Origin of the sequence: Marinobacter sp. CH_CUG1437-1, from assembly GCF_037029655.1 — a bacterium.
Classification (GTDB): Bacteria; Pseudomonadota; Gammaproteobacteria; order Pseudomonadales; family Oleiphilaceae; genus Marinobacter; species Marinobacter salsuginis.
Genome location: NZ_JAYMEW010000007.1, coordinates 1 through 57671, shown reverse-complemented (window position 1 = coordinate 57671; position 57671 = coordinate 1). Strand labels below are relative to the sequence as shown.

Genomic DNA, 57671 nt, shown 5'->3' with positions numbered 1-57671 from the left:
CGCTCAAACTCTGGCGAGGGCGGTGAAGATCCTGCCCGCTATGGCACCGAGAAGCGGTCAAAGATCAAGCAGGTGGCTTCCGGACGTTTTGGCGTGACGGCTGAGTATCTGCGTAGCGCTGATGTCATGCAGATCAAGGTGGCTCAGGGCGCGAAGCCTGGTGAGGGTGGCCAGCTGCCCGGTGGCAAGGTCAATGATCTGATTGCACGTTTGCGTTATTCCGTGCCCGGCGTGACCTTGATTTCGCCGCCGCCGCATCACGATATTTACTCTATCGAGGATCTGGCCCAGCTGATTTTTGATCTCAAACAGGTCAATCCCCAGGCCCTGGTGTCAGTGAAGCTGGTTTCCGAGCCGGGTGTGGGTACTATCGCAGCTGGTGTTGCCAAGGCCTACGCCGACCTGATCACCGTCTCCGGTTACGATGGCGGCACGGCGGCAAGCCCGCTGACGTCCATCCGCTACGCGGGCTCTCCCTGGGAGCTCGGTTTGACTGAAACCCAACAGGCCCTGCGGGCCAACGATCTGCGTGGCAAGATTCGCCTGCAGACCGATGGCGGTATCAAGACCGGTCTGGATGTGGTGAAAGGTGCGATCCTGGGTGCGGAGAGTTTCGGTTTCGGTACCACGCCGATGGTGGCTCTGGGCTGTAAATACCTCCGAATCTGCCACCTGAATAACTGCGCGACCGGTGTGGCTACCCAGAATGATCACCTCCGTGAAGAGCACTTCAAAGGCACGGTGGAAATGGCCATGAACTTCTTCCGTTTCGTGGCTGAAGAAACCCGTGAGTGGATGGCGAAGCTGGGCGTGCGCAGCCTGGAAGAACTGGTTGGTCGCGTTGACCTTCTGGAGCGCCTGCCGGGCGATACCGAGCGCCAGAAGAAGCTGGATCTCAGTCGCCTGTTGTCTAATGACCATATTCCGGCGGACAAGCCTCAGACCTGCCAGGTGGAGCGGAACCATCCGTTCGACGAGGGCAAGCTGGCGGAACAGATGGTTCAGGATACCGCTGCAGCCATCAAGGAAAAGAGTGGTGGCGCCTGGTCCTACCGGGTCACCAACTGTGACCGCTCCATCGGTGCCCGTTTGTCTGGCGAAATCGCTCAGCTGCATGGCAATCAGGGCATGGTCGATGCGCCCATTACCCTGGATCTAACCGGTACCGCGGGCCAGAGTTTTGGTGTCTGGAACGTGGGCGGTCTCAACCTGATCCTTGAAGGGGATGCCAACGACTACGTGGGTAAAGGTATGACCGGTGGCAAGCTGGTCGTGAAGCCGCCCCGCGGTAGCGCCTTCAAGACCCAGGAGACGTCCATCGTCGGTAACACCTGCCTCTACGGCGCGACGGGCGGCAAACTCTTCGCTGCTGGTACTGCAGGTGAGCGTTTCGCGGTTCGTAATTCTGGCGCCCACGCGGTTGTGGAAGGCGCTGGCGATCACTGCTGTGAATACATGACCGGCGGCCTGGTGACGGTACTCGGATCAACCGGGCACAACTTCGGTGCGGGTATGACCGGTGGCTTTGCCTACGTCATGGACCTCAACAATACCTTCGTGGACAAGTACAACCACGAGTTGGTCGAGATCCAACGCATTTCCAGCGAAGACATGGAGTCCTACCGCAATCATCTGCGTGGCGTGATTCGGGAGCACATTTCCGAGACCGGCAGTGAGTGGGCTGAGCACATTCTTGAGAATTTCGACGACTACATCGGCCGCTTCTGGCTGGTGAAACCCAAGGCTGCCAACCTGCGCAGTCTACTGGCTAGCACCCGGGCGCGCCCCGAATAAGAAGCAGAGGGTTCGGGGCGAGTGGCCTGGCTGCCGCCCTTGTCGAAATTGAGTTGATGAGAGCATCCAGATGAAAGAACGACTGAGTAACGACTTCCAGTTTGTTGAAGTAGGGCGGGTCGACCCCAAGAAGGTCCCGGCCAAGAAGCGGAAGAAAGAATTTGGCGAAATCTACCACCCCTTCACGGCAGATAGTGCGGCGTCCCAGTCTCACCGTTGTCTTGAGTGTGGTAACCCCTATTGCGAGTGGAAGTGCCCGGTACACAATTACATCCCGAACTGGCTCAAGCTGGTTTCCGAAGGCAATATCATGCGGGCCGTCGAATTGTGTCATCAGACCAACTCCCTTCCGGAGGTCTGCGGTCGAGTGTGTCCGCAGGACCGTCTCTGTGAGGGTGCCTGTACGCTGAACGACAGCTATGGTGCGGTTACCATCGGCTCTGTCGAGAAATACATCACCGACACCGCCTTTGCCCTGGGCTGGAAACCGGATATGTCCGCAGTGAAGTGGACAGACAAGAAGGTTGCCGTCATTGGTGCAGGCCCTGCCGGTCTGGGATGCGCCGACGTACTGGTTCGCAATGGCGTCAAGCCGGTTGTTTTCGATATCTATCCGGAGATCGGCGGCCTGCTGACCTTCGGTATTCCAGAGTTCAAGCTGGAAAAATCCGTCATGACCCGCCGCCGCAAGGTGTTCGAGGAGATGGGCGTGGAATTCCGCCTGTCCACCGAGGTGGGCAAGGACGTTCAACTGCAGGACATTATCGACGAATACGACGCCGTCTTCATGGGCATGGGAACCTACACCTATATGAAGGGAGGCTTCCCGGGTGAGAACCTGCCGGGCGTGTACGATGCACTGCCGTTCCTCGTTTCCAACGTCAATCGTCGTCTCGGCTTTGAGAAAGACGAAGCCGATTTCATCGACATGAAAGGTAAGCGGGTTGTTGTTCTCGGCGGTGGTGACACGGCTATGGACTGTAACCGCACCTCAATCCGTCAACAGGCCGAGAGCGTCACCTGTGCCTACCGCCGGGACGAAGCCAATATGCCGGGTTCCCGCCGTGAAGTGGCCAATGCCAAGGAAGAGGGCGTTAAGTTCCTCTTCAATCGTCAGCCCATCGCCATTATTGGTGAAGACCGGGTTGAGGGTGTGAAGGTGGTTCAGACTCGCCTGGGCGATCCTGATGAAAATGGTCGTCGCCGTCCGGAAGTAGTCCCGGGTAGTGAGGAGGTTATTCCTGCTGACGCGGTTCTGGTCGCCTTCGGTTTCCGCCCGAGCCCGGCCGACTGGTTCGATGAGCTGAAGGTGAACACCGACGATTCGGGCCGGGTAACCGCGCCGGAAGAGTCCAAGTTCATGTTCCAGACCAGCAACGAGAAAATCTTTGCCGGCGGGGACATGGTCCGCGGTTCGGATCTGGTCGTAACCGCTATCTGGGAAGGCCGTCAGGCTGCCGAAGGTATCATGGATTACCTGGATATCTGATTGCAGGATTGATCCTGATCAGAAGGGCGGTTTCCTAAGCGAAAGCCGCCCTTTTTTATTCCCGCAAACCGGGTATTATGGCCTCCATCCGATTTTCCCCTTTGTACAGAACACGCTGGATTTTCTATGACCGAGCTGAAGAATGATCGTTTCCTGCGCGCCCTGATGCGCCAGCCCGTGGACCGCACACCGGTCTGGATGATGCGTCAGGCCGGGCGATACCTGCCGGAGTACCGTGCGACCAGGGCCAAGGCGGGGGATTTTCTCAGCTTGTGCAAGAACACGCCGCTGGCCTGTGAAGTCACACTCCAGCCCCTGGAGCGCTTCCCACTGGATGCGGCCATCCTGTTTTCAGATATTCTGACCATTCCCGATGCATTGGGCCTCGGCTTGTACTTCGAAACCGGCGAAGGTCCGAAATTCCGGAACACGATCCGCTCCGAGGCGGATGTCGCTGCGCTGCCCAAAATTAACGCCGAGGTGGATCTGGATTACGTGATGAACGCGGTTTCCACCATTCGCGGAGCCCTGAACGGCAGCGTTCCCCTGATCGGTTTCTCCGGCAGCCCGTGGACCCTGGCGACTTACATGATTGAGGGTGGCTCCTCCAAGGATTTTCGGGAGGCCAAGAAGCTCATGTACGGCCAGCCGGAGGTTATGCACCGCTTGCTGGACCATCTGGCGGATTCGGTTATTGATTACCTCAACGGCCAGGTCAAGGCTGGTGCCCAGGCTGTCCAGATTTTCGATACCTGGGGTGGCGTTTTGAGCAGCTGGGCCTATGAGGAGTTCTCCCTTCGCTACATGAAGAAGATCGTCGACGGCCTGATTCGCGAGAACGATGGTCGCAGGGTGCCGGTGATTCTGTTCACCAAGAACGGCGGTCAGTGGTTGGAATCCATTGCCGATTCCGGTGCCGATGCCGTCGGCCTCGACTGGACCACCGATATCGGCAATGCCCGGGCCCGCATTGGTGACCGGGTGGCCCTTCAGGGCAATATGGATCCGGCAATGCTGTATGCGCCACCTGAGCGGATTCGCCAGGAAGTGGCCGATATCCTCCGGCGCTTTGGTTCCGGTACTGGCCATATCTTCAATCTTGGCCACGGGATTACGCCGGATGTCGATCCGGAGCATGCCAAGGCGTTCATCGAGGCCGTGGTGGAACTTAGCCCCGAGTATCATCGCTGAGTATTAGAGTTCGTTTTTTCCAGCCTGCTGATCATGTTGGCTGGGCCGTGATGGGGCCCTTTCCAAAAACCGCTACGAGCACCCCTCCGGGGTCCAGCCAGCAATCACAGATTGCTGTCGTTCGGCTGTCGCATGAAGCTTCGCTTCATAAACGCTCGGCCTCACCCATGTGCGCTTGTCCTCGGCCATCCTTGGCCTCCGACATTTTTGGAAAGGGCCCCACCACGGCCCGAGTCTTACCTCAGAGATATATCCTTTCGAGAGTCCCGTAGGTCGGATTAGGCGCGCAATGCGCACCGTAATCCGACAACCGAAGCTCCCTCAAAAACTCCTCTGGATGCAATCTCCTGTCCGGTCTATAGTCAGGTAAAACAAGACCGGTTAACAGGAGTAACCCGTTGCCCGCTAAAACCCCCGAAAAACGCAGGTTCCACCGAATCGAATTCGATGCGCCCTGTGAACTCCACTGCCAGGAATCCGTCTGGACGACGGAGGTGCTGGATATTTCGCTAAAAGGTGTTCTGGTCAAGCGGCCGGAGGGTTGGCAGGTCCCGTTAAAGCAGCCCTGCGAAGTGATTATTCACCTGAATGATCATGAGGCAGGTATTGTGATGGCGGTAGAGCTTAGGCACGTGGAGCCGCATCGGCTGGGTTTCAAATGCCAGTACATTGACCTGGATAGTGCTACCCACCTAAAACGACTTGTGGAGCTGAACCTGGGAGATCAGGCGATGCTCGAAAGAGAATTTGCCCACCTCATTGATTAGATCTTTTGCAGCCGGACTCTGGCACCGTTGCCCGCAGGTCGGGTTGACTTCGGAGTTTCCAAAAATGTCGGAGGCCAAGGATGGCCGAGGACAAGCGCACATGGATGTGCTCGTAGCGGTTTTTGGAAACTCCGAAGTCAACCTGACCGTTCACTCCGAGGATGGCAGGCTTAAAGCTCTTCCAGGGCAGTAAGAGCATCACTAAGTTTGGTCACCGGAATAACCTTCATGCCTTCAATGGCCTTCCTTGGGGCATTGGATTTCGGCACCAGCGCCCGGGTAAAGCCATGCTTTGCGGCTTCGTAGATTCGTTCCTGCCCACTGGGCACCGGGCGGATTTCACCAGAGAGGCCCACTTCTCCGAAGATCACCAGATCCTGGGGCAGGGCCCGGTCGCGGAACGAGGAGACGATAGCGGCCAGAAGGGCCAGGTCGGCGCTGGTTTCATTGACCTTTACGCCACCCACCACGTTTACGAACACGTCCTGATCGGACACGTGCATGCCGCCATGGCGGTGCAGTACGGCCAAAAGCATGGCCAGCCGGTTCTGGTCCAGGCCAACGGCAACACGCCTTGGGTAGCCGCCCTGGGCCATATCCACCAGTGCCTGGATTTCCACCAGCATGGGGCGGGTGCCTTCCCAGACCACCATCACCACGCTTCCCGGGGCGGCGTCTTCGCCGCGGTTCAGGAAGATCGCGCTGGGGTTCTTCACTTCCTTCAGGCCCTGCTCCAGCATGGCAAATACGCCCAGCTCATTGACCGCACCAAACCGGTTCTTGATCCCGCGCAGAGTTCGATAGCGGCTGTCGCTGGAGCCTTCCAACAGGATCGAACAGTCGATCATGTGTTCCAGGACTTTAGGGCCTGCCAGGCTGCCGTCTTTGGTCACATGGCCGACCAGAAACAGGATGGTGCCAGTCTGCTTGGCGAAGCGGGTCAGGTAGGCAGCGCTTTCCCGCACTTGGGAGACGCTACCAGGGGCGGACTCGATATCCGCCATGTGCATCACCTGAATACTGTCTACCACAAGAATCCGGGGCTTTTCTGCCTCGGCCACCTGCATGACGCGCTCGACGCTGGTTTCGGACAGCATCTTCAGGTCTTTGGTGGGCAACCCCAGGCGTTTGGCGCGCATGGCCACCTGTTGCAGGGATTCCTCACCGGTGACATACAAGGCAGGGACTGTCGCAGCCAAAAGGCAGACCGCCTGGAGTAGAAGGGTGCTCTTGCCGGCGCCCGGATGGCCGCCCATCAGAACAGCTGAGCCCTCCACGAGCCCGCCGCCCAGAACTCGATCGAACTCCTGCATGCCGGAGCTGATACGGGGCTGCTCGGCCAGGCTGACGTCGTCCAGGCTCTGAACCTCCGAAAGGCTGCCGGCGAATCCCTCAAAGCGGGCGCCGCGGGCGCCTTTGGCATTGCTGCTGACGCCGCGAACTTCGCTGATGGTGTTCCAGGCCTGGCAGGCTGTGCACTGGCCCTGCCACTTGGAATAGTCTGCACCGCATTCGGTGCAGACGTAGGCGGTTTTGGTTTTCGCCATCAGGCCAGCTTCTTGTACTTCATGCGCTGCGGCTGCATCGCCGAATCACCCTTGCGCTTCTTGAAGTCTTCATCGTACTCGGTGAAGTTGCCTTCGAAGTACACCACCTCGCCATCATCCTCGAACGCCAGGATGTGGCTGGCTACACGGTCGAGGAACCAGCGGTCGTGCGAGATAACCAGGGCAGAACCCGGGAAATTCAGCAGGGCTTCTTCCAGGGCCCGGAGGGTTTCCACGTCCAGATCGTTGGTCGGCTCGTCCAGCAGCAACACGTTGCCGCCCTGTTTCAGAAGCTTGGCCAGGTGCAGACGGTTGCGCTCACCGCCGGACAGATCGCCAACCCGCTTCTGCTGGTCGCTGCCCTTGAAGTTGAAGCGGCCAACGTAGGCTCGCGAAGGCGTTTCGTAGTTGCCGACCTTGATGATGTCGTTGCCGTCGGAAAGTTCCTCCCAGACGGTTTTGCTGCCGTCCAGATCGCGCATCTGGTCCACGTAGGCCAGTTCCACGGTTTCGCCGACGGTGATGTCGCCAGAATCCGGTTTGTCGAAACCGGCGATCATCTTGAACAGGGTGGATTTACCAGCACCGTTACCACCGATAATACCCACGATGGCACCGGGCGGTACGCTGAAGGACACGTCCTCATACAGCAGTCGGTCACCGAAGGACTTGCTGATGCCGTCCACCTCGATCACCTTGTTGCCCAGCCGTGGACCAGGCGGAATGTAGAGTTCGTTGGTTTCGTTGCGCTTCTGGAATTCCTGGGAGCTCATCTCCTCAAAGCGGGCCAAACGAGCCTTGCTCTTCGACTGGCGCCCTTTCGCGTTGCTGCGCACCCACTCCAGTTCCTGCTTGATGGCTTTCTGGTGAGAGGCTTCCTGCTTGGATTCCATCTCCAGGCGCTTTTCCTTGTTCTCCAGCCATTGGCTGTAGTTGCCTTCAAACGGAATGCCGTGGCCACGGTCCAGTTCCAGAATCCAGCCAGCGACGTTGTCGAGGAAGTAGCGATCGTGGGTGATGGCCACCACGGTACCTTCGTAATCGTGCAGGAAGCGCTCGAGCCAGGCCACGGATTCGGCATCCAGGTGGTTGGTAGGCTCGTCCAGCAGCAGCATGTCAGGGCCGGACAGCAGCAGGCGGCACAGGGCTACCCGGCGGCGCTCACCACCGGAAAGGACGCTGACTTTCTGGTCCCATGGTGGAAGGCGCAGTGCATCAGCCGCAACTTCCATCTTGCGTTCGATATCGTGGCCGTCGGTAGCCTGGATGTAGGCTTCCAGTTCGCCCTGCTTCTTGGCCAATGCGTCGAAATCGGCGTCCGGTTCTGCATAGGCTGCATAAACCTGGTCCAGTTCGGCCAGTGCGTCATGAACGCCGGAAACCGCCTCATCGACGATCTCCTTGACGGTTTTATCTTCGTCCAGCTCCGGCTCCTGGGGCAGATAGCCCACGTTGATGCCAGGCTGTGGGCGGGCTTCACCGATGTAATCCTGGTCCACGCCCGCCATAATGCGGAGCAGGGTGGATTTACCGGCACCGTTGAGGCCCAGTACGCCGATCTTGGCGCCGGGGAAGAAGCTTAACGAGATGTCTTTCAGAATCTCGCGCTTAGGCGGGACTACTTTGCCCACCCGGTTCATGGTGTATACGTATTGGGCCATACTGGCGTAAACCTCTTGATATAACAGGTTCGTGAATTCGAATACTGGTGACTCGGGCGGCGGGGCTGGCCTTCCGGGATACGCTGTAAATACGTCCATGTACGCTCGGCAAAATCATCCCTGATTTTGACGATCCCGGAAGGCCAGCCCCGCCCCCCTTGATCGGAGCTCGTGTTATTGATCCGGTAAGGTAACGAAACGCACCAGTGATAGCAATTGAGCAGAAACCGGAGGTGGCCGTATGCCGGTATCTGCGGACAGTATAGAGGGTGATTTTTCACCCCTTTGTAAGATAGAATAGCGGCCCAATTTTTCAGGGGGCTGCGGAGTGCCAAAGCTCTCCGGGCCAGCCAAGCACACAGAGGCAGCGCATCCATGTTTAATCGTGAAATGAAAATCGCCGGCTTTGACGACGAACTCTGGAACGCCATGCAGGCGGAAGAGAAGCGCCAGGAAGCTCACATCGAGCTGATCGCATCCGAGAACTATACCAGCCCTCGGGTGATGGAAGCCCAGGGCAGCGTGCTGACCAACAAGTACGCGGAAGGCTATCCGGGCAAGCGCTATTACGGCGGCTGCGAGTTCGTGGATATTGCCGAAGATCTGGCGATTGAGCGTGCCAAGGAGCTGTTTGGTGCTGCCTACGCTAACGTGCAGCCGCATTCCGGTTCCCAAGCCAACTCTGCTGTCTTCATGGCCCTGCTCAAGCCCGGTGACACTGTTCTTGGTATGAGCCTTGCCCACGGTGGTCACCTCACCCACGGGGCTAGCGTGAACTTTTCCGGCAAGATCTACCACGCCGTGCAGTACGGCCTGAACCCGGAAACCGGCCTGATCGATTACGACGAAGTGGAAGCGCTGGCTGTTGAGCACAAGCCGAAAATGATCATTGCCGGCTTCTCCGCGTATTCACAGGAGCTGGATTTTGCCCGTTTTCGCGAGATTGCGGACAAGGTTGGTGCCTACCTGTTTGTGGACATGGCCCACGTAGCTGGTCTTGTTGCCGCTGGCGTTTATCCGGATCCCGTTCCCCACGCTCACGTGGTTGCAACCACGACGCACAAGACTCTGCGCGGTCCCCGTGGTGGTCTGATCCTGGCCTGCGACGACGCCGATCTGCAGAAAAAACTGAACTCTGCTGTCTTCCCGGGTGGCCAGGGCGGTCCGTTGATGCACGTGATTGCCGCCAAGGCCGTGTGCTTCAAGGAAGCCATGAGCGATGAGTTCAAGGCCTACCAGCAGCAGGTTGTTAAGAACGCTTCTGCCATGGCCCAGGTTTTTGTGGATCGCGGGTACGACGTGGTTTCCGGTGGCACGAAGAATCACCTGTTCCTGGTCAGCCTGATCAAGCAGGACATTACCGGTAAAGATGCTGATGCGGCGCTGGGTCGTGCTCACATTACCGTGAACAAGAACGCGGTTCCCAATGATCCCCGGTCACCGTTCGTCACTTCCGGTCTGCGTATTGGCACCCCGGCGATCACAACCCGCGGATTCGGTGAGTCCGAGTGTCGTGATCTGGCCGGCTGGATCTGCGATATCCTCGATAACCTGGACGACGAGGCGGTCAACAGCCGTGTTCGCGAGCAGGTCGGTGCGCTTTGCGCCCGTTTCCCCGTCTACGGCTGATCGTTTTATAGCTAGACTACAGGCATGACCCGCCGGGCCGACATGTTGGCCCGGCTTCCTCTTCGGAGTTCCTGATTATGCATTGTCCCTTCTGTGGTGAAGCAGATACCAAGGTGATCGACTCCCGGCTGGTGGCTGAGGGTGATCAGGTGCGTCGCCGCAGGGAATGCCTGTCTTGTCGGGAACGGTTTACGACCTTTGAGTCCGCCGAACTGGTGATGCCACGGGTGGTCAAGCAGGATGGCACCCGGCAGCCGTTTGATGAAGAAAAGCTGCGCGCGGGGCTGATGAAAGCGCTCGAAAAGCGGCCTGTAAGCATTGAACAGATTGATGCGGCCCTGAACCGGATCAAATACCGGTTGCGGGCGACCGGCGAGAGGGAAGTGAAATCCATGCAGCTGGGCGAGGAGGTCATGACCGAATTGCGCCAGTTGGACAAAGTTGCCTATGTCCGCTTCGCTTCGGTGTATCGCAGCTTCCAGGATATCAACGAGTTCAAGGAAGAAATCGAGAGGTTATCGGCAAGCAATGGCGAGGCTGCTGTTGATGTCGCCAAAGCACTGGCGGATAACCACGCCCCCAAAGGCAAGGCATGATCGAGAACCGCGACAGGGCCATGATGGCACGGGCTGTCCAGCTTGCCTGGCGCGGTCGGTACTCCACCCATCCTAATCCCAGAGTTGGCTGTGTCATTGCCCGGGGAGATCTGGTGCTTGGTGAGGGCTGGCATGAGCGCGCCGGAGAGGCCCATGCCGAGACTCGTGCTCTGAGTCAGGCAGGCACTGACGCCCGTGGCGCGACGGCGTACGTAACACTGGAGCCCTGCAGCCATTTCGGTCGCACGCCGCCCTGTGCCAGAGCGCTGATCGATGCCGGGATTGCTCATGTGTACGCCGCAACCAAGGATCCGAATCCGTCGGTGTCAGGTCGTGGGCTGGACATGCTCAGGGAAGCGGGTGTCCGGGTTACCGAAGGCTTGCTGGCGGAAGAAGCTGCGCGCCTGAATCCGGGGTTCATGAAGCGGATGAACACCGGGCGGCCCTGGGTGCGCCTGAAAATGGCCGCGAGCCTTGATGGCCGTACTGCGATGGCTTCGGGTGAGAGCCAGTGGATAACCGGTACAGAGGCCCGTCGCGACGTGCAGCGCTTGAGAGCGATCAGTGATGCGATTCTGACAGGTGTGGGTACGGTGCTGGCCGACGACCCGTCCCTGACAATCCGGCGCGAAGACCTGGGTGATATTGGCGACGCGACGGAACCGTCCAGGCAGCCACTTCGGGTGATTGCAGACCGGGATGCGCGCACGCCGTGTTCGGCGAAGATCCTTCATGGCGGTAACGTGCAGGTGTTCTGTGCGTCATCAACACTGGCGACCGCGCCGGCACAGGATCTGGCGGCGCTGGGCATCAGTCTTACCGGCGTTGCCTGGAAGGACAACGGCATCGACCTGGCTGAGCTGCTGGATTCGCTAGGCGAGCTTGGTATCAACGAACTGCTGGTTGAAGCGGGGCCCACTCTGGCTGGCACATTTATCAGCGAAAACCTGGTCGATGAACTCTGGCTCTATCAGGCGCCGGTTTTCCTCGGCAGCACGGGGCGTCCGACCGCACATCTGCCGCTGGAGACCATGGCAGATAAAGTACAATGGAAAGTTCTGGACCGACGTCAGGTAGGTGAGGATCAGCGTTTGATCCTGGCCCGCCAGTAATCCATAAACTCAGGACGTTCTGCAAGCCAACACTTGCCGGAACGCCGCAAGGGTGCAAAACCATATGGCACTGAACAGCATTGAAGACATCATTGAAGATATCCGTCAGGGCAAAATGGTCATACTGATGGATGACGAGGATCGCGAGAATGAGGGCGATCTCGTGATGGCTGCTGAGCATTGCACGGCCGAGGCCATCAATTTTATGGCCCGTTTTGGGCGCGGCCTGATCTGTATGCCCATGACCCGGAACCGCTGCGAACAATTGGGTTTGCCGCTGATGGTCCAGCAGAACGCCTCCGGTTTCGGGACCAAGTTTACCCTTTCCATCGAAGCCGCAGAGGGCGTGACGACTGGTATCTCAGCGGCAGATCGGGCTCGCACGGTTCAGGCAGCGGTGGCCCGAAATGCCAAGGCCAGTGATCTGGTCCAGCCTGGCCATATTTTCCCGTTGATGTCTGATCCCGGCGGCGTGCTTAGCCGTGCGGGGCACACGGAAGCATCCTGTGACCTTGCGGCACTGGCCGGTTGCGAGCCGGCGGGTGTGATCTGCGAGATTATGAATGACGACGGCTCCATGGCCCGCCGGGAAGATCTGGAGCGGTTTGCCGAAGAGCACGATCTGAAGATCGGCACGATTGCCGACCTGATTCATTACCGCACCATGAACGAGCGCACTGTAGAGTGTGTGGAAGAGAACGACCTGGATACCGAGTACGGCGTCTTCAAGCTTCGAACCTATAGAGACAACATCCAGGGAGCCACTCATCTGGCCATGTTGATGGGGGATATTTCTCCTGACGAGCCAGCGTTTGTTCGTGTTCACATCACCGATACCCTGCGGGATCTTCTGGGCGCCCGCCGCAAGGACTCCCGTAGCTGGCCTCTGCACCACGCCCTGGAGAAAGTAGCGGAGGAAGGCAAGGGTGTGGTTGTTCTCCTGAACAGCGCCGAGGACAGCTACAACCTGGAAGACCGGATACAGGAATTCTTTGATGAGGGTAAGGGTTCCTCCGGCAAGGGCAGCTCGGGCGTCTACTTCACAGTAGGCACCGGTTCCCAGATTCTCCGGGATATCGGTGTTGGAAAGATGCGTCTTTTGAGTCCGCCGATCAAATTCTCGGCGATCTCCGGTTTTGATCTGGAAGTTGTTGAATACGTTCCCTATACCCCTGAATGATTAACCCGGTTGTGGCCTCGAAGCCGCGACACGTGAAGGAGCCATCAATGGCAGATATCAGAGTAATTGAAGGTGATTTTACCGAGTGCAGCGGACGTTATGCGCTGGTCGTGGGCCGTTTTAACGGCTTTGTTGTGGAAAGCCTGGTTGAGGGTGCACTGGACACCCTGCGTCGTCACGGCATTTCCGATGCGGATGTCACCATTGTGCGTGTTCCGGGGGCTTATGAAATGCCGCTGGCCGTCAAGCGCGTTGCAGAAACCAATGATTATGATGCGATTATCGCCCTGGGTGCGGTCATCCGTGGTGGCACGCCCCATTTCGAGTACGTTGCTGGCGAGGCCTCCAGTGGGCTCGGCGCAGTCAGTCTTGATACCGATGTGCCGGTAACTTTCGGGGTGCTGACGGTGGATTCCATCGAACAGGCCATCGAGCGTTCCGGAACCAAGGCTGGTAACAAGGGTGCGGAAGCAGCGATCACTGCCCTTGAAATGGTCAGTCTGTTCAAGAAGCTGGGTGAGTAATGAGCGAAACTGAAGGTACATCACCGCAGCCGGCTGCGTCCGGCCAACCAAAAGCCGGTGATCGACGCCGTGCCAGGGCCCTTGCTATGCAGGGACTCTATCAGCGTCATTTCAGCAAAACGGCGATTTCTGACATTGAAGCCGAGTTCATGGTCGACAATGACATGAGCAAGGTCGATCTGCTGTATTTCCGTGATCTGCTTCGCGGTGTGCATCGCGAACAGGGCGAACTGGACAAGCTGATCGAGCCTTTCCTTGATCGTCCTATCAACGAGGTTGACCCGGTGGAACTGGCGATTGTTCGTCTGGGAGCCTATGAGCTCAAGCATCGGCTTGATGTGCCCTACAAGGTGGTGATCAACGAAGGCATTGAAATGGCCAAGCGCTTCGGTGGCACCGAGGGCCATAAATTCGTCAACAGCATCCTCGACAAGCTCAGCGGCCGACTCCGCCTTGCCGAGACTCGCGCCCGCTAGGCGATGGGCGAGTTCGAGCTGATCCGGCGCTTCTTTTTGCCGCTCGGCGAGCGGCAGGAATCCGGGTCTCTGATGCTGGGGCCTGGGGATGATTGCGCGATTCAGCGGATTCCCGCTGGCCGGGATCTTGTCTTTTCCGTGGATGCTCTCGTGGAGGGTGTCCATTTTCCCCGAAATTATCGCCCGGATTACCTGGGTTGGCGTGCTCTCGCTGTCGCAGCCAGTGATCTTGCTGCCATGGGCGCCGACCCGGAGTGCTTCACGCTTGCGCTGACGCTGCCAGCCGTGGATGAGCAGTGGCTTGAAGATTTCTCTGCCGGGTTGAGACGAGCCAGCGAGGCGTTCGGTCTCCAATTGGCTGGCGGGGATACAACCTCCGGGCCGCTCACTCTGAGCCTGCAGGTGCATGGCACTGTAGAGCAGGGGGGCGGGGTCCGACGCTCAGGCGCCCGTGCGGGGGATCTGATTGCCGTGTCGGGCACCCTGGGTAACGCGGGGGCTGCCCTCGACTATCTCTCTGAACCTGCCCCTTCTGCTGACATCCTCGCAGTGCTTGAGCATTACCATAGGCCCTGGCCAAGGCTAGATCTGGCAGGGGAGGTGCGCCGGTATGCCAGCGCCGCGATTGATATCTCCGACGGTTTGTTGGCTGATCTCGGCCATATTCTTGCCGCATCGAGGGTCGGTGCCCGGATCGCGAGTGATCGAGTACCTCTTTCGGCCGCGCTCTCGCGGCTCAAAGGTAGCAAGGCCCTAAACTACGCGTTGCGTTCGGGGGACGATTACGAACTCTGCGTCTGTTTTGCCCCGGAAAGCTGGGAGTCTGCACCGGAATCACTGAAGAGCCAGCTTACCGTGATTGGGGCCGTTACTGCCGAGCCGGGCCTGTACCTCGATGGCGTTGATTGCGGTCTGGAAGCGGTGCCAGCGGGGTATGACCATTTCAGGAGTAAATCATGAGTCAGGAAGGTCAAGCTCCGGAGCCCGAGGCGCCGGCAGTGATATTGCCACCCGGTTTTTTGCGAAACCCCGTGCACCTTTTGGCCTTTGGGTTTGGCAGCGGCGCAACCGCGAGGGCACCCGGTACATGGGGGAGTCTGGCAGCCATACCACTCTGGTACGGTTTCGCCTGGTTACCGCCGGTGGGTTATTGGCTGGTGATCCTGGTTGCGTTTATCGTAGGTATCTGGCTTTGCGGAAAGACGGCCCAAGACCTGAAGGTTCATGACCATGGCGGTATTGTCTGGGATGAATTCGTCGGGATGTGGATTGCTCTGGGACTGTTTCCCGACAATATTTACGGGGTTCTGGGCGCCTTCGCTCTGTTCCGGCTCTTCGACATCGCCAAACCCTGGCCCATAAACTGGCTGGACCAGCACCTGCCGGGCGGGCTGGGAATTATGGTCGACGACGTGATCGCCGGTTTAATGGCCCTGGCCTGCCTGTGGGCAGTGGACGTGTGGCTCGTTCCCGTAATGGTCTAGCGAGCCAGCACTGACCCCGTCAGTGAAGCTGCTGCTCTTCCGGCAACAGCCGGACAACGTGCAGAAACCGCTTCAGGCCTGTCTCCGCTCGCTCCCGGGAAGCAAACGGGCCACTATCAAACCCCTCCCGGGTAGTGAAGTACCATTTGCTCCCTACGCAGAAGAATCGACTGCTGCGAAAGGGAACCGGCCCTTCTTCTCCGGTCCTGCGTTGGGTGTCCATGGCATCTCCTGTACTGCCCGCTTTTCGCTCTTGCTTTTCGGGCGCCGCGTTAATATCTGCCGATCTGTTTAAAATTAACCCAATTCAGGGCGAATTCAACATTTTTTTACAATTTTACGGGTTGCGTCTCACTCGGGATCATCAGTGAAAAAATCCAGAATGCGGTGGTAAAGCCCGCCGTTGTCTTGCCCTTGTCAGATGCACTCGTCAGAATGCTAAAAAACTGGCGCCAGCCTGATGTTATATCCATCCTCATGCCAAGGAGACTTAATGAACATTTCTTATCTGATCCGTGTTTTCCAATCCACAGGACAGCGCTGTCGTCGAGGCGTAACTTGTTTGCGTGCCGGGCTGGCTGCCGTGCTCGTAGTGTCTCTGGTGGGATGTGCTTCCAGTGTCAGCGTCGTTGAAACCTGGGAAGGCAATCCTGCGGCCGCGTCTAACGCCGCTACTTTGCAAACACCCGGTGAAATCCGCGTGACCCGGGTGAACGGTCGCGTCATGACCAACTTCCTGATGGATGACCTGGCCCTAGACTATGCCTTGCTTCCAGGCGAAAACGAGGTTGTGTTTGTCTACAAGACTATCTGGGCGAAAAGCACTGTGGTCAGAAACGGGGAATCGAAAGTTCACGTGATTGAGAGCGAGCCCCAGGTTGCTCGCTTCGAGGCCGCAGCCGGTGAGACTTATCGGTTCAAGTTCGATCAGCCGGAGTCACGCCAGGAAGCTGAAGAAGAAATGCCGGAATTTTCCGCCCAGATTGTCTCTTCGGCGGGAGCAGCCGTGGCGACTTCCACCGTTTGGGATCCGAAAGAGCAGATGACAACCTCCCGTACGCCGATCCCGGCGTCTACTTCCGAGATCGCTCCTGCAAACGGCGACAATGCACTTGAACAGCTCAAATCCATTTGGGAAACAGCGAGTGACGAGGAAAAGAAGGCGTTTCTTCGTTGGGCCTTCGAATAATCGAATCCTTGCCTGAACGTTTCCGGACCTGCCTGTTCAGGCCCGGAAGCGTTTAAAGGCCTTCTTCAGAAGTCCCTCCATCGCGTTCATCGCATCATCCGCCAGGGTCTGTGTTGGCGAGGCGGCAATGGGCTCTTTGGCATCCTCGGCCCCGAGCTGTTGCATGGCCGATTCGATGGCGCTGAGGCTTTCAGCCACGTGAGCTTGCAGGGACTCCCCATGTGCCACCACGTCTGGACAGCTGGTGAAATTGAGGGTCAGTCTTCCTTCATAGCTTACCGCAACAATAACCAGTCCCATGCTGTCGAACAGCGGCGCCGTGTTGTACTGCTGAACCAGTCGTGCGCCCTGTAGGTAAAGTGGCACCTGCGGCCCCGGAACGTTGGTGATGGGGAGGTTGAATACTGGCTGGTAGCGCTGGGCAATCTGCAATTCCGAGTAAAGTCTCGCTGATAGTGCCAGCATGGTGGATGGCAGGAGCTCCGTAAGCCGATCCGCGGCAATGGCCTCCCGGTAAGGTTCGGAGGCAACCGCATTCCAGTGAATCCGTCGAATCCGGTGGGCAGGATTGGTTTCATTGGTTGCCAGATCCAGCAGCATGGCGGACATCTGGTTCCCGGTTGCCCGGCGCAAACTGTTGGAACGCACCGAAATCGGTGTCATTGCCACCAGTGACTTTTCGGCGTTGGCGCTTTCGCTGATCAGATAGCGTTTCAGGGCTTCGGCACACAAACCCAGAACAACATCGTTCAGGGTTACATCACCGAGGAATGCTTTGATCGCTTTCAATCTGGAAAGCTCCACGCTGGCCGAAACGATCTGTCGGTTTGCTGTAATCTGGCGGTTGAAGGGGCTGTGTGGGGCCGAGAACAGCGGCAAAGGTAGCGGTAGTTTGCGCAGTTGTTTCTGGATCAGACCGCGGGCTGTGGCCTCGGCGGCGTTGAAGGCCAGAGAGGTGAATTGCAGAGGTGTTCGTATGATGTTCGCGCCGGCCTGCAGTACTACACGCTCTTCGGACGGTTCAGGTCTCGGCTGCCAGGGCCGCGGCGGAGCGATCGGGCTGGGCTGGGGGGTGTACTCAAGAAGCTTGCCGATTATTTCTTCGCCGCTGAAGGCGTCAATGGCGGCGTGATGCAGTTTGACGATCAGTGCAAAGCCTTCGCTGCCGGTGTTTTCATCGTCCAGTTTGAAGCCGTCTACGAAGGTGATGTGCCAGAGGGGGCGATCCCTCTTTAAGGGCTCTTCCAGAATCCGGGAGGCCAGGGTCATCAAGCTTGCCTGACGGCCATGTTCGCCCAGATTGACGTAGGCAAGGTGGCGTTCAATGCTGAAATCCGGGTCGTCAATCCAGTAAGGCCGGCCCAGGCGAAAGGGAATCTCTTTCAGGCGCTGACGAAATACCGGCACGACATGCAGGCGGCTTCTAAGGTGAGCGACAAAGGTACTGAAGGCCAGTGGCTTTTCCCGCTCGCTGGCATCGAAGAGATAGATGCCGCCGATGTGCATCGGTGTTGTTTCCGATTCCAGGTACAGGAAAGAGGCATCCAGTTCCGACAGTTGCCGCATCAGAGAGCTCCCTTCGGCGTTGGTTTCAGCTGCAGTATAAACGAAGTGTGCTGGCAAGCGGTTGACTCATTTGCCTGACTTTATTCCAAGTTTAAGTCATATCATTTTCTTTATTTTCAGCCTGTTAGCCAGTTTCCGATGGCGCCATTCGCGCTGAGCCGCTCCCAGAACCACATCAAAGCCTTGCCCTGATCCTCGGCATGCCTGGCTATATGGAGCGTTATCGGTTGGCGTGATTCCTGGACCTCTTTGATGATCAGTTTCCCTTCTTCCAGCTCTTTACTGATTCTTGCCCTCGGTAACCAACCCACGCCAAGACCGGCCACCTGAATGGCGATCTTCTGATCAATGTTGGCGACGGTCAGGGTCCGTTGCCTGTGAAATATGCCGGCATGTCCCGGTGGTAATGAACGTGAAGTGTCTGCCGCCACGGCTGCGGGAAAACGGGAGATGTCTTCCTCGGAAAGCGGCGTGTCGGCATCAGCCAGGGGATGATCCGTGGCAACCGCAAAGACAAAGGGCATGTCTCCCAGCGGCTTTGTAGTGTAGTTTCCGGCAGGCTTGCTGAAATTATCGGCACCAATGATCAGGTCCACTCTTCGGCTTTGTAGCGCATCCCAGGTGCCGGCGAAAACCTCCTCCACGATTTGCACATCCACCGGCACGCCCAGCTCATAGAATTCCTGGATTGTCGGAAACAGGCATTCTGCTGGCAGCAGCGAGTTGAATCCGATTCGTAGACGCGTTTCCCAGCCTTGGGCGACCTGGCGGGTGGTGTGAGCCAGGTTTTCTGCCGCTTCCAGCAGGGTGCGGCCCTCCTCCAGAAGGTATCGGCCGGCCGGCGTCAGTCGAGCGCGATGTCCGGTGCGGTCGTAGATGGCCACGTTCAGGTCTTCTTCCAGTTTCTGCACGGTGTAGCTGATGGCGGAGGGAACCCGGAACAGTTCGTTAGCGGCCCCGGCGAAACTGCCTTTGCGGTCTATGGCATCAAGTACTTTGAGGGCGTCTATGGTGATGGCTGTATGCATGTTCGAATTATCTGAGGTTGTTGGCCAGAAATGCTTGTTTGAGAGGGTAGCAGGGTCCCCGTTATTCTGCCTGTATTGATTTCATCATGTTCAGGAAATTTAACGGGAGGGGATTATGGGCTTGCTGATTGACGGCAAATGGCACGATAAGTGGTATGACACTGACAAGACCGGTGGCAAGTTTGAACGGGAGGCGGCCCGCTTCCGTAACTGGGTGACCGCCGACGGCTCGCCGGGGCCGGAAGGCGAGGGTGGCTTCAAGGCCGAGTCCGGTCGTTATCACCTGTATGTATCGATGGCCTGTCCCTGGGCACATCGCACATTGATCTTCCGAAAGCTCAAGGGGCTGGAAAAGCACATTTCAGTTTCCGTGGTGCACCCGGACATGGTGGAAAACGGCTGGGAGTTTCGGCCGGACAGCGAGCAGCATCGGGATCATCTGCATGACTTCCGCTTCATGCACCAGGTTTATACCAAGGCGGCCACAGAGTATACCGGGCGGGTGACGGTGCCAACGCTGTGGGACAAAAAGAAGCAGACAATTGCGAGCAATGAATCCGCCGAGATTATCCGCATGTTTAATTCGGCGTTTGATAGTCTCGAAGATGTTCGCGCTGACTTGGATTTCTACCCCAGGGAGTTACAAGGGGAGATTGATGAGGTAAATACCCGGGTGTATGACACGGTTAACAATGGCGTTTACAAGGCGGGCTTTGCTACAGCGCAGGATAAATACGAGGAAGCCTACAACGCGTTGTTCGATTCCCTCGACTGGCTTGAAGAGCGATTGTCTGGAAAACGGTATCTCGTGGGTGGCCGTTTAACGGAGGCAGACTGGCGTCTGTTCACTACGTTGATCCGGTTCGATGCGGTGTATTACAGCCACTTCAAGTGTAACCGACAGCGTATCAGTGATTTCCCGGCGCTTTCTGCCTACGTTCGGGATCTCTACCAGGTGCCGGGTGTGGCGGAGACTGTCGATATCGATCAGATCAAACGCCATTACTATGTGAGCCAGAGAACCATCAACCCGACTCAGATCGTGCCGGTCGGGCCGAAACTGGACTTCGATTCACCTCACGGTCGTGAGTCGCTCAGCTAACCCTGGCAACGGCGACTTCGGTCAGCAGTTCCATGGCCATTTTATGGCCGGAGTCGGGTAGGGATTGAAGGCAGGCCTTCGCCAGGTCTGCCTGCTCCCGGGCCTTGCTCATGGTGTATTCGATGGCGCCTGAGCGCTCAACGATGTCGAGGATGCGTGGCAGATCGTCCAGGCCGCCCTTGCGTATCGCCTGGCGGATCAACTGCCGCTCATCCTCTGTTCCATGGGCCATGGCGTGGATCAGCGGCAAGGTCGTTTTGCCTTCCGCCAGATCGTCGCCAACGTTCTTGCCCATGGCTTCGGCGTCGCCCCGGTAATCCAGGACATCGTCAACCAGCTGAAAGGCCAGGCCCAGATACTTGCCGTAGTTTTTCAGCCCCAATTCCTGCTCATCACTGGCATCGGCGAGCAGGGCGCCAGTGTGGGAGGCGGCTTCGAACAGCATGGCGGTCTTGTTGTGAATGACCTTCATGTACTGCTCTTCGGTCAGATCCGGGTTTTTCACGTTCATTAGCTGCATGACCTCGCCTTCGGCGATTACCGCCGTGGCGTGGGACAACACGTCCATAATGCGCAGGCTTTTCAGCTCAACCATCATCTCGAACGCACGGGCGTAGAGGAAATCACCTACCAGTACACTTGGCGCGTTGCCCCAGCGGGCGTTTGCGGTGCTACGGCCCCGGCGCATGTCGGAAGTATCCACGACATCGTCGTGTAGCAGGGTGGCGGTGTGCAGGAATTCAATCACGGCGGCAAGTTTCAGATGATCGTCTTTATTGTAGCCGGCGGCCTGGCTGGAAAGCAGAACCAGTAATGGTCTCAGGCGCTTACCGCCGCTTTCGATGATGTACTGGGCTATTTTCTCTACCAGAGGAACATCGGAGGAAAGCCGCTGGATGATCAGGTCATTAACGCGGCTGAAGTCGTCGGCCACGGTGTCGTAAATGCGCTGGGCTGTCATGCGGCTTGTTGATCCCTTGCTGGTGTTATCGTCGTTACGATCATTGATATTAAAGGCAGGTCGCGGCAATGCTAGGTATTGCCGAAGGTAGTGTCAACTTGGCTTGTGTTGCGGTGCGTCTTTTCGTACAATCACGCGCCCAACTCATCCCAACCTGCGCTCCCTGCTATAGGGTCGCCAGAGCGCCTCCCTTAGAACCAGGTGGATAAGAGCAGGGATGGGTCAATCGTGGAGAACGAGTGAATGTACGCAGTTATTGTTAGCGGTGGCAAGCAGCACCGTGTAAAAGAAGGCGAAACCCTGAAGCTGGAAAAGCTGGAAGTTGAAACCGGTGGCAACGTTGAGTTTGATCGCGTTCTGCTGATCGCCGACGGCGACAAGGTTCAGGTAGGCGCGCCGGTAGTTGATGGTGCCAAAGTGACCGCAGAAGTGGTTAGCCACGGCCGTCACGACAAGGTTCAGATCATCAAGTTCCGTCGTCGTAAGCATCACATGAAGCGTCAGGGCCACCGTCAGTGGTTTACTGAAGTCAAGATCACGGGTATCAAGGGCTGAGGCTCTCGAATTACCCCTTAAATAAGGAGGCTGGTAATGGCTCATAAAAAGGCAGCAGGTAGTACCCGTAACGGTCGCGATTCCGAGTCGAAACGACTTGGTGTAAAGCGCTTTGGCGGCGAGACTGTATCTGCAGGCAGCATCATCATCCGTCAGCGTGGCACCCGTTTCCACGCTGGTAGCAATGTTGGCATTGGCAAGGACCACACCCTGTTTGCGAAAGCAGACGGCCAGGTGAAGTTCGAAACCAAAGGCCCGCAGAGCCGTAAGTTCGTGAGCATCGTTCCGGCTGCGTAAGCAGCGGCGATCCGGTTCTGTCGAACCTTGGGTGGCGCTGATATCCTGATATCATCAGGTGTTCAGAGCCATCCGGAGCCCCGCAAAGCTTCCTAGAGGCTGCGGGGCTTTTTAGTTTATGCGCATGGCGCAAAGGGTTTATTCATGAAATTCGTAGACGAAGCCACCATCATTGTGGAAGCCGGCAAGGGCGGTCACGGCTGCCTGAGCTTCCGGCGAGAAAAATACGTTCCCAAGGGTGGCCCCGATGGCGGCGACGGGGGCGATGGTGGTTCCGTGTATCTGGAAGCCGAGGAGTCGCTGAACACGCTGATCGACTTCCGGTTCCAGCGCAAACACAAAGCCCAGAACGGCGAGCCCGGTTCCGGCCGCAACTGTACCGGTAATAAAGGCGAAGATCTGGTTTTGCCGGTTCCGGTCGGTACCACCGTTGTTGATATGGATACCCATGAGGTTCTGGGGGACCTGACTCATGCCGGTCAGCGCCTGAAGGTGGCCCAGGGCGGGTTTCATGGCCTTGGCAACACCCGTTTCAAATCCTCGGTGAATCGCGCCCCGCGCCAGACTACCAAGGGCTCCGAGGGCGAGCTGCGCAACCTGAGGCTGGAGCTGAAGGTGCTGGCGGACGTGGGGTTGCTGGGCATGCCCAATGCCGGCAAGTCTACCTTTATCCGTTCGGTGTCGGCGGCCCGCCCGAAGGTTGCGGACTATCCGTTTACCACGCTGGTGCCCAATCTTGGTGTTGTCAGTGTGCAGGCGCACCAGAGTTTCGTGATCGCCGATATTCCCGGTCTGATTGAAGGTGCCGCCGAAGGTGCCGGCCTGGGTATCCGCTTCCTGAAGCATCTCGTGCGCACCCGGCTACTGCTGCACCTTGTGGATGTGGCACCGTACGATGGCTCGTCGCCCGCCGATGCGGTTAGAGCAATCGAGCATGAGCTTGAGAAGTTCAGCGAAACCCTGGCCAACCGTCCGAGATGGCTTGTGCTGAACAAAGTCGACATGGTGGCCGAAGAAGATCGCGATGCTCATTGTCAGGCCATTGTCGATGAGCTCGGATGGGAAGGGCCGGTTTTCTGGATCTCTGCGCTCAGTGGCGAGGGCACCAAGTCCCTGGCTCAGGCCGTTATGCGCTGGATCGAAGAGCAGGCTGAGGAAGAGGCCCAGAATCCGGAATTCGCGGAGCGGGAGGCCCAACGTCGCCGGCAGATGGACGACGAAGCTCGCGCCCGTATTGAAGCCGAGCGTCAGGCACGCCGCGCGGCCCGCGAAGAGGACGAAGACGACGACTTTGACGATGATGATTACGATGTCGAAGTGGTCTACGCCCCGGAGTAAACCAAGGACTGATACCAGAGAGATCGCTCAAGCATCATGACTGAACGCCTACAGCTGCGCCAGGCCCGTCGCCTGGTTATCAAGATCGGAAGCGCTTTGCTGACCAACGATGGCCGTGGCCTGGATGTGGCCGCCCTGGGTTTGTGGGTGGATCAGATCGCCGAGCTGATTGAAGACGGCGTCGAGGTGGTGGTTGTTTCCTCTGGTTCCGTCGCGGAAGGAATGAGTCGTCTGGGCTGGACGGTTCGGCCTGAGCAGCTTCATGAGCTTCAAGCCGCTGCAGCTGTTGGTCAGATGGGGCTGGTGCAGACGTGGGAAGCCCAGTTCAAGCGGCACGACATCCATACTGCGCAGATTTTGCTGACCCATGATGATCTGTCGGACCGTAAGCGATATCTGAACGGCCGAGGCACACTGCGCGCCTTGCTGAACTTTGGTGTGGTGCCAATCGTTAATGAAAACGATACCGTTGTTACCGATGAGATTCGGTTTGGCGACAACGACACCCTTGGGGCGCTGGTTGCCAATCTGATTGAGGCGGACGGTCTGATTATCCTGACCGACCAACTGGGTCTGTTTGACAAGGATCCGAGGAAGCATTCGGGCGCTCGCCTGGTGACGGAGCGGCGGGCTGAAGACCGCGAACTGGACGCCATGGCCGGTGGTGGCGCTGGAGTTCTTGGTCGTGGTGGCATGCAGACCAAGTTGCGGGCGGCACGGCTCGCGGCAAGGTCCGGGGCTTTTACTGTGATCGTCGGTGGCCGAATCGAGGGTGTGATTGGCCGGTTGAGGCAAGGCGATGTAATCGGCACCTTGTTGTTGCCGGAGCAGGGCCGGATTGCTGCCCGAAAGCAATGGCTCGCCAGTCATTTGCAGACCCGTGGCAGGCTGACCCTGGATGATGGTGCTGTGAAAGTGCTCTGTCTGGGAGGCCGCAGTCTTCTGCCGGTTGGGGTCAAGGGCGTGGCAGGGCAGTTCCGGCGTGGGGAGATGGTGTCTTGCTTCGATCAGAGTGGCCGTGAAGTTGCCCGGGGTCTGGTGAATTACGATGCCGATGAGGCCAGGGCCATTGCCGGCCGGTCCAGTGATCGGATTACCGAAATCCTTGGCTATATGTCAGGCGAGGAGATGATCCACCGGGACAATCTGGTGATTGTTTGATAATTGTTCGGCCATAAAAAAAACCGGCCAACTGGCCGGTTTTTTTATGCCTGAATTGAGCTGATTAGGCGCTCTTCAGGGCCTTGATTTTGGCGCTCAGACGGCTCTTGCTACGAGCGACCTTGTTCTTCGCGAAGATGCCTTTGTTGACCATGCTGTCCAGAATCGGCTGAGCCTGCTGGAAAGCGGCCTGGGCTTCTTCGTAGTTGCCGGCTTCGATCTTGGATTGGATCTTTTTCACATAAGTACGAGCCATGGAACGCAGGCTTGCATTGTGCTTGCGGTTCTTCTCGTTCTGACGTGCGCGCTTCTTGGCTTGCGGGGAATTTGCCACCGTAAAACTCCTGAAAATCTCAAATTCGTTGCTGAATGATTCGTTACATCGCGGGCGCGCCAAAACCAGCGCGTCGAAATAAATGACGCGGAACTATGCCGCTCAAACCTTCAAATGTCAAGGCTAAAACCCATTTCATGCCCCGACACAGAAGGCCTGTGGTAAACTCGCGGCTCACTGAACGCGGGCTTGACCGGGAAGCAGGTAATTCCCGAAATGCCCGCGCCAAAAGGATGTCCAGAATGCCAGACAAGGGCCTGCATGTCGTCGGAACCTGAATCAAAACCCGAACAGAAACAATTGCCCAGGGCGCCGGGCCTGCTAAGGTCGTCGGGGGTTGTAGGTATTATGACCATGCTGTCCCGGGTGTTGGGCCTGGTTCGCGATATGGTCATCGCCCGATATTTCGGCGCAGGCGCCGGGGCGGATGCTTTTTTCGTTGCCTTCAAAATCCCGAATTTCCTGCGCCGGCTGTTTGCCGAGGGCGCCTTCTCCCAGGCCTTTGTGCCTGTGTTGTCATCCTACCGGGAGAATCAGTCACTATCGGACGTTCAGCGGTTGGTCAATGCGGTGGCGGGCTCCCTCGGGTTGGTGCTGTTGGGCGTGACCTTGGTGGCCATCCTCGGAGCGCCAGTGCTGACGGCGGTTTTTGCCCCCGGCTTTCTGGATGATGAGGTAAAGTTCGCGCTTACCAGCGACATGTTGCGCATCACTTTCCCTTACTTGCTGCTGATATCCCTGACCGCCTTCGCCGGTGGCATTCTCAATAGCTACGATCGTTTTGCTGTACCCGCTTTTACCCCTGTACTTCTGAATCTGGCGATGATTGCCGCAGCCATCTGGCTGACGCCGTTGATGGAGGAGCCGGTGATGGCCCTGGCCTGGGGCGTGTTCATCGCCGGGGCCCTGCAGTTGTTTTTCCAGTTGCCATTTCTGATGCGGTTGGGCCTGCTGCCACGGCCTCGCGTGGATTATCGCCACGAAGGCGTCAGCCGGATTCTCAAGCTGATGGCACCCGCGCTGTTCGGGGTGTCAGTGAGCCAGATCAACCTGCTCCTTGATACGGTTCTGGCGTCCTTTCTCCAGACCGGCAGCGTGTCCTGGCTGTACTATTCTGATCGTCTTTCAGAGCTGCCCCTCGGCGTGTTCGGCATAGCCATTGCCACGGTGATCCTGCCGAGTCTCTCCCGTAAACACGCAGCGGCATCCGCGGACCAGTTCGCGGCCACCCTGGACTGGGCAGTCAGGGCGGTTCTGCTGATCGGTTTGCCGGCCGCCCTTGCGCTGGCGTTGCTGGCCGAGCCGCTGATTGCGACCCTGTTTCATTATGGCGCGGTAACAGACCGGGATGTTGCCATGTCTGCCCAGAGCTTGAGGGCTTATTCCGCCGGCTTGCTGGCGTTCATGTTGATCAAGGTTCTGGCGCCGGGATTTTTTGCCAGGGAGGACACCAAGACACCTGTCAAAATCGGCATCATCGCCATGGTGGCAAACATGGTGTTCAACCTGGTTCTGATATTTCCGCTGGCCCATGCCGGTCTTGCGCTGGCCACCTCTATTTCGGCCTGGTTGAACGGCTATCTCCTGTGGCGGGGACTTCGCAAGGAAGGGGCCTGGCAGAGCCAGCCCGGCTGGCCCCGTTTCCTGCTGCAGCTGATGTTTGCCAACGCTGCATTGGCGGCCATCATTGTCTGGCTCAGCGACCCGGTGTCGGTGTGGCTGGCAAACGGCGGTTACCAGCGGGCAGCGGATATGGCGTTGCTGGTGGGGGCAGGCGTGGTCGTCTACTTCGTCGCACTGGCGCTGGCCGGGGTTCGGGTAAGACATTTCCGCCACAGGTAAGGTATAATCGCGCGTTTTCTCACCAGCGTTGCGGTAAAAGCAGGCGCTGAAAGCTAGCTGGCAATTGAAGGTTCGCATTACATGCGTCTGATCCGGGGCCTGACCAACCTTAAAATGCTTTCCCGTCGGGACGACTCTCCGCTCGCTAACGGGTGTGTGGCCACCATTGGCAACTTCGATGGTGTGCATCTCGGGCATAAGACCATTATTGATCAGGTGAAAAGCAAGGCTGAAGCCCTGGGTGTTCCATCCGTGGTGATGATTTTCGAGCCTCAGCCCCGGGAGTTTTTTCAGGGTAGCGAAGCGCCACCAAGGCTCATGGGGTTTCGGCAGAAGTTCGAGGCCCTGCTGGCGGAAGGCATCGATATCGTGCTCTGCCTGCGCTTCAATCAGGCGTTTCGCAGTTATTCCGCCATGGGCTTTATAGACGATGTTCTGATTGGGGGGCTGGCTGTCCGCCACCTGGTGGTGGGCGATGATTTCCGGTTTGGCTGCGATCGGGCCGGAGACTTCGAGCTCCTTGAAAAAGTCGGCAGGGACACCGGATTTACCGTTGAGAATACTCTTACGGTGACGGTAGACGGCGAACGTGTGAGCAGTACCCGAGTCCGGAATTCGCTCACAGTGAACGGGCTGCAGAAGGCTGAAACACTTCTGGGTCACCCCTACCGGATTCGGGGCAGGGTCGTTTACGGTCGTCAATTGGGGCGCCAGATTGGCGCGCCAACCGCGAACATTCTGTTGCACAGAACACCGGCCCTGCGCGGAGTCTATGTGGTTGCGGCCACACTTGATGACGGCGCCCGGTTTGATGGCGTTGCCAATATCGGCGTACGCCCCACCGTTGACGGAAAGCGTCCCTCGCTGGAAGTGCACCTGTTTGACTTTGCTGGCACACTTTATGGCCAGCATCTGGAAGTGGTATTCCGCCACGGGCTGCGGGACGAGGAAAAGTTCGATTCCGTGGATGAGCTGAAAGAACAGATTGCCCGGGATTTTGATCATGCCCGAGCGTGGATTGACGAAAACGGTTCTGTGAAAAGCGCGGATTGAAACGCCCGGCTGCGCCCCAACGAATTAATGATCGACCAAAACTGACCAAGACCAAAAGAGTACGCACACAAACCATGAGCGACTACAAGCACACTCTGAACCTGCCGGAAACCGCCTTCCCCATGCGCGGGAACCTGGCCAAGCGCGAGCCGGAAATGCTCAAGCGCTGGCAGGATCTCGACGTCTACGGCAACCTGCGCAAGCAGCGTGAGGGGCGGGAGAAGTTCATCCTTCATGATGGCCCTCCCTACGCCAACGGCAGCATTCACATTGGTCACGCGGTCAACAAGATTCTCAAGGACATGATCGTCAAGTCCCGCAGCTTCATGGGCTACGACGCGCCCTACGTGCCGGGCTGGGACTGTCATGGCCTGCCGATCGAGCACAAGGTGGAACAGGAGATTGGCAAAGCCGGTGTGAAGGTGGATTACAAAACCTTCCGCCAGGCCTGTCGCGACTATGCCACCAAGCAGATTGCCGGCCAGAAAACCGATTTTATCCGCCTGGGCGTGATGGGGGAGTGGGACAAGCCCTACCTGACCATGGATCCTAAAGTTGAGGCGGGCATTGTTCGCGCCCTGGGCAAGATTGTCGCCAAGGGCCACTTGGTGCGTGGTTACAAGCCGGTTTACTGGAGTGTGGTAGGTCAGTCCGCACTGGCAGAAGCCGAGGTTGAGTACCAGGACAAGACCTCTACCCAGATCGATGTGCGTTTTACAGCGGTTGATCAGGCACAAGCCCTGTCACCGTTCGGCACCGACAATGGCAGCGGCGATGTCTCCGTGGTGATCTGGACCACGACGCCCTGGACCATTCCGGCCAACCAGGCAGTTTCGCTCAATGCAGATCTGGACTACGCGTTAGTGCAGACCGACGTTGGCCAGGGGCCTGAGCGCATGATTCTGGCCGCCGACATGGTGGAAGGCATCATGGCCCGCTGGCAGGTTGAGAGCTACGAAGTGCTGGCAACATGCTCCGGTTCAGCCCTGGAAAACCTCGTTCTCCAGCATCCGATCTATGACAAGCAGGTACCGGTGATCCTGGGCGATCACGTGTCCACGGACGCCGGTACCGGCGCTGTCCACACGGCGCCCGATCACGGCATGGAAGACTTTGAGGTAGGCAAGGCCTACAACATCGGCACCATCAACCTGGTTCAGGCGGATGGTACCTACACCTCGGCCGCCGGTGAATTGGCCGGTGTGCACGTTTACAAGGCGGATGAGCCGGTTTGCAGTGCGCTCGAACGCGAGGGCAAGCTGGTTCGCTCCGAAAAGTTCCGCCACAGCTACCCTCACTGCTGGCGTACCAAGACCCCGTTGATCTACCGGGCAACCCCCCAGTGGTTTATCAGCATGGACAAGGAAAACCTGCGCGCTGACGCTTTGGAAGCCATTCAGGGTGTGCGCTGGGTGCCTGCCTGGGGTAAGAACCGTATCGAAGCCATGTTCAGCCAGTCGCCGGACTGGTGCATCTCCCGTCAGCGAACCTGGGGCGTGCCCATCACCCTGTTTATCCATAAGGAAACCCAGGAGCTGCACCCGGACACCCAGAGCCTGATCGAGAAAGTGGCCCAGCAGATCGAGGAGGGCGGAATCGACGCCTGGTACGAGCTGGATGCTGCTTCCCTGTTGGGCAGTGATGCCGAGCAGTACGAGAAGGTAACCGATACTCTGGACGTCTGGTTTGACTCTGGCGTGACACACGAGTCGGTCCTGCGGGTTCGCGAGGAGCTGGGCCAGTTCCCGGCGGATATGTATCTGGAAGGCTCGGACCAGCACCGGGGCTGGTTCCAATCGTCCCTGAAAACGTCCATCGCCATGAACGGCGTGGCACCTTACAAGCAGGTTCTGACCCACGGCTTTACTGTCGATGGCAAGGGCCACAAGATGTCCAAATCCCTGGGCAACGTGATCGCTCCTCAGGAGGTCATGAACGAGCTGGGTGCCGACATCCTGCGCCTCTGGGTAGCGGCAACCGACTACAGCGGCGAAATGACCGTGTCCAAGGATATCCTGCGCCAGACCGCCGACGGTTACCGCCGGATCCGGAACACCTCCCGCTTCCTGCTCAGTAACCTGACCGGATTCGATCCGGAGCAGCACATGGTTGCGCCGGAAGACATGATCGCGCTGGATCGCTGGATGGTGGACCGTGCACTTCAATTGCAGGAAGAGCTGCATGAGGATTATGGCAACTACGCCTTCCTGCGGATCTACCAGAAGGTATACAACTTCTGTGAAGCCACCCTGGGCGGCTTCTATCTGGATATCATCAAGGACCGCCAGTACACCACTCAGGCTGACAGCCTCGCACGTCGCTCCTGCCAGACGGCCCTGTACCATGTGGCCGAGGCGCTGGTTCGCTGGATTGCGCCGATCCTCAGCTTTACCGCTGACGAGATCTGGCAGCACCTTCCGGGTAAGCGCGGCGATACCGTGTTCTATGAAACCTGGTACGAAGGCCTCACGGCACTGCCCGAAAGCGCAGAGCTTGGCCGCGACTACTGGCGCGAGATGTACAGCGTGAAAGAGGCCGTCAACAAGTGCCTGGAGGAAGCCAGGGCTCGGGGTGAAATCAAAGGCTCGCTCAGTGCCGAGGTGACCCTGTTCTGCGAAGGCGACCTGGCTGCCGACCTGAAGCACCTGGGCGAGGAGCTGCGGTTTGTTCTGATTACTTCCGAGGCCAGTGTCAAACCGGTTTCAGAAGCGGGCGATGCGGAAATGACCTCCCATGAAGGTCTCCGCGTGAAGGTGACACCCGCCGCTCACGCCAAGTGTGAGCGCTGCTGGCACCACCGTGAAGACGTCGGCCGCAACGCCAAGTACGACGATCTCTGTGGTCGCTGTGTGACCAATGTGGAAGGGCCTGGTGAAGCCCGCGCATACGCCTGATGGACGCGACCATGACGGAGCAGGTCACCGGGACCAAATTGAAGTGGCTGTGGCTGGCTGTTCTGGTGATCGCTTTGGATCTGGGCACCAAGGCGATGGCCACCGCCATGCTGACCTACGGTGATCCGGTTCCGGTGATGCCGATGTTCAATCTGACGCTGCTTCACAACACTGGAGCCGCGTTCAGTTTTCTGGCTGGCGCGGCCGGCTGGCAGCGCTGGTTCTTCGTAATTTTGGCGCTCGTGGTCAGCGTGGTGCTGATTTACTGGCTGAAAAACCTCCAGCGCCATGAAACCTGGACCGCCATTGCCATCGTACTCATACTCGGCGGGGCCCTAGGCAACGTCTACGATCGGGTGGTGCATGGCTACGTGGTGGATTTCCTGCATTTCTACTGGCAGGACTGGCACTTTCCCGCCTTTAACCTGGCCGACACCGCGATCACCATCGGTGCCGCCATGATGATTCTTGATATGTTCCGCAAACCCGCCGATTCGGACGGGGATGCGCAGAGAAGTGAGTAGCTCTTATGAATGAACTGCCTGTCGACAAGGGTACCCGGGTAAAACTGCACTTTGCCCTGAAATTCCCGGATGGCGAAGTGATTGACTCGACCTTTGAGAAAGAGCCGGCTTCCCTGGAAATCGGCGATGACAACTTGCCGGAAAACTTCGAGGCTTACCTGATGGGCATGAAGGCCGGTGACAGGGACAGCTTTGAGGTTCCGCCGGAGAAAGCCTTTGGCCAGCACAACCCGAATAACGTCCAGACCTTCAAGCGTCATGAGTTCAGCCCCGATATGGTGCTGGAGCCGGGCGTGATGATCTCCTTCGCCGATGCGCGCCAGAGTGAGTTGCCCGGTGTGGTCAGCCGAGTGGAAGGTGATGAGGTCGAGGTGGATTTCAATCACCCCCTGGCAGGGCGTACACTGACATTTGAAGTGGAAATCATTGACGTGGAGCCGGCTGGCCCGGCCCACTAACCAGAGCAGCAGGTTGATATGCAGATCCGACTCGCCAATCCCCGAGGTTTTTGTGCCGGCGTGGACCGCGCCATTGAAATTGTAAACCGGGCGCTGGACGTGTTCGGAGCGCCTATCTATGTAAGGCACGAAGTGGTCCACAATAAATTTGTGGTGGATAACCTGCGCAACCGCGGGGCCATTTTCGTGGATGAGCTGGACGAGGTGCCAGACGACAAGCTTGTTATCTTCAGCGCCCACGGCGTCTCCCAGGCAGTGCAGAATGAAGCAGCGCGCCGTGGCCTGAAGGTCTTTGACGCGACTTGCCCGCTGGTCACCAAGGTCCACCTGGAAGTCATGCGCTACAGCCGTGACGGTCGGGAGTGCGTGTTGATCGGCCACCAAGGCCACCCGGAAGTGGAAGGCACCATGGGGCAGTATGACCATAGCAATGGTGGTGAAATCTACCTTGTGGAGAACGAGGAGGACGTTGCCAACCTCGAAGTTAAAGACCCGGCAAAGCTCTCCTACGTGACCCAGACGACCCTTTCCATGGACGATACCGCCAGGGTCATCGACGCCCTCCGTGCAAAGTTCCCGGACATCCAGGGCCCGCGTAAGGATGATATCTGCTACGCCACCCAGAACCGTCAGGACGCGGTAAAGCAATTGGCTGGCGACTGCGATCTGATGCTGGTGGTGGGGTCTCCGAACAGCTCTAACTCCAATCGTTTGCGGGAGCTGGCGGAGCGGATGGGCACACCTGCCTATCTGATTGATGAGGCTTCCCAGATTGACGCCGCCTGGCTGGAAGGCAAGACTTCGGTTGGGGTTACCGCTGGCGCCTCTGCGCCCGAGGTTCTGGTAAACGATGTGATTACTCGCCTAAGAGAACTTGGCGGCAGCGTTCCGGAGGAGATTGCCGGGCGTGAGGAGAATATTGTGTTTTCTATGCCCAGAGAGCTTCGAATAGAGGCAGTGGATCTAACTTGATCTATGACCCTCTCGCAAAGGAATTGCTCCTCCCATTTAAAAGCTATCCCTGATTACCTTTCTCTGTGACGCTGTCGACATTTCACAGCTTTGTCGACCGTCTGTCTTCCAGATCAAGCCGTTTATCGATGCCAGCTGGAGCCTTGTTCACACCGGCACTAGGATGTCATTAGTCAATGAAAGGATTGAACTATGTCTGGATTCCAACGCCATGAGGGTTTCACTCTCCTGGAATTGATCGTAACGATAATAATCCTTGCAATCGTAGCGGCTTACGCTGTTCCCTCGTTTCGTGAAACTGTTTTAAATAATCGTCTCACAGCGCAAGTGAATGAGGTGTCGAGTCTGATTGCTTACGCCAGAAGCGAAGCGTCAAAACTGCAGAATGGCGTTGTGACGGCGTGTGCATCAACGGATAGCGCATCTTGCAGTGGTAACGCGGCCTGGGAAACAGGCTGGATAATTTTCAGCGATTTTGACGGTGACCGCTCTGTTGATAACGGAGACGGTGATGAAATTCTGAAGGTGGGTGGCGCATTATCCGGTGGCAACAGTTTCCGGATTGTGGATTTAACGAGTGATAGCGGTGGTTTTGTTCAATTTGCCAGTAATGGTTTTCCTATTCCCTCAGCCACGGGGAATACAGCGGGTACGTTTGTGATTTGTGACGAACGAGGTGCTCAGCGGGCTCGTGCTGTGGTCGTCAATGTTTCCGGTCAGACCCGTTTGGCGAGAGATACCGGTGGAACAGCCGGAGTCTTGAATGACCATGATAATGCCGACGTTACGTGCCCCTGAGGAAGGAGACAAATATGGTTAAGCGGTCGAGTTCTAACCTGATTCTTATGCCTTGCTTTCGGACAGAAGGAAAGGAGCAAGGTTTTACGATGATCGAAATCTTGGTAACGCTTTTCATATTGGCTATTGGGCTGCTTGGGCTGGCGGGTTTGCTGTTCGAAGGAATGAGAAATAACCAGGGCGCATACCTCCGTACGCAGGCTAGCGTGCTGGCATACGATATGGCTGACCGGATGCGATCGAATAAGGCTGAAGCACAGTCTGGTAGTTACGGTGGTTTTTCGACGGCGAACGTTCAGTCAACGACTCCTCCGACATGCGCGAGTCAGGCCGCAGGTTGCACCAGATCTGACCAGGTAACACTGGATCAGATTGAATGGACTTTGCTCGTTCAGGGTACAGGGAATGACATGGCTATGCTGCCGGGAGGAGTTGGAACCATCGCCCACGATGCAGCATCAGGTATCTATACGGTATCTGTTCAGTGGAATGAAGCAAGCCGTGCAGGCGATGCTGGTGAGGCGATAGCCGGCGATAACTCATACACGGTTCGGTTTTCTTTGTGAGGTACGGGATGGGGTCTTTCAAGATCAACTTAGGGCTCGATAAGCCTCTTTACACCCAAAAGGGGTTATCTCTCGTCGAACTGATCATTGCGCTCGCGCTGAGTACAACCCTGATTCTGGGCATATTTACCGTCTACATGGATTCGAACCAGACGTCCCGGCTCGCTACATCGCTCGCGCGTATTCAAGAGTCAGGGCGCATTGCGACGGACATTATGTCCCGCGACATGCGAATGGTTGGTTTTCAGGGGTGCGCAGACCCTGATGACGTAACCATGAACATAATCGCTAACAATCCTCCGACTGCGGATTTCTTTCAGACGACACTGCGAGGCTGGGAAGTAGCGAACGGGAACTGGGCCAACGGAACCGAGTATGACGGAACTGCGATTGAGTCCAGTGCGCGAATTGGAAGCGACGTGATTGCCGTTCAGCGAGGCGAAACCATGGAAATAGAGCTGACAGGCAACATGTCAGCAAATAACGCCAATATCCAAGTGCAGGGCAACGACGTTGCACGGTTCTCCCAGAATGACATTGTGCTCATATCCGACTGCGAAGCTGCTGATCTATTTCGAATATCGAGTAATCCTTCGTCCGGGACCTGGGCTCATGCTAATAACGTAAACACGACGAATAGGCTAAGTCAGGCATATGCTGACGATGCCAGAGTAATGCAGTTTTCCTCCAGTATTTATTTCGTTGCCGATACAGGGAGGGATGATGCACAGGGAAATGACATTTTTGCGCTTTATAGGCAAAGCCTGGGACTTGGTGGAACCGTAGGTGCGGCCCAGGAGATTGTTGAAGGGGTCGAAAGTTTACAGATTGAGTATGGCGAGCTCTTGGCGACTGACAATATTCGATACACCACCGCTGACAACATCGGCGACATGGCGAACGTAGTAGCGATCCGATTGGGAATGTTGATAAGCGATGCGGATGGCTCCCGTGAGGGACCTGATACAGGATCTTATGATTTGCCAGGTGAAACTATTGTGGCAACAACCGGAGCAGGCGCCGGTGCAATAACTCATCCGGAGGACCAGCGTTTGCGCAGAGCCTTCGTGACAACAGTAATGCTCCGGAATCGTGATTGATAACAATCAAAAAGGTAAAGCTAAGATGAAAAGGACACATTACCTGGGGCACATGGGCGGGCAGAGTGGTGCAGCCTTGATAGTAAGCTTGATCGTCCTATTAGTACTGACCTTGATCGGCGTTGCTGGAATGAACTCATCCGTCATGCAAGAACGAATGGCGGTGAACTCGCAGAACTCGAATAGAGCGTTCCAGGCAGCTGAGAGCACGGTGAGTGCATTGACGAATCAGCTCATGGCAAACGACCTCTCCATGCTGCGTGAGTCGATGCAGAACTCAAGTGGGGAATCCAGTGTGAAAACGGTTACTAATCTGGATTCGGGGAATGGAATGACTGGTAACTATCAGGCGAGATTCCTGGGCGAAATCATCATAACTAGCGGTAGTTCCATGAACGCGGATGAAAGCTCGACGCAGTTAAAAGGTTACCGCTATGAGCTTATCGGCGAAGCCTCAATGGCTAACACCGGAGCAGAAGCGCGGGTTTTCAAAGGTATTGAGTATTATTGATTCCCGGGTAGGGGAAGGAGTAACGCATGAACAGAAATCGCTCTATAAAAGTGGGTATGGTGGTTTCAATGCTCTCATTGTTCAGCTTGGCTTCGAATGCCGATGAGCCGCGCTCTATGCTGGACGGGGATGTTGAAGCCGCTGAGGCGAGTGTGGTGGAAATGGTTACTAACTCCTCTGGAGAGGTGGTTCAGATTAGGGTAGAGGGCTGTGAAACATGCAGCTCTGAGAGGTATCTGCCATCCAGAGAGCTCTCTGTTTCGCTATCTGGGCAGCCCGTTCCCGCTGGTCGGCTTGTCGGTTTGAGCGGCCTATCTGGGACATTAACTCTTAATGCTAACTCTGGAATGGTTCAGCGGGTGGATTTCTGGAGTGAACGTGGTGGAGTGAGGGTAGACCAATGAAAAAGTACAGCCGGTTTTTTACCACAGTTCTATCAGCAGCCTACTTCTCTTTGGCCGGTACGGCTGCGCTTGGCGACGACACTGAGATTTTCTTCACCAACGCTCAGCAAATCGTAAAACCCAATGTCATGCTGATTTTGGACGTTTCTGGCAGTATGGGTACTCAGGATGTCAACGGGGATACGCGTCTTAATGTCATGAAGCAGGCTGCTAAAGATCTAATCAACAGTCTCAGTGACGTAAATGTTGGTTTGATGGTGTTCGGTGGCAACGAGGGTGCATATTTCAAGGCACCTGTTGCGGATATAAGCACGCAGAAAGCAAGCCTGATTACCAAGATAGACAGCTTGACAGCCGGAGGAAACACACCGTTGTCTGAAAGCTTGTTTGAGTCTATGCGTTATTACCAAGGTGAAAGTGTTTTTATTCGGAGTACGGACGAGGACGGCTCACAGGTATCTGGAATTGTGAGTTCAGCCAATTCGAACAGATTTGAAAGCCCGATAAAATATTCCTGCCAACCGAACTACTCGATGATTCTAACAGACGGTCAGCCCACGCAAGACCGTAACCATGAAGATGATTTCGAGAAAGTTATCAATGCGTGCTCAGGGGACAACTGTCTTGATGAAATAGCTGAGCACATGTGGACGCAAGATATGATTCCAGCTTCGGCCGATCCCAATGATAAGTTTCCGGGACAGCAGAAGATCGCCACTTTCACTATAGGTTTTAAAACGGATCAAACGTTGCTGAGTGACACTGCACGGAAGGGTGGTGGCCAGTATTTATTGGCCGATAACGCTTCTCAGCTTTCCGGAGCACTTCAAAAGGTCTTCGATGAAGTTAATGCGCGATCAACTACTTACGTCTCGCCAGGCATTGCCGTTAACACTTTTGACCGCCTGAACCATCTGAACACCCTTTATTATGCTTTGTTCCAATCCTCGAAAGGTGCCGTCTGGGAAGGGAACCTTAAACGGTACAAACTGGAAATCCAGAAAAATGCCCAAACTGGCGAGGCGGAAGCGGTCATAGTCGATGAAAACGGCAATCCCGCGATTGATCAAGCTACCGGCTTTTTCAAAGATACTGCTCAGAGCTGGTGGAGTCCAACGGCAGATGGTCCCAACGTGCGGCTGGGTGGAGCTGCCTCGCAGCTCCCAGACGCAACCGCCGACCGCAAAGTTTATTCAAATCTGAACTCAACTAAATCGGATCTTTCTGACAGAACTAATGCTGTCGTCGTCAATAACAATAACCTTACCAAGGCTCTGTTTGGCGACTCGACGATGTCGGACGGAGAGTTTAGCAAGCTGATTCAATGGACTCGGGGGGTTGATGTTACCGACCGTGATAACGACCAGGACGTTACGGAGGCACGTAAGTTACTTGCTGACCCACTGCACTCTGTTCCTCAACTCGTGATCTATGATGGTTCGACCGTCAGTAATCAGGACATTACAATTTATTACGGCGATAACCAAGGATATATCCACGCGGTTGATGGAGCGTCAGGCAAAAGCTATTTTTCGTTTATGCCTAAAGAGTTGCTTCGGAAGCAGCCCGCAATGATGAACAGTACGGAGCAATCCCCGAAAGAATATGGAATGGACGGGACGGTTGTTAGTTGGGTCCATGACGACAATCTAGATGGGGCTATCAAAGCTGCTAATGGCGATTTTGCATACATCTACTCTGGGATGCGTCGTGGAGGAAAAAGTTACTATGCACTCGATGTTACAGACAGGACCGCTCCCTCCTTGCTCTGGCAGATAACGGGCGGCGTCTCTGGCTCTGATTTTGAGGAACTGGGTCAGACTTGGTCGAAACCCGTTAAATCCAAGGTTAATATTAACAACAAAGTTTATGACGTTCTGATATTCGGTGGTGGCTACGATGATGATCAGGACTCAGCCACAGTGCGAACTGCGGACGATGTAGGGCGCGCCATTTATATTGTTGATGCCGAGACGGGCGACCGCCTCTGGTGGGCGGGCCCCTCAGGCAGTCAAGCTGATCTGGTCCTGTCTGAAATGCAATACAGTATTCCTGCATCCCCCAAGGTTCTGGATGTAAACGGCGATGGGCTTGCAGATCAGATTTATGTCGGAGACATGGGTGGCCAGGTATTCCGGTTCGATATCAACAACACAGCGAAGCAGAGCAATCTTGCAACTGGCGGGCGTATCGCCAATCTGGCTGGATCTACGGCCGCCAGCAACCGGCGTTTCTATCATTCGCCAGACCTGTTTGGAGTGAAAATCGGCGGCGCGCGATACCTGGGCCTGATTATCGGCTCTGGCTTCCAGGCCCATCCGTTGGATACCACGATCGAAGATCGAATTTATATGATGAAGATCAAGGCGGTAAGCTCCGCCCCGATTGATCCGACCGACGTGACTGAGACGCGGGTATTATATGAGACGCTGACCGAGTCTGACCTCTACGATGCAACTGATAACCTGATTCAGCAGGGTAACCAAACTGAGCGGGCAACTGCGGCCCAAAGTCTCTCAACTTCTGATGGTTGGTATATCAAGCTGAACAACAATCCTGGTGAGAAAGTGCTCTCAGAGAGCGTTACTGTCAACAATGAAGTCTACATCACGACGTATGAGCCGAAAGCGAGTTCGGATCCGTGCCTACCACCCACAGGTACTTCAAGGCTCTATCACTTGTCGGTACTTGATGGTCGGGCAGTTCGCAACTATTACAAGCTGGATGGCAAGGGAGATGATGATTTGACAAGGCCAGATCGTTATGTGGAGCTGGATATCCCGCTGCCCTCAAATCCTCAACGCATGCGAGTGGATGATACTGACGTAATTTGCGTAGGTACAGACTGTCAGACAATTGATTCCATTCAGGGCGTTGTCGAAACATATTGGTATGAAGACTGAGGGGTATATTTACGTGGCATCGCGGGATAAAGGTTTTACCTTGCTTGAGCTCCTGATCGTCGTTGCTATTGTTGGAGTGATAGCGGCCTTCGCATATCCGAGCTATGTCGAATATGGGGAACGGACCCGGCGCGCTGATGCGCAAGGTGCCCTTCTTGAGTTTGCTGCAGCCATGGAACGGCATTACGCTACCGCAAATAGCTACGAAGGCGCGGCAACAGGCGGGAGTGACACGGGGAGCCCAGGTATCTTTCCAGACGAAGCCCCGCTTGAGAGCAATGATAAGTTTTACGATCTCACAATCACCGCTGCCACAGGCTCCTCCTATACACTTAGGGCGACTCCGAAAAGTGTCCAGGCTGGGAACGGAATTCTTGAGTTGGATTCGACCGGAGCGAGGCGCTGGGATGAGAGCGCTGACGGCAGTTTTGATGCTGGTGAAAACGATTGGCAGCAGTAGATGGATAGCCGATCTTAAGATCGGCTATCCAAACTTGCTTAGCACTGTATTGTGGTTCCCCAAGGAAGTTTGATTTCGCCGTCAGCATCGTGATCTAGCTCGGCCCTAAATCGTCCAGCGATGTTAATGGGCATATAACTCATTGTCCCTTCAGCCGGGTTTGAGGGGCAAAGCACAAGACTCCCCATGGCGCCATAAGCCATGCCCTTGCTGTTGAATTGAAAGTATCCCCGCCCGGCCGTTCTCGATCGCAAAGTATAAGTGCCAAGCTCTACGTTTAGTTGTCTGAGTATTTCTCCGCCATCTGGTGCTTTGTCGTTGTTTGAATCCAAAAAGATTGAGACCGGACTCTCCCAGTCGTCAACGCATCGATTCTTTGACAGAGGACAAACTGTCACCAAAGACCGGTGACTGACAGCGCTCCACCGAGCATATGCGAATAGAGAATAGTAGCTTTCCAAGATGACTCTATGTCTGGTTTTGCTGACCCACCATTGCCAAGCCTGACTGCTAAAACCTGCGGCGATTGATAAAATGACAATGATCATGACAAGCTCGAGTAAACTAAATCCTTTTGCACGATTATACGGGGGCATGCTAACTGTCCTTGTTAGGTGAGGGAAAAACCGGCTTCCTGCCGGTATCATTGAGTATTATATTTCAAAGGGATCAGCAAGTTGCGAACAGTTACCTAAATTTGGACATTACTCCATCCCTAACTTCTTCAATCGATATCTTAGTGCCCGAAAGCTAATTCCCAGACGTTTCGCCGCGGCAGTCTTGTTCCACCGCGTGGCCTCAAGAGCCTTTTCTATGGCTTGTCGTTCAATCGTCTCCAGGTATCCCTCCAGATCGATTTCGCCATCCGGCACGGCAACTCCTTCGCCCTCGCCAGCCTGGCCCTCGGCAATGATCTGGGTTGCGGAGGCCGCATGCTGTACTCCATTCCCAAGATGAAGATCATCTGCGTCAATCTGATCGGCATCACATAGAGTAAAAGCCCGTTCCAACGCGTTTTCCAGCTCCCGCACATTTCCCGGGAAGTCATACCCTCGCAGTCTTTCGATAGCCGCTGGCGTTAACGAAGCCGGGTCACACTCATACTCTTTCGCAATGCGTTCAAGAATATGGTTCGAGAGCAGGGGAATATCATCCGGTCGCTCTCTTAAAGGAGGTACCGCCAGTTCGATTACGTTAATCCGGTAGAAAAGATCCTGACGGAAGCTGCCTTCCTGAACAAGTTCCGGCAGGTTCTTATGGGTGGCGCTCAGTACCCGGATGTCCACGGGCACCTCTTTGGTATCGCCAACCGGTCGCACGGCTTTTTCCTGGATAGCCCGGAGCAGCTTTACCTGCATGGCCAGGGGCAGGTCTGCTACTTCATCTAGGAATAAGGTGCCGCCGTTGGCGGAACGGAACAAGCCGTCTTTGTTCTCCACGGCCCCGGTAAAGCTGCCTTTTTTGTGGCCAAAGAATTCGCTTTCCATCAGCTCTGAGGGAATTGCACCGCAGTTAACCGCGATGAATGGTCCTTCGCGGCGGGGGCCCTGCAGATGGATCATTCTGGCAACCAGTTCCTTACCACTGCCGGACTCGCCGCTGATAAAAACGGGCGCCTGGCTTCTGGCCAGTTTTCGGGTCTGGTTACGGAGTTTGCGTATCTCTGGCGATTTACCCAGTAACAGGCCTGGCTCGTCGGCTGTATCTTCTGTGTCTGCCTTTGGCTCGGCTAATTTGAGGGCGCTATTGACCAACTCCCTTAAACGGGGCAGTTCCACCGGCTTGGATACGAAATCAAAAGCCCCGGCTTTGAGAGACTCAATCGCGGTATCCATGTTGCCGTAGGCTGTAATCACAGCAACAGGCGTGGCGGGAGAATGCTTCTGAATCCACTGTACGAGTTCGATGCCGTTACCGTCTGGCAGGTTCATGTCGGTCAGGCAAAGATGAGTGGTGTTTTGTTCCAGCAATTTTCGGGCGCTGGTGAGGTCAGGTGCCGTGAGCGTCGCTATCCCCATCCGTGTGAGGGTGATCTCAAGTAAATCCCGGATGTCCGGTTCATCATCAACGATCAGCGCTGTGTATATGGTCATCTTTTTATCGTCGGTTCCATGTCGTTGTTCAAGCGCTCAATACCCACTTGCGCCGGTTCAGATCATTCGCCCCGGGTGAGCAAATGTGATGCGAAAGCAGCAGCCGGGCTTGTTATCTTCTACCAGAGAAAGGTGCGCCTGATTAGCCTCGCACAGTTCCCGAGCCAGATAAAGCCCGAGCCCGGTGCCCGCCTTATCTGTGGTAAAAAATGGTTCGAAGACCGAGCTTCTGTGTTCCGGCGCGATGCCCGGGCCCTGGTCGCGCACGTCGATATATGCGCGCTCGCCGTCCTCGGTTGCCCCGGCATGGATGCCGATCTTTCGCTGTCCCGAATGCTGTTCACTGTAGCGTAAACCGTTATCGCAAAGGTTCACCATTACCTGTTCAATCTGGCTCTTGTCGAACCGGGCTGGCGGCAGTTGCGGATCGATTTTCAGAACGATGTTGGCGGCGGTGCAGTCATCGTCCTGCGTTTGGAGGAAATCTTCCCGAAATTCCTGGAGCCAGGGAGCCACTTCAATCAGATCGGCATTGGCCGCCCGGCGCCTGGAAAGATCCAGTACATTCTCGATGATGCCATTCACCCGCCGGGAATGGCGTCGGATGATTTCCAGCATCTGACGGTCACCGGGTTCGAGGTTGGGGGATTCCTCCATGAGTTGGGCCGCGTGGCTAATTGCCCCCAACGGATTACGGATTTCATGGGCGATGCCGGCCGTGAGTCGGCCCAGCGATGCCAGTTTCATCTGCTGGGCCTGTTGGGTAACTTTGCTCATGTCCTCGATAAATACGAGGATCTGGTCGCCTTGCTCCTGGTCCAGTTGGGTAAAGTTGACCTGCAAAAGCGGCGAGGTTGGTGAGGGCTGGAACGGCTCAATGCGCTGTGTAGGGTCCTTGAGCCATGCATCCAGACCCTGCTTGAGGGGTTTGGGTAACACGTTTGCCCGTTGGTTAATCGGTACCGAGGTTTTGGGTGCCCCGTATAGAAGTTCTTCGGCAGCAGCGTTGGCAACGCGGATCTGGCCGAAACGATCCAGTACGAGTATGCCGGTACGCATGCGCTGGATAATCTGCTGGTTGATTTGCTCCAATTCGGCAATGCTGCGGGCACGGCTGCTGGCCAGAGCTTCGCTGCGCATCATGCGGAGGGAGATACTTTGCAGGACGAAAGCCGCCGCAAAATATAGGATGCCGAGGGAGCCGGCCCTGACAATATCGTCGGCGGACTCGCCCAGCGCCAGCACGGCCCAGCCCGAGATTCCCAGGGAGCAGATTGCGGCCAGAGCCGCGTAGAAGGTGCCCATGCGGCTTGGAGTCAGGATGTTGCCCGCTGCCACGGATACTATCACCAGATTGGCCAGGCCGTTGGTAATGCCTGTGCTGGCGAGCAGCAGGCCATGCATGATGAGAATATCAAGCAGGATCGAAAGCGTTATATGACGCTGACTAGGGTGAAAGCCGGCCACCAGAAGAAGGGCAATGAAGGCATTCAGGCCCAGGTAAGCGGAGACCCCTGCCTGATAGTAATCCAGAAACCGGAAGCGCATGTCGAAGTTGACAGGATCCACGAACAACAGAGCCACCAGCATCAGGCTCACAACCAGGCGGTAGTGGTTGTAGATTCTGAACAGCTTTGCTTGCTGTACGCCGGATGGTGTTGAAGGGGGCTTGCCGAGCGTTTCGGCCGACTTTGCTGGTGTATCTGCTGCCATAAGTTACAGGGATCCGCTGTTGATCGGAAGAAATCCACGCCTATGCGGGGTTATAATAGCCTTTTCATGGCAATGAGTTACAGGAGCCGATTTATGTCCGTGTCCGGAAACCAGGCAGCGACCGGGGCGTCAGCCAGAAAACTGCGGGTGGTGATGGCCCAACTGGATTTTCTGGTGGGCGATATACCCGGCAACACCGAGCTTATCCTTGAGGCTGCCCGCCGGGCATCGTCCGAGCATCAGGCGGACATTGTAGTTTTTCCTGAGCTTTGCCTGACCGGCTATCCGCCGGAGGATCTGCTGTTGCGCCCGAGCCTGGAAGTCCGGGTCAACGAAGCGTTGGAAAGACTGCAGGCGGAAAAGCTGGATCCGGTGATTGTTATCGGTGCTCCTCTTCGCCATGGCGCGCTGCTGTACAACGCGGCGGTGGTCATTGATGGAGGCGAAATCACCGGTCGGTACTTCAAGCGCTTCCCACCCAACTATCAGGTGTTCGATGAGAAGCGTTACTTCGCCGAGGGCCGGGATGTCCTGACTCTGGATATCCGGGGCGTTCCGATGGGAATCACTGTGTGTGAAGATCTCTGGAAAGAAGGGCCGGTGGAGGACTGCGCCGCCGCAGGCGCTCGCCTTATCCTGAACCTAAATGCCTCGCCCTATGATATCGACAAACAGGTACGCAGGAAGGCATTGCTTGAGCGGAAGTCAAGGGAGAACCTGGTCAGTATCGTGTACGTGAACCTGGTGGGTGGCCAGGACGAGCTGGTTTTTGACGGTGGCTCCATGGTGTTCGACCATTCCGGTGTGCTTACTGCAGAAGCTCCGCAGTTTGGCGAAGGCCTTTATCCGGTCGACTTTCTGTGCGAGCACCATTGTCAGCCAGTATCTCAGCCCTTGCCGGAAGAGCCTACGCTTGAGGCCAATGTCTACAGCGCTTTGGTGACCGGTGTTCGGGATTACGTCAACAAAAACGGATTCAAATCCGTGGTTCTGGGGCTCTCAGGGGGTATCGACTCGGCCGTGACTCTGGCTGTGGCAGTGGATGCCCTGGGCAAGGAACGGGTCCGCGCAGTGATGATGCCGTTCCGCTACACCTCCAGTATGAGCCTTGAGGATGCTGAGGCCGAGGCGGTGGCGCTGGGTGTGCAGTACGATGTGTTTTCCATTGAGCCGATGTACGACGCCTTCATGGAAACTCTGTCCGGGCCCTTCGAGGGCACCAAGCCCGACACAACTGAGGAAAACCTGCAGGCGCGTCTGCGCGGTGTTTTGCTGATGTCCCTGTCCAACAAGTTCGGGTCGCTGGTGCTGACCACCGGGAACAAGAGCGAGATGGCGGTGGGTTACTCAACCCTCTACGGGGATATGGCTGGCGGCTTTGACGTCCTCAAGGACGTGCCCAAAACCCTGGTATTCCGCCTGGCCAAATATCGCAATACGCTTTCGGAGGGAGAAGTGATCCCTGAGCGTGTAATCACTCGCCCGCCGTCAGCAGAGCTCGCGCCTGACCAGAAAGACGAAGACAGCCTGCCCGGTTACGACGTGCTCGATCAGATTCTGAATCTTTATGTCGAGAGGGATTTCAGCGCTGATGCGATCGTTGCCGAAGGCTTCGATAGGGTTGACGTTGAACGGGTGATACGTCTGGTGGATGTCAACGAATACAAGCGTCGGCAGGCGCCGATTGGTGTCCGGATTACCGAGCGAGGGTTTGGTAAGGACCGGCGGTATCCGATAACTAACGGTTGGAAGAGTGGTAAGTAGCCAACAGGGATCGGGGTCAGTTGAACATTTCAATTGACCCCGATTTCAGCTCTTATTCGTCGCCCATCAAGCCAAAGGTGACAACGTTAGTCAGTGAGCGGTTTTCCCCTTCCAGCAGGTCTACCTCAAACTCGCCGGCGTCGTTGAACGCTTCACTTTCCGGGAAATTGGTGCGGAGCATGGCGATCGCGTCCTGTGACCCTTTTTTCAGTTCCAGGAAGCGAAAGGTTTCTGCAAGGATAATCAGTGCCTCTTCGGTTACAGTGGCGGTCGGGTAGTTCTCGATGATGTACCGCGCCCGGTTGTTGGCAGCTACGAAGGCCTGACGTTTGACGTAGTAACGCGCTGCGTAGAGCTCCAGCTCGGCCATGCGATTGCGTACCGCGATCATTCGCTGGCGGGCATCCGCGACGTACTGACTGTCCGGATAGCGGTTCAGCAGCTCGGAAAAGTCCCGGAATGACTGCAATTGCTCGCCCGGATCCCGGGCCGCTACGTCGATCGGGAAGTAGCGCGCCGCGAGCCCGATATCCAGATTATAGGAGGCGAGGCCGCGCATGTAGAGCGCGTAGTCTGCGTGGTCGCTTTGAGGATTGAGACGCAGAAACCGATCGGCGGCCGCGCGGGAGCCTTCAAGGTCCAGGTTCTGGTAGCGAGCATAGATCAGATCAAGCTGGGCCTGTTCTGCATACCGGCCAAAGGGATAGTAGGTTTCCAGAGCATCCAGGTTTTGCTCGGCCTCATTGAAATTGCCAGAGCTCATGGCCTGTCGGGCGTTTTCATAGTAGGTCTTCTCCGGAAGCACTTCTTCCTGCTTGTTGGAGGCGCAGGCACTGACCAGAACAACCAGCGTGGAAAGTAGCAGTAAACGAAGACCTGATCTCATTCTGGAATCCCGTATAATGTCGATTAATTCAAGGGCAGTCATTGTAGCGGGGAAGTGACTCCATGTGCAGAGCAATCCCCGTTGTTTCAAAAAACCTGACCGAAACGTAACACACACAGGCCCTGGGGGCTTAATGTCATCTGAAAAACGAATCCTCGCCAGCTTTGTTGTGCCGCCGGAATTGAGTGATCGGCGCCTGGATCAGGCTGCGGCAGAACTGATGCCCGAACACTCCCGTTCCCGCCTGCAGTCCTGGATCAAGAGTGGTGCTTTGACGGTGAATGGTGAGGCGCGAAAGCCACGCGACAAAGTGATGCTGGACGATCTCCTGGAGCTGGATGCCGAGCCGGAAGCCCAGGTGAGCTGGCAGGCCGAGGAAATATCCCTCGATATCGTCCATGAGGACGAACACTTGTTGGTCATCAACAAGCCGGCGGGCCTTGTGGTGCACCCGGCTGCCGGCCACGCCGATGGAACCCTGGTTAACGCCCTGTTGAATTACGCACCGGAAGTCGAGAATCTGCCCAGAGCGGGCATCGTTCATCGCCTCGACAAAGACACCTCCGGCATTATGGTCGTCGCCCGCAGCCTGATTGCGCATACGTCCCTGGTCGACCAGCTACAAACCCGAACCATGGGCCGCGAGTATGAAGCGGTCGTCGTGGGCACCCTCACTGGCGGTGCAACGGTTGATGCGCCCATCGGCCGGCATCCACGGGAACGCAAGAAAATGGCGGTCGTCGCCTCTGGCAAGCCGGCGGTCACCCACTATCGTCTGGTGGAGCGCTTTGCCGCCCACACCCACGTCCGCTGCAAACTCGAAAGCGGCCGAACCCACCAAATCCGCGTTCATATGGCCCATGTAAAACACCCGCTGGTCGGAGACCCCCTCTACGGCGGCCGCCTCAGGCTGCCCAAGGGGACCACCGAAGAGCTTCGAGAGGCCCTCTCGGCTTTCCATCGCCAGGCTCTCCACGCCCGGCAACTGACCCTCGAGCATCCGGAAACCGGTGAAATCCTGACCTGGGAGGTGCCCCTGCCTGAAGACATGGTTGCCTTGATCGAGGCCCTGCGAAAACACGCCCGGGAGCTGGAAGCGCGTGACTATTGAAGGTGACGCCCTGAAGCCTGGCTGGTCCGCGCCCGAGAGAGTGGGGGCCCTCAGCACAACCCGCGCCGGCGGCGTTAGCGGGCGACCCTGGGACAGTCTTAACCTTGGTAGCCACGTTGAAGACAACCCGGACAATGTGGAACAGAATCGACTAAGACTCGCCGAATCCGCAGGCCTGACAAGCGAGCGGATCGGTTGGCTCAATCAGGTGCACGGTACTGACGTCGTCGAACTGACCCCGGATAACGTCGGGCAAATCGCCAAGGCCGACGCCAGCTACACCCGTCATCCAGGCATCGCCTGCGCCATCCTCACCGCCGACTGCCTGCCCGTTATCCTTGCCGATAGCGAGGGAACAGTCGTCGGCGCCGCCCACTGCGGCTGGCGAAGCCTGTGTGGTGGCGTTATCGAGAATCTGGTGAGCGTCATGGCTGTGGCTCCCAAAACCCTGCATGCCTGGCTCGGCCCGGCCATCGGTCCGGACAGCTTCGAGGTCGGCCCGGAAGTCCGTGACGCCTTCCTCGAACATGACCCGAAAGCGGCCCGCGCTTTCAAAACCGAAGGCGCTCGTTCGGGGCATTTCATGGCAGATATCTATGCACTTGCCACCCTGAGGTTAAATAATCTCGGTGTTGCCACGGTGACTGGCGGTGGCCTTTGTACCGTTCAGGACTCAGATCGGTTTTTTTCATATCGCAGGGACGGCCAGACCGGGCGGATGGCAACGCTGGTCTGGCTAACAAGCTAAGTGGCCAACTTGAAGTGGCCGCGCCCCAGCCTTGCATCCAGCACCCAACTCGAACCTGACGGCCGTCAATTTTCTGACGAATACACTGAACCCCCGCTTGAAGTCCCCCTACTTGCCCCTACATTAACTGTCAAAGCAATCGAATATCCGCCACCGATGGCACCTTGGTATTCGCAGAAATTTGGGGAAAGTACACATGAGAATCGACAAGCTGACCAGCAAGTTGCAGACCGCCCTGGCGGACGCACAATCCATTGCTGTCGGAAAAGATCACAACTTCATTGAGCCGGTGCACCTGATGCAGGCACTGCTTGATCAGGAAGGCAGCGCCATCAAACCACTGCTCAAACAGGCCGGCGCAGAGCCTGGCCGAATTCGCCAGGCGATCGCTCGGGAAATCGAGAACCTGCCGGAAGTACAGGGATCAGCCGGCGACGTCTCCATGTCCAATGACATGGGCCGCCTGTTCAACATTGCCGACAAACTCGCACAGAAGCGCAAAGACCAGTACATCTCCAGCGAGCTGATGCTGCTGGCTGCCCTGGAAGACCGGGGCACCCTTGGCCGGGTACTCCGGGAGCAGGGCGTAGATAAAGCTGCCCTGGAAAAGGCCATCGACGAGGTTCGCGGTGGTGAAGCCGTCAACGACGCCAGCGCCGAGGAAAACCGTCAGGCGCTGTCCAAATACACCATTGATCTGACCGAACGGGCCGAAGCTGGCAAGCTGGATCCGGTTATCGGTCGCGATGATGAAATCCGTCGCACCATTCAGGTATTGCAGCGCCGCCGGAAAAACAACCCGGTCCTCATCGGTGAGCCCGGCGTTGGTAAAACTGCCATCGTCGAAGGGTTGGCCCAGCGGATCGTCAACGGCGAGGTGCCCGATGGCCTCAAAGACAAGAAAGTCCTGTCACTCGACATGGGTGCCCTGATTGCCGGAGCCAAGTTCCGGGGTGAGTTCGAAGAGCGCCTGAAAGCGGTCCTGAACGAGCTGTCCAAGCAGGAAGGCCAGATCATCCTGTTCATCGACGAGATTCACACCATGGTTGGTGCCGGGAAGGCCGAAGGCTCGATGGACGCCGGGAACATGCTCAAGCCGGCCCTGGCCCGCGGCGAGCTGCACTGCGTGGGCGCGACCACCCTCGATGAATACCGTGAAAACATCGAAAAAGACGCCGCCCTCGAGCGTCGCTTTCAGAAAGTATTAGTAAGCGAACCCAACGAGGAAGATACCATCGCCATCCTGCGGGGCCTGAAAGAACGCTATGAGGTGCATCACGGGGTGGAAGTAACGGACGGCGCCATCATTGCCGCCGCCAAGTTGTCACATCGCTATATCACAGACCGGCAACTGCCGGACAAGGCCATCGACCTGGTGGACGAAGCGGCCTCCCAGATTCGGATGGAAATGGATTCGAAGCCCGAGGCCCTGGATCGCCTCGAACGTCGTCTGATTCAGTTGAAAATCGAGCGTGAGGCGCTCAAGAAAGAGACCGATGCTGCCTCGAAAAAACGCCTGTCGGAGCTGTCCGATGTGATCACCGGTGTCGAGCGTGAGTATGCCGATCTGGAAGAGGTCTGGAATACCGAAAAGGCCGCGTTGCATGGGTCCCAGAAGATCAAGAGCCGGCTGGAACAGGCCCGGATTGATCTGGAGAACGCTCGTCGCGCTGGTGATCTTGGCAAGATGTCCGAGCTCCAGTACGGCCAGATTCCCGAGCTCGAGCGCCAGCTGGATATGGCCAGCCAGGCCGAGATGATGGAAATGAAGCTGCTCCGGAACCGGGTAACCGACGAAGAGATTGCCGAGATCGTTTCCAAGTGGACTGGCATTCCCGTGTCCAAGATGCTGGAAGGCGAGCGCGATAAGCTAATGCGCATGGAGGAAGCTCTGCACGACCGGGTGATCGGCCAGGATGAAGCGGTCGAGGCCGTATCCAACGCAGTGCGTCGTTCCCGTGCGGGTTTGTCCGACCCCAATCGCCCCAATGGTTCGTTCCTGTTCCTTGGTCCGACGGGTGTGGGTAAGACCGAGCTGTGCAAGGCCCTGGCGTCCTTTCTGTTCGATACAGAGGAAGCCATGGTGCGCATCGACATGTCCGAATTCATGGAGAAGCATTCCGTGGCCCGCCTGATTGGTGCGCCTCCGGGCTATGTCGGCTATGAAGAAGGCGGCTACCTGACTGAAGCCGTTCGTCGCAGGCCTTACTCCGTGTTGTTGCTGGACGAGGTGGAAAAAGCCCATCCGGATGTGTTCAACATTCTTCTGCAGGTGCTCGAGGATGGCCGTCTCACGGACGGGCAGGGCCGGACCGTCGATTTCCGGAATACGGTTATTGTGATGACCTCAAACCTTGGCTCGGACATCATCCAGCAGAAGGCAGGCGAGGAGAACTACGAAGTCATGAAGAATGCCGTCATGGAAGTTGTCGGCACTCATTTCCGCCCCGAGTTCATCAACCGGGTGGACGAAGTGGTGGTGTTCCATCCGCTGGCTGAGAACCAGATCCAGGGTATTGCCCGCATCCAGATCGAATCTCTGAGCAAGCGCCTGAAAGAGCAGGATATGAAGCTTGAGCTGGATGATGCGGCGATGGAGTTGCTTGCCGAAGTCGGGTATGACCCAGTTTACGGTGCGCGGCCTTTGAAGCGGGCGATTCAGCGAATGATCGAAAACCCGCTGGCCCAGAGACTGCTGCAGGGAGAGTTTGTGCCGGGGGATGTTATTAAAGGGACGGTGGAGGACCACCACCTGACTTTCGCCAAGGCCTGAGTGGAAAACCGGGGTCAGGTGAATGCGTTCATCTGACCCCTTTTTTCCGTCTTACTGTTCTTCTGGTCCGCAGTTCTCTTCCGCAATCCGCTCAAATTCTGCCCGTTTTTCGGCAATTTCCTCTGGGGTGAGGTAGCGTTGCTCACCGTTCTCCTCGATCCGGATACGAGCATTACGTTCAATAACGTCCAGATTGGAGCGCGCGGTTTCGCAGTTCGCTTCCCGCTGTTTTCTGCGCGCTTCCTCAACCGCTGTTTCCTGACGCTGCTCCGCCTCCTCAGCTTGCCGTTCCTCCATATTCTGCAAACGCTCCTGAGGGCTCTGCCGGTTGCCGGACGCATCGGTAGAAGTGCCGGAACGCACATTGACCCGCTCGGCCTTCGAGCCCGTAGGCTGTCGGTCCCCAAAATGGGTAACCCCGTTTTCATCGGTCCATTTATAGACAGAGGCGCTCATGGCGACACCTGGTACAACGGCCAGTAATAAGGTCAGCGTCAGGATTTTTCTGTTCATGGCTCTACTCGCGTATGTTCACTGCTCCCGGGCAGGCAGACAACCTGGATAAACCGGGCCCGTTTTTTCTCAGTTTATTATTCCCTATCATGCCATCAGTGTTGCGGATTTTCTTCTGTCTGGTTCAAATCTTTGTATCGGATTTGTGTCAAGTATGGCAGACCTTCGGCGAGTATAGGCACAGAAACCTGCAGCGGCTATTGACAGGGAGTTTCGCGCTGTCAGAATTACCGATTGCCTGAAGACTGGGGTCAATACGGCAGGCAATCCCGAGCGAGTATCCCCCATCAATTACCACACTGAACGCGCCGCGCATCCGTCGCGGGATGGTTGTTGCTTATGTGCAACCCGTTGATTGGCCGTTCTCCGCAACCCTCAGGAGGGCGGCTGGCCAGGAGACAACCTCTTAACAAGGTGTGGAGGAGCAGCCGGTTCCGCTTTCACAAGAAGCATGGACACCGTGAATCCAGGCAACCGGGATTTGTCCCGGCTCATTCACTCGTAGAAGAGGGTAGAAAATCGTGGAGTTATTGTCTGGCGCCGATATGTTGATCCGGTCCCTTCAAGACGAAGGCATCGAATACGTATACGGCTATCCGGGTGGTGCAGCCCTTCATATTTATGACGCGCTGTTCAGGCAGGACAAAGTCAAGCACATTCTGGTCAGGCACGAGCAGGCGGCGGTCCATATGGCCGACGGTTATGCCCGCGCAACCGGAAAACCAGGTACCGTACTGGTGACCTCGGGTCCTGGAGCCACCAACACTATTACCGGCATTGCCACTGCATTCATGGATTCCATCCCCATGGTGGTTCTGTGCGGCCAGGTTGCATCCACTCTCATCGGTGAGGACGCGTTCCAGGAAACTGATATGATGGGTGTCTCCCGACCGGTGGTGAAGCACAACCTCAGTGTCCGGCACCCCGAGGAAATCCCGGAAATCATCCGCAAGGCCTATTACATTGCTGCCACCGGCCGTCCCGGCCCTGTAGTCGTGGATATCCCCAAGGATATGACCACTCCGAACGAGCGGTACGAGTATGCGTACCCCAAGAAGGTCAAACTGCGGTCCTACAACCCAGCTATTCGCGGCCATGCCGGTCAGATCAAGAAAGCCGTCGATATGATGCTGGCGGCCAAGCGCCCGGTTATCTATGCAGGTGGTGGGGTGATTCTGGGCAAGGCATCGGATCAGCTGACCGAGCTTGTCCGGATGCTGGGGTATCCGATCACCAATACCCTGATGGGGATTGGCTGTTACCCGGCCAGCGACAAGCAGCATCTTGGTTGGCTCGGCATGCATGGCACCTATGAAGCGAATATGGCTATGCACCACTCGGATCTGATTCTCTGCGTGGGAGCCCGCTTTGATGACCGGGTGACCAATGCCACCGAGAAGTTCTGTCCGGGCGCGCGCATCATCCATATCGACATCGACCCGGCTTCGATTTCCAAGACGGTGGATGCAGATGTGCCAATCGTTGGTCCGGTAGACGCCGTGCTCAAGGAAATGTTGTCGCTGGTCAAGGAAGCCAAGGAAAAGCCCGATGCGGATGCCATCGCTTCCTGGTGGAAGCAGATCGACGAATGGCGAGCATTCCACGGTATGCGTTATGAGACCAGTCCGGATGTGATCAAGCCCCAGGAAGTGATCGAGATGCTGTGTCGCCTGACTAACGGCGAAGCCTTCGTGACTTCCGATGTAGGGCAGCACCAGATGTTTGCGGCCCAGTATTACAAGTTCGACAAGCCCAACCGCTGGATCAATTCCGGAGGTCTCGGCACCATGGGCTTTGGTTTGCCGGCGGCCATGGGGGTCAAGCTGACCCATCCGGACGATGAAGTGCTGTGCATTACCGGTGAGGGTAGTATCCAGATGAACATTCAGGAGCTCTCCACCTGCAAGCAGTACAATCTGCCGGTGAAGATCATCAACCTGAACAACCAGGCGCTGGGTATGGTCAAGCAGTGGCAGGACATGAACTACGAGTCCCGTCATGCCGAGTCCTACATGGAATCACTCCCAGATTTCATCAAGCTGGCGGAAGCCTATGGACACAAGGGTGTCCGGATTGAGAAGAAAGAAGATCTGGAGACCAAGCTGAAAGAAGTACTGGCAATGAAGGACGATCTGGTGTTCGTGGATATCTACGTGGACCGCTTTGAGCACGTGTATCCGATGCAGGTTGCCCGGGGCTCCATGAAGGATATGTGGCTTAGCAAGACGGAGAGGGTCTGATCATGCGTCGAATCATTTCTGTTTTGCTTGAAAACGAGCCCGGCGCCCTGTCACGTGTTGTTGGTCTGTTTTCCCAGCGCAACTACAACATTGAAACGCTCACCGTGGCGCCAACCGAGGACGAGACTTTGTCCCGTCTTACCGTGACCACGACGGGTTCTGACAAGGTGATCGAACAGATCACCAAGCAACTGAACAAGCTGATCGAAGTCGTCAAGCTGGTGGATCTGACCGAAGGTGCCCACATCGAGCGTGAGCTGATGCTGGTCAAACTGAAGGCCACTGGTTCCCAGCGTGCCGAGATCAAACGCACGGTAGACATTTTCCGTGGCCAGATTGTGGATGTGACCAGCTCGGTCTACACGGTCCAGCTGGCAGGTGACAGCGAAAAGCTGGACGGCTTTATTCAGGCCGTTGGCACGTCGGGCGTTCTGGAAGTAGTCCGCAGCGGTGTATCCGGCATCGCCCGAGGCGAGAAGGTGCTTAGCCTTTAACGATTTCAAACACGTTTTGAACATTATGGCCCCTCGGGGCCATCACAAATAACAGAGGTTTGTCATGCAGGTTTATTACGATAAGGATTGTGATCTTTCCATCATCCAGGGCAAGAAAGTTGCCATCATCGGCTTCGGTTCCCAGGGCCACGCGCACGCGTGCAACCTGAAAGAGTCTGGCGTTGACGTAACCGTGGGTCTGCGCCCGGGTTCCTCCTCCATCGCCAAAGCCGAAGCCTATGGCCTGAAGACCAGCGACGTGCCGTCTGCGGTTGCCGCGGCTGACGTTGTAATGGTTCTGACCCCGGACGAGTACCAGGCTCAGCTGTACAAGGCTGAAATCGAGCCGAATCTGCAGCAGGGCGCCACTCTGGCATTCGCCCACGGCTTTGCGATCCACTACAACCAGATCGTTCCGCGCAAGGATCTGGACGTAATCATGGTTGCTCCAAAGGCGCCGGGTCACACGGTTCGCACCGAATTCGCCAACGGCGGCGGTATTCCCGATCTGATCGCCATCTTCCAGGATGCCTCCGGCAATGCCAAGAATCTTGCCCTCTCCTATGCCAGCGGTATCGGTGGCGGTCGTACTGGCATCATCGAAACCAGCTTTAAAGACGAGACTGAAACCGATCTGTTCGGTGAGCAAGCCGTTCTGTGTGGCGGCACGGTGGAGCTGGTCAAGGCCGGTTTTGAAACTCTGGTTGAAGCCGGTTACGCACCGGAAATGGCCTATTTCGAGTGTCTACACGAGCTGAAGCTGATCGTAGACCTGATGTACGAAGGTGGCATTGCCAACATGAACTACTCCATCTCCAACAATGCGGAGTATGGTGAGTACGTGACTGGTCCGGAAATCATCAACGAGCAGTCTCGCGAAGCCATGCGCAACGCGCTGAAGCGTATCCAGAGCGGCGAGTATGCCAAGATGTTCATCTCTGAAGGCGCTCTGAACTACCCGTCCATGACTGCACGTCGCCGCCAGAACGCTGCCCACGATATCGAAGTGGTTGGTGAGAAGCTGCGCGGTATGATGCCGTGGATCTCCGCGAACAAGATCGTGGATAAGGACAAAAACTAAGCGGAATTTCGCCTGGTTTTGAAAAACGCGGCCCGTGAGGCCGCGTTTTTCGTATATACTCCGCCCAAACGCTTTCCGGAGTAATGGAAATGACTGAAGAAAGAAAAACCGCCGACGGCAAGCAGAACCCGGACTACGAAGTTGAGGCCGGGGAAGTGGTTGAAGAAGAGCTGGTTGAGGGTGCCCCGGTTCGCCGAAAAGGTATCTATCTGCTCCCCAATGCGCTGACAACGGCTTCGCTGTTTTCAGGTTTCTACGCCATAGTCTCTGCCGCAAACGGCGTGTTTGATAACGCCGCGATTGCCATTTTTGTCTCCATGATTCTGGATGGACTGGATGGCCGTGTTGCCCGGATGACCAACACCCAGAGCAAATTCGGAGAAGAGTACGACAGCCTGGCCGACATGGTGGCCTTTGGTGTTGCCCCTGGCCTTGTTGCCTTCTTCTGGTCGCTGAACGCCTTTGATAAGGTCGGTTGGGCCGTTACTTTTATCTACGTGGCTGGCGCTGCACTTCGTCTGGCCCGCTTCAACACTCAGATTGGTTCAGTTGACAAGAAGTTCTTTGTTGGGTTGCCCAGCCCCGCAGCCGCGGCGTGCGTTGCTGGCCTGGTCTGGTGCTTCCATCTCTTTGAATCAGCTGCCTGGCTCACGTTGCTTACCATGGTGGTGGTTGCCGGTACGGGCGTGCTGATGGTCAGCAATATTCTCTATCGCAGTTTCAAGGATCTGGATCTGCGTGGTCGGGTGCCTTTTGCTGCGATTCTGCTTGTGGTCCTGGTGTTTGTAGTGATCGCGCTGGATCCGGCTACCGTACTCTTTACTGGATTTCTGATATACGCGTTGTCCGGCCCTGTTCGTGCGCTGTTTCGTGGTAAGCCCCGAAAAGCTTCAGGCGCCGCTGACTGAGTTCTTGCTGCCCGGGCCTTCTCATCGAGGCCCGGGAATTTTCACCACAGTCTCCGGTCAACGCCTTAGCTGGCTGACGCCCTGACGGAGACTTCCCATGTTTATCAAGAATCGCCCATCCTGGGTGTTGCCCCACTCAGAAGTAACCCCCGAAGCTGTTTATCTCAATCGAAGGAAATTCATGTCTGGAGCTGCGGCCGTCGCCGCGGGCCTTTCAGTGTCGGGTCTTTTATCCGCTGCGAAGCTGCCGGTGCCTGGGGAGGCGCTGGACTACGTTGCAATGCCCGGCTTTTCTACCGATGAGGAGAAAACACCGTTCGAGGATGTGACCCGCTATAACAACTTCTACGAATTTGGCACCGGAAAAGGCGATCCGGCCAAGTACGCCGACGAAATGAGCGTTGATCCCTGGTCCATAGTGGTTGAAGGTGAATGTGGGCGGCCCGGTAAATATGCCTTGGAAGACCTGCTAAAACCTCATGAGTACCAGGAGCGGGTGTATCGCCTGCGTTGTGTCGAGGCCTGGTCCATGGTTATTCCCTGGATTGGCATTCCACTCGCCGACGTTATAAAACGGCTTGAACCCAATTCCCGAGCGAAATACGTCTATTTCGAGACCCTGTATGATCCGGATCAGATGCGGGGGCAGCGCTCATTGTTCAGCACCATCGACTGGCCCTACCAGGAGGGCTTAAGGATGGATGAGGCCATGAACGAGTTAAGCTTCCTGGCGGTCGGGCTTTATGGCAAAACCATGCCCAATCAGAATGGTGCGCCTATCCGGCTGGTTGTTCCCTGGAAATACGGATTCAAGAGCATCAAGTCGATCGTCAAGATACGTTTCCAGGAGGAGCGCCCGAAAACCACCTGGGAAATGCTCGCGCCCCAGGAGTACGGATTCTATGCCAACGTTAACCCGGAGGTGGACCATCCAAGGTGGAGTCAGAAGCGTGAACGTAGACTGCCTTCCGGTCTGCTTTCGCCTAACTGGATGGAGACGGTCAAGTTCAATGGTTATGGGGAGCAGGTGGCCGACCTGTACAAGGGTATGGACCTGAGCAAGTTCTATTGATGAATCGTCCGCGAATAGTGGATCGACTTGGCTTTGTCTTGGCTTTTCGCCTTCTTGCAGCCTTTCTTGCCTGCGTTCCACTACTGATATTGGCCATCAACATCGCAACGCAATCTCTGGGGCCTGACCCGGGCCAGGAGGTGACGGAGTCACTCGGCCTAGCGGCGTTTCAGTTGTTAATCGTCACTTTGGCGATGACTCCGCTCAAGCGCTGGACTGGTTGGGCAGGCTGGATCCGGGTTCGCCGAATGCTCGGCCTGTTTGCATTCTTCTATGCCGTACTACATGTGTTTGCATTTTTGCAGTTCATACTTGGTTGGAGTGATCTTTGGGCTACGTTCACCAAGCGGCCCTATATTGTTGCGGGCGCACTTTCCTTCCTTATGCTCGTGCCTCTGGCTGTGACCTCAACCAGGGGGATGGTGAAGCGGCTGGGTAAAAGCTGGAAGCCGCTGCACAAGCTGATCTACCTGATCGCCATCGCTGCTTGGGTCCATTTTATTTGGCAGGCAAGAAGCGATGTTGGCGAAATGGTCGCTTACGGCCTGGTCATCGTTGGTTTGCTGGCATTGCGCTGGAAATGGAACGGCGTTCGAGGGTTGATTCCCTTTGCCAGGGGCTGATTTTGGTCTAAGGATTGATCAAAGTGATCGATTGTTGATCAGCTCACTACGTGGAAACCGAAACCGCTAGAAATTAATTCAAAAACCTCGTTGACAGTTTTCCTGACGCCTGTAGAATGCGCACCACTTCTGAGGGACAAGCCACTCACGGCGGTCTTCCGAAGCGATGCAACTGTTTGAAAGTAT

53 protein-coding genes (1 of these 53 running past the window's edge) are annotated in these 57671 nt (G+C 56.5%); 41 read left to right on the top strand and 12 right to left on the bottom strand.

What is annotated here, in order from left to right:
* The 4 genes from gltB to WA411_RS16495 form a co-directional block, all read left to right on the top strand.
* A protein-coding gene (gene gltB / locus WA411_RS16510) for a glutamate synthase large subunit (protein WP_291909372.1) crosses the window boundary here: on the top strand, nt 1-1794 show its 3' end. The gene continues 2655 nt to the left of window position 1, outside the view; 1794 of the gene's 4449 nt are visible here — the last part of the coding sequence; the start codon falls outside the window, past its left edge; its stop codon occupies nt 1792-1794.
* Nucleotides 1795-1864: 70 nt separating this feature from the next.
* Entirely contained in the window at nt 1865-3283 is a 1419-nt protein-coding gene (locus tag WA411_RS16505) for an FAD-dependent oxidoreductase (RefSeq protein WP_291909373.1), read from the top strand.
* A 126-nt stretch (nt 3284-3409) separates the two neighbouring features.
* The gene (gene hemE / locus WA411_RS16500; protein WP_291909374.1) at nt 3410-4474 is read left to right on the top strand and encodes a uroporphyrinogen decarboxylase; all 1065 of its coding nucleotides are present in this window, start codon (nt 3410-3412) and stop codon (nt 4472-4474) included.
* Between the two features lie 398 nt (nt 4475-4872).
* The gene (locus tag WA411_RS16495; protein ID WP_222466560.1) at nt 4873-5241 is read left to right on the top strand and encodes a PilZ domain-containing protein; all 369 of its coding nucleotides are present in this window, start codon (nt 4873-4875) and stop codon (nt 5239-5241) included.
* A 170-nt stretch (nt 5242-5411) separates the two neighbouring features.
* Here the strand turns inward: WA411_RS16495 and radA are convergent, their stop codons facing one another.
* Nucleotides 5412-6788 carry a DNA repair protein RadA gene (gene radA, locus WA411_RS16490; RefSeq protein ID WP_291909375.1) on the bottom strand — a complete coding sequence of 459 codons (1377 nt, stop codon included), beginning with the start codon at nt 6786-6788 and terminating at the stop codon, nt 5412-5414.
* Entirely contained in the window at nt 6788-8449 is a 1662-nt protein-coding gene (gene ettA, locus WA411_RS16485; protein ID WP_291909376.1) for an energy-dependent translational throttle protein EttA, read from the bottom strand. The genes radA and ettA overlap by 1 nt, the downstream gene beginning before the upstream one ends.
* A gap of 375 nt (nt 8450-8824) precedes the next feature.
* On the opposite strand from ettA, the gene glyA reads away from it, so the two are divergent.
* The 8 genes from glyA to WA411_RS16445 all read left to right on the top strand — a co-directional run bounded on the left by glyA (nt 8825) and on the right by WA411_RS16445 (nt 15450).
* Nucleotides 8825-10078, top strand: a complete 1254-nt coding sequence (gene glyA, locus WA411_RS16480; protein WP_069185163.1) for a serine hydroxymethyltransferase — start codon at nt 8825-8827, stop codon at nt 10076-10078.
* Between the two features lie 77 nt (nt 10079-10155).
* Nucleotides 10156-10674, top strand: coding sequence for a transcriptional regulator NrdR (gene nrdR, locus WA411_RS16475; RefSeq protein ID WP_008170769.1), 519 nt, complete (start codon nt 10156-10158; stop codon nt 10672-10674).
* Nucleotides 10671-11786 carry a bifunctional diaminohydroxyphosphoribosylaminopyrimidine deaminase/5-amino-6-(5-phosphoribosylamino)uracil reductase RibD gene (ribD, locus tag WA411_RS16470; protein ID WP_291909380.1) on the top strand — a complete coding sequence of 372 codons (1116 nt, stop codon included), beginning with the start codon at nt 10671-10673 and terminating at the stop codon, nt 11784-11786. Before nrdR ends, ribD begins: the two co-directional genes overlap by 4 nt.
* A gap of 64 nt (nt 11787-11850) precedes the next feature.
* Nucleotides 11851-12966, top strand: coding sequence for a bifunctional 3,4-dihydroxy-2-butanone-4-phosphate synthase/GTP cyclohydrolase II (gene ribBA / locus WA411_RS16465; protein WP_069185165.1), 1116 nt, complete (start codon nt 11851-11853; stop codon nt 12964-12966).
* A gap of 47 nt (nt 12967-13013) precedes the next feature.
* Nucleotides 13014-13490: a 6,7-dimethyl-8-ribityllumazine synthase gene (ribH, locus tag WA411_RS16460; RefSeq protein ID WP_069185166.1), complete on the top strand. Its 477-nt coding sequence runs from the start codon at nt 13014-13016 to the stop codon at nt 13488-13490.
* The gene (gene nusB / locus WA411_RS16455; protein WP_069185167.1) at nt 13490-13966 is read left to right on the top strand and encodes a transcription antitermination factor NusB; all 477 of its coding nucleotides are present in this window, start codon (nt 13490-13492) and stop codon (nt 13964-13966) included. The genes ribH and nusB overlap by 1 nt, the downstream gene beginning before the upstream one ends.
* Before the next feature lie 3 nt (nt 13967-13969).
* Nucleotides 13970-14926, top strand: a complete 957-nt coding sequence (gene thiL / locus WA411_RS16450) for a thiamine-phosphate kinase (RefSeq protein ID WP_222466564.1) — start codon at nt 13970-13972, stop codon at nt 14924-14926.
* Entirely contained in the window at nt 14923-15450 is a 528-nt protein-coding gene (locus WA411_RS16445; RefSeq protein ID WP_153634757.1) for a phosphatidylglycerophosphatase A family protein, read from the top strand. The genes thiL and WA411_RS16445 overlap by 4 nt, the downstream gene beginning before the upstream one ends.
* Nucleotides 15451-15469: 19 nt before the next feature.
* Here WA411_RS16445 and WA411_RS16440 read toward each other — a convergent pair whose 3' ends face one another.
* Nucleotides 15470-15673: a DUF6316 family protein gene (locus tag WA411_RS16440; RefSeq protein ID WP_069185170.1), complete on the bottom strand. Its 204-nt coding sequence runs from the start codon at nt 15671-15673 to the stop codon at nt 15470-15472.
* Nucleotides 15674-15943: 270 nt separating this feature from the next.
* Here WA411_RS16440 and WA411_RS16435 point away from each other — a divergent pair, with 270 nt between their 5' ends.
* Nucleotides 15944-16639: a DUF2057 family protein gene (locus tag WA411_RS16435; protein ID WP_209398932.1), complete on the top strand. Its 696-nt coding sequence runs from the start codon at nt 15944-15946 to the stop codon at nt 16637-16639.
* A 36-nt stretch (nt 16640-16675) separates the two neighbouring features.
* On the opposite strand, the gene WA411_RS16430 is transcribed toward WA411_RS16435, so the two are convergent.
* Both WA411_RS16430 and WA411_RS16425 read right to left on the bottom strand, forming a co-directional pair.
* Entirely contained in the window at nt 16676-18205 is a 1530-nt protein-coding gene (locus WA411_RS16430; protein WP_291909384.1) for a WS/DGAT/MGAT family O-acyltransferase, read from the bottom strand.
* Nucleotides 18206-18321: 116 nt separating this feature from the next.
* The gene (locus tag WA411_RS16425; protein WP_153634754.1) at nt 18322-19233 is read right to left on the bottom strand and encodes a LysR family transcriptional regulator; all 912 of its coding nucleotides are present in this window, start codon (nt 19231-19233) and stop codon (nt 18322-18324) included.
* A gap of 115 nt (nt 19234-19348) precedes the next feature.
* Here WA411_RS16425 and WA411_RS16420 point away from each other — a divergent pair, with 115 nt between their 5' ends.
* Nucleotides 19349-20335 (top strand): glutathione S-transferase family protein, encoded by a 987-nt coding sequence (locus tag WA411_RS16420; RefSeq protein ID WP_291909386.1) that lies wholly within the window; start codon nt 19349-19351, stop codon nt 20333-20335.
* Here the strand turns inward: WA411_RS16420 and ispB are convergent.
* Nucleotides 20328-21296 (bottom strand): octaprenyl diphosphate synthase, encoded by a 969-nt coding sequence (gene ispB / locus WA411_RS16415; RefSeq protein ID WP_291909388.1) that lies wholly within the window; start codon nt 21294-21296, stop codon nt 20328-20330. The two genes, WA411_RS16420 and ispB, sit on opposite strands and share 8 nt — an antisense overlap.
* Before the next feature lie 243 nt (nt 21297-21539).
* On the opposite strand from ispB, the gene rplU reads away from it, so the two are divergent.
* From rplU to proB, 4 genes are all read left to right on the top strand, one after another.
* A complete protein-coding gene (gene rplU / locus WA411_RS16410) occupies nt 21540-21851 on the top strand; it encodes a 50S ribosomal protein L21 (protein WP_008170744.1) in 312 nt (103 codons plus the stop codon).
* Between the two features lie 36 nt (nt 21852-21887).
* Nucleotides 21888-22148, top strand: a complete 261-nt coding sequence (gene rpmA / locus WA411_RS16405) for a 50S ribosomal protein L27 (RefSeq protein WP_008170742.1) — start codon at nt 21888-21890, stop codon at nt 22146-22148.
* 144 nt (nt 22149-22292) lie between these two features.
* Nucleotides 22293-23486: an Obg family GTPase CgtA gene (gene cgtA, locus WA411_RS16400; protein ID WP_291909392.1), complete on the top strand. Its 1194-nt coding sequence runs from the start codon at nt 22293-22295 to the stop codon at nt 23484-23486.
* A 36-nt stretch (nt 23487-23522) separates the two neighbouring features.
* Entirely contained in the window at nt 23523-24647 is a 1125-nt protein-coding gene (proB, locus tag WA411_RS16395; RefSeq protein ID WP_291909394.1) for a glutamate 5-kinase, read from the top strand.
* 64 nt (nt 24648-24711) lie between these two features.
* Here proB and rpsT read toward each other — a convergent pair whose 3' ends face one another.
* Nucleotides 24712-24981, bottom strand: coding sequence for a 30S ribosomal protein S20 (gene rpsT, locus WA411_RS16390; protein WP_008170735.1), 270 nt, complete (start codon nt 24979-24981; stop codon nt 24712-24714).
* 261 nt (nt 24982-25242) lie between these two features.
* Between rpsT and murJ the strand changes: the two genes are divergently transcribed.
* The 13 genes from murJ (at nt 25243) to WA411_RS16325 (ending at nt 39466) form a co-directional block, all read left to right on the top strand.
* A complete protein-coding gene (gene murJ / locus WA411_RS16385) occupies nt 25243-26823 on the top strand; it encodes a murein biosynthesis integral membrane protein MurJ (protein ID WP_291909397.1) in 1581 nt (526 codons plus the stop codon).
* A gap of 81 nt (nt 26824-26904) precedes the next feature.
* Nucleotides 26905-27876 (top strand): bifunctional riboflavin kinase/FAD synthetase, encoded by a 972-nt coding sequence (gene ribF / locus WA411_RS16380; RefSeq protein WP_291909399.1) that lies wholly within the window; start codon nt 26905-26907, stop codon nt 27874-27876.
* 74 nt (nt 27877-27950) lie between these two features.
* Nucleotides 27951-30770, top strand: a complete 2820-nt coding sequence (gene ileS, locus WA411_RS16375) for an isoleucine--tRNA ligase (protein ID WP_291909401.1) — start codon at nt 27951-27953, stop codon at nt 30768-30770.
* Nucleotides 30770-31294, top strand: a complete 525-nt coding sequence (lspA, locus tag WA411_RS16370; RefSeq protein ID WP_153634746.1) for a signal peptidase II — start codon at nt 30770-30772, stop codon at nt 31292-31294. The genes ileS and lspA overlap by 1 nt, the downstream gene beginning before the upstream one ends.
* Before the next feature lie 5 nt (nt 31295-31299).
* On the top strand, nt 31300-31752 hold the full coding sequence (fkpB, locus tag WA411_RS16365) for an FKBP-type peptidyl-prolyl cis-trans isomerase (protein ID WP_153634745.1): 453 nt from the start codon (nt 31300-31302) through the stop codon (nt 31750-31752).
* 18 nt (nt 31753-31770) lie between these two features.
* The gene (gene ispH / locus WA411_RS16360) at nt 31771-32724 is read left to right on the top strand and encodes a 4-hydroxy-3-methylbut-2-enyl diphosphate reductase (RefSeq protein ID WP_291909408.1); all 954 of its coding nucleotides are present in this window, start codon (nt 31771-31773) and stop codon (nt 32722-32724) included.
* Nucleotides 32725-32916: 192 nt separating this feature from the next.
* Nucleotides 32917-33522 (top strand): GspH/FimT family pseudopilin, encoded by a 606-nt coding sequence (locus WA411_RS16355; RefSeq protein ID WP_291909411.1) that lies wholly within the window; start codon nt 32917-32919, stop codon nt 33520-33522.
* 14 nt (nt 33523-33536) lie between these two features.
* Nucleotides 33537-34088: a type IV pilus modification protein PilV gene (pilV, locus tag WA411_RS16350; RefSeq protein WP_291909414.1), complete on the top strand. Its 552-nt coding sequence runs from the start codon at nt 33537-33539 to the stop codon at nt 34086-34088.
* A gap of 8 nt (nt 34089-34096) precedes the next feature.
* On the top strand, nt 34097-35188 hold the full coding sequence (locus tag WA411_RS16345) for a PilW family protein (protein ID WP_291909416.1): 1092 nt from the start codon (nt 34097-34099) through the stop codon (nt 35186-35188).
* Nucleotides 35181-35699 (top strand): pilus assembly PilX family protein, encoded by a 519-nt coding sequence (locus WA411_RS16340; RefSeq protein ID WP_291909419.1) that lies wholly within the window; start codon nt 35181-35183, stop codon nt 35697-35699. Before WA411_RS16345 ends, WA411_RS16340 begins: the two co-directional genes overlap by 8 nt.
* 26 nt (nt 35700-35725) lie before the next feature.
* The gene (locus WA411_RS16335) at nt 35726-36103 is read left to right on the top strand and encodes a hypothetical protein (protein WP_291909422.1); all 378 of its coding nucleotides are present in this window, start codon (nt 35726-35728) and stop codon (nt 36101-36103) included.
* Nucleotides 36100-39006 (top strand): pilus assembly protein, encoded by a 2907-nt coding sequence (locus tag WA411_RS16330; protein ID WP_336064785.1) that lies wholly within the window; start codon nt 36100-36102, stop codon nt 39004-39006. Before WA411_RS16335 ends, WA411_RS16330 begins: the two co-directional genes overlap by 4 nt.
* Nucleotides 39007-39019: 13 nt before the next feature.
* Complete coding sequence (locus WA411_RS16325) at nt 39020-39466, top strand: type IV pilin protein (protein WP_291909430.1); 447 nt, start codon at nt 39020-39022, stop codon at nt 39464-39466.
* Nucleotides 39467-39504: 38 nt separating this feature from the next.
* Here WA411_RS16325 and WA411_RS19100 read toward each other — a convergent pair whose 3' ends face one another.
* The 3 genes from WA411_RS19100 to WA411_RS16315 form a co-directional block, all read right to left on the bottom strand.
* Nucleotides 39505-40062, bottom strand: coding sequence for a GspH/FimT family pseudopilin (locus WA411_RS19100; RefSeq protein WP_366674136.1), 558 nt, complete (start codon nt 40060-40062; stop codon nt 39505-39507).
* Nucleotides 40063-40170: 108 nt separating this feature from the next.
* A complete protein-coding gene (locus WA411_RS16320) occupies nt 40171-41559 on the bottom strand; it encodes a sigma-54-dependent transcriptional regulator (protein WP_291909433.1) in 1389 nt (462 codons plus the stop codon).
* A gap of 57 nt (nt 41560-41616) precedes the next feature.
* Nucleotides 41617-43272 carry a sensor histidine kinase gene (locus WA411_RS16315; protein ID WP_291909435.1) on the bottom strand — a complete coding sequence of 552 codons (1656 nt, stop codon included), beginning with the start codon at nt 43270-43272 and terminating at the stop codon, nt 41617-41619.
* 93 nt (nt 43273-43365) lie between these two features.
* Here WA411_RS16315 and WA411_RS16310 point away from each other — a divergent pair, with 93 nt between their 5' ends.
* On the top strand, nt 43366-45036 hold the full coding sequence (locus WA411_RS16310) for an NAD+ synthase (protein WP_291909438.1): 1671 nt from the start codon (nt 43366-43368) through the stop codon (nt 45034-45036).
* A gap of 52 nt (nt 45037-45088) precedes the next feature.
* Here WA411_RS16310 and WA411_RS16305 read toward each other — a convergent pair whose 3' ends face one another.
* Nucleotides 45089-45922 carry an outer membrane protein assembly factor BamD gene (locus WA411_RS16305; protein WP_291909439.1) on the bottom strand — a complete coding sequence of 278 codons (834 nt, stop codon included), beginning with the start codon at nt 45920-45922 and terminating at the stop codon, nt 45089-45091.
* Between the two features lie 133 nt (nt 45923-46055).
* Here WA411_RS16305 and rluD point away from each other — a divergent pair, with 133 nt between their 5' ends.
* From rluD to clpB, 3 genes are all read left to right on the top strand, one after another.
* Nucleotides 46056-47033 carry a 23S rRNA pseudouridine(1911/1915/1917) synthase RluD gene (rluD, locus tag WA411_RS16300; RefSeq protein ID WP_291909442.1) on the top strand — a complete coding sequence of 326 codons (978 nt, stop codon included), beginning with the start codon at nt 46056-46058 and terminating at the stop codon, nt 47031-47033.
* On the top strand, nt 47023-47781 hold the full coding sequence (gene pgeF, locus WA411_RS16295) for a peptidoglycan editing factor PgeF (protein ID WP_291909444.1): 759 nt from the start codon (nt 47023-47025) through the stop codon (nt 47779-47781). The genes rluD and pgeF overlap by 11 nt, the downstream gene beginning before the upstream one ends.
* Before the next feature lie 196 nt (nt 47782-47977).
* The gene (gene clpB / locus WA411_RS16290) at nt 47978-50554 is read left to right on the top strand and encodes an ATP-dependent chaperone ClpB (protein ID WP_291909448.1); all 2577 of its coding nucleotides are present in this window, start codon (nt 47978-47980) and stop codon (nt 50552-50554) included.
* A 51-nt stretch (nt 50555-50605) separates the two neighbouring features.
* On the opposite strand, the gene WA411_RS16285 is transcribed toward clpB, so the two are convergent.
* Nucleotides 50606-51067 (bottom strand): DUF4124 domain-containing protein, encoded by a 462-nt coding sequence (locus WA411_RS16285; protein ID WP_291909451.1) that lies wholly within the window; start codon nt 51065-51067, stop codon nt 50606-50608.
* A 521-nt stretch (nt 51068-51588) separates the two neighbouring features.
* On the opposite strand from WA411_RS16285, the gene WA411_RS16280 reads away from it, so the two are divergent.
* The 6 genes from WA411_RS16280 (at nt 51589) to WA411_RS16255 (ending at nt 57485) form a co-directional block, all read left to right on the top strand.
* A complete protein-coding gene (locus WA411_RS16280) occupies nt 51589-53307 on the top strand; it encodes an acetolactate synthase 3 large subunit (RefSeq protein ID WP_209398909.1) in 1719 nt (572 codons plus the stop codon).
* Between the two features lie 2 nt (nt 53308-53309).
* A complete protein-coding gene (ilvN, locus tag WA411_RS16275) occupies nt 53310-53801 on the top strand; it encodes an acetolactate synthase small subunit (RefSeq protein ID WP_008170692.1) in 492 nt (163 codons plus the stop codon).
* 64 nt (nt 53802-53865) lie between these two features.
* Complete coding sequence (ilvC, locus tag WA411_RS16270) at nt 53866-54882, top strand: ketol-acid reductoisomerase (RefSeq protein ID WP_069185199.1); 1017 nt, start codon at nt 53866-53868, stop codon at nt 54880-54882.
* A gap of 89 nt (nt 54883-54971) precedes the next feature.
* Nucleotides 54972-55790 carry a CDP-diacylglycerol--serine O-phosphatidyltransferase gene (gene pssA / locus WA411_RS16265; protein ID WP_291909461.1) on the top strand — a complete coding sequence of 273 codons (819 nt, stop codon included), beginning with the start codon at nt 54972-54974 and terminating at the stop codon, nt 55788-55790.
* 97 nt (nt 55791-55887) lie between these two features.
* A complete protein-coding gene (gene msrP / locus WA411_RS16260; protein ID WP_291909465.1) occupies nt 55888-56862 on the top strand; it encodes a protein-methionine-sulfoxide reductase catalytic subunit MsrP in 975 nt (324 codons plus the stop codon).
* Nucleotides 56862-57485: a sulfite oxidase heme-binding subunit YedZ gene (locus WA411_RS16255; RefSeq protein WP_291909467.1), complete on the top strand. Its 624-nt coding sequence runs from the start codon at nt 56862-56864 to the stop codon at nt 57483-57485. The genes msrP and WA411_RS16255 overlap by 1 nt, the downstream gene beginning before the upstream one ends.
* Nucleotides 57486-57671: the final 186 nt, after the last annotated feature.

Bases quoted from the DNA above. Each gene is read 5' to 3' on its own strand.
- murJ (WP_291909397.1), top strand. From the start codon at position 25,243: ATGTCGTCGGAACCTGAATCAAAACCCGAACAGAAACAATTGCCCAGG.
- cgtA (WP_291909392.1), top strand. From the start codon at position 22,293: ATGAAATTCGTAGACGAAGCCACCATCATTGTGGAAGCCGGCAAGGGC.
- WA411_RS16320 (WP_291909433.1), bottom strand. From the start codon at position 41,559: ATGACCATATACACAGCGCTGATCGTTGATGATGAACCGGACATCCGG.
- WA411_RS16310 (WP_291909438.1), top strand. From the start codon at position 43,366: ATGTCCGTGTCCGGAAACCAGGCAGCGACCGGGGCGTCAGCCAGAAAA.
- nrdR (WP_008170769.1), top strand. From the start codon at position 10,156: ATGCATTGTCCCTTCTGTGGTGAAGCAGATACCAAGGTGATCGACTCC.
- glyA (WP_069185163.1), top strand. From the start codon at position 8,825: ATGTTTAATCGTGAAATGAAAATCGCCGGCTTTGACGACGAACTCTGG.
- ribF (WP_291909399.1), top strand. From the start codon at position 26,905: ATGCGTCTGATCCGGGGCCTGACCAACCTTAAAATGCTTTCCCGTCGG.
- WA411_RS16315 (WP_291909435.1), bottom strand. From the start codon at position 43,272: ATGGCAGCAGATACACCAGCAAAGTCGGCCGAAACGCTCGGCAAGCCC.
- ribD (WP_291909380.1), top strand. From the start codon at position 10,671: ATGATCGAGAACCGCGACAGGGCCATGATGGCACGGGCTGTCCAGCTT.
- proB (WP_291909394.1), top strand. From the start codon at position 23,523: ATGACTGAACGCCTACAGCTGCGCCAGGCCCGTCGCCTGGTTATCAAG.
- WA411_RS16305 (WP_291909439.1), bottom strand. From the start codon at position 45,922: ATGAGATCAGGTCTTCGTTTACTGCTACTTTCCACGCTGGTTGTTCTG.
- ettA (WP_291909376.1), bottom strand. From the start codon at position 8,449: ATGGCCCAATACGTATACACCATGAACCGGGTGGGCAAAGTAGTCCCG.
- WA411_RS16285 (WP_291909451.1), bottom strand. From the start codon at position 51,067: ATGAACAGAAAAATCCTGACGCTGACCTTATTACTGGCCGTTGTACCA.
- ileS (WP_291909401.1), top strand. From the start codon at position 27,951: ATGAGCGACTACAAGCACACTCTGAACCTGCCGGAAACCGCCTTCCCC.
- rluD (WP_291909442.1), top strand. From the start codon at position 46,056: ATGTCATCTGAAAAACGAATCCTCGCCAGCTTTGTTGTGCCGCCGGAA.
- WA411_RS16355 (WP_291909411.1), top strand. From the start codon at position 32,917: ATGTCTGGATTCCAACGCCATGAGGGTTTCACTCTCCTGGAATTGATC.
- WA411_RS16505 (WP_291909373.1), top strand. From the start codon at position 1,865: ATGAAAGAACGACTGAGTAACGACTTCCAGTTTGTTGAAGTAGGGCGG.
- WA411_RS16425 (WP_153634754.1), bottom strand. From the start codon at position 19,233: ATGCATACAGCCATCACCATAGACGCCCTCAAAGTACTTGATGCCATA.
- WA411_RS16420 (WP_291909386.1), top strand. From the start codon at position 19,349: ATGGGCTTGCTGATTGACGGCAAATGGCACGATAAGTGGTATGACACT.
- fkpB (WP_153634745.1), top strand. From the start codon at position 31,300: ATGAATGAACTGCCTGTCGACAAGGGTACCCGGGTAAAACTGCACTTT.
- ispH (WP_291909408.1), top strand. From the start codon at position 31,771: ATGCAGATCCGACTCGCCAATCCCCGAGGTTTTTGTGCCGGCGTGGAC.
- clpB (WP_291909448.1), top strand. From the start codon at position 47,978: ATGAGAATCGACAAGCTGACCAGCAAGTTGCAGACCGCCCTGGCGGAC.
- WA411_RS16440 (WP_069185170.1), bottom strand. From the start codon at position 15,673: ATGGACACCCAACGCAGGACCGGAGAAGAAGGGCCGGTTCCCTTTCGC.
- WA411_RS19100 (WP_366674136.1), bottom strand. From the start codon at position 40,062: ATGCCCCCGTATAATCGTGCAAAAGGATTTAGTTTACTCGAGCTTGTC.
- ispB (WP_291909388.1), bottom strand. From the start codon at position 21,296: ATGACAGCCCAGCGCATTTACGACACCGTGGCCGACGACTTCAGCCGC.
- lspA (WP_153634746.1), top strand. From the start codon at position 30,770: ATGGACGCGACCATGACGGAGCAGGTCACCGGGACCAAATTGAAGTGG.
- msrP (WP_291909465.1), top strand. From the start codon at position 55,888: ATGTTTATCAAGAATCGCCCATCCTGGGTGTTGCCCCACTCAGAAGTA.
- WA411_RS16335 (WP_291909422.1), top strand. From the start codon at position 35,726: ATGAACAGAAATCGCTCTATAAAAGTGGGTATGGTGGTTTCAATGCTC.
- radA (WP_291909375.1), bottom strand. From the start codon at position 6,788: ATGGCGAAAACCAAAACCGCCTACGTCTGCACCGAATGCGGTGCAGAC.
- WA411_RS16435 (WP_209398932.1), top strand. From the start codon at position 15,944: ATGAACATTTCTTATCTGATCCGTGTTTTCCAATCCACAGGACAGCGC.
- ilvC (WP_069185199.1), top strand. From the start codon at position 53,866: ATGCAGGTTTATTACGATAAGGATTGTGATCTTTCCATCATCCAGGGC.
- hemE (WP_291909374.1), top strand. From the start codon at position 3,410: ATGACCGAGCTGAAGAATGATCGTTTCCTGCGCGCCCTGATGCGCCAG.
- pilV (WP_291909414.1), top strand. From the start codon at position 33,537: ATGGTTAAGCGGTCGAGTTCTAACCTGATTCTTATGCCTTGCTTTCGG.
- WA411_RS16330 (WP_336064785.1), top strand. From the start codon at position 36,100: ATGAAAAAGTACAGCCGGTTTTTTACCACAGTTCTATCAGCAGCCTAC.
- WA411_RS16445 (WP_153634757.1), top strand. From the start codon at position 14,923: ATGAGTCAGGAAGGTCAAGCTCCGGAGCCCGAGGCGCCGGCAGTGATA.
- ilvN (WP_008170692.1), top strand. From the start codon at position 53,310: ATGCGTCGAATCATTTCTGTTTTGCTTGAAAACGAGCCCGGCGCCCTG.
- rpmA (WP_008170742.1), top strand. From the start codon at position 21,888: ATGGCTCATAAAAAGGCAGCAGGTAGTACCCGTAACGGTCGCGATTCC.
- nusB (WP_069185167.1), top strand. From the start codon at position 13,490: ATGAGCGAAACTGAAGGTACATCACCGCAGCCGGCTGCGTCCGGCCAA.
- ribBA (WP_069185165.1), top strand. From the start codon at position 11,851: ATGGCACTGAACAGCATTGAAGACATCATTGAAGATATCCGTCAGGGC.
- pssA (WP_291909461.1), top strand. From the start codon at position 54,972: ATGACTGAAGAAAGAAAAACCGCCGACGGCAAGCAGAACCCGGACTAC.
- thiL (WP_222466564.1), top strand. From the start codon at position 13,970: ATGGGCGAGTTCGAGCTGATCCGGCGCTTCTTTTTGCCGCTCGGCGAG.
- rplU (WP_008170744.1), top strand. From the start codon at position 21,540: ATGTACGCAGTTATTGTTAGCGGTGGCAAGCAGCACCGTGTAAAAGAA.
- WA411_RS16430 (WP_291909384.1), bottom strand. From the start codon at position 18,205: ATGCGGCAACTGTCGGAACTGGATGCCTCTTTCCTGTACCTGGAATCG.
- ribH (WP_069185166.1), top strand. From the start codon at position 13,014: ATGGCAGATATCAGAGTAATTGAAGGTGATTTTACCGAGTGCAGCGGA.
- WA411_RS16255 (WP_291909467.1), top strand. From the start codon at position 56,862: ATGAATCGTCCGCGAATAGTGGATCGACTTGGCTTTGTCTTGGCTTTT.
- WA411_RS16345 (WP_291909416.1), top strand. From the start codon at position 34,097: ATGGGGTCTTTCAAGATCAACTTAGGGCTCGATAAGCCTCTTTACACC.